The organism is Streptomyces sp. CA189, assembly GCF_056428985.1.
This window is the reverse complement of sequence record NZ_JBWJVM010000002.1, coordinates 1-57,524: the sequence shown is the minus strand read 5'-3', so window position 1 is coordinate 57,524 and position 57,524 is coordinate 1. Positions and strand designations below refer to the sequence as shown.

At 71.6% G+C, this 57,524-nt stretch carries 47 protein-coding genes, 2 pseudogenes and 1 riboswitch (1 of these 50 running past the window's edge); of the genes and pseudogenes, 16 read left to right on the top strand and 33 right to left on the bottom strand.

Annotated features, from left to right (window positions below; all coding sequences use genetic code 11):
• Positions 1 to 246: the start of an AraC family transcriptional regulator gene (locus AC061S_RS02485; RefSeq protein WP_478684131.1), read on the bottom strand. 708 nt of this gene lie to the left of the window's left edge; the window shows 246 of its 954 coding nt (coding positions 1–246); the start codon lies at positions 244 to 246; its stop codon lies off the left edge, out of view.
• Between the two features lie 96 nt (positions 247 to 342).
• Between AC061S_RS02485 and AC061S_RS02480 the strand changes: the two genes are divergently transcribed.
• Positions 343 to 1,065 carry an SDR family oxidoreductase gene (locus AC061S_RS02480; RefSeq protein WP_478684130.1) on the top strand — a complete coding sequence of 241 codons (723 nt, stop codon included), beginning with the start codon at positions 343 to 345 and terminating at the stop codon, positions 1,063 to 1,065.
• A 186-nt stretch (positions 1,066 to 1,251) separates the two neighbouring features.
• Here the strand turns inward: AC061S_RS02480 and AC061S_RS02475 are convergent, their stop codons facing one another.
• Positions 1,252 to 2,100 (bottom strand): LysR family transcriptional regulator, encoded by an 849-nt coding sequence (locus tag AC061S_RS02475; RefSeq protein WP_478684129.1) that lies wholly within the window; start codon positions 2,098 to 2,100, stop codon positions 1,252 to 1,254.
• Positions 2,101 to 2,195: 95 nt separating this feature from the next.
• Here AC061S_RS02475 and AC061S_RS02470 point away from each other — a divergent pair, with 95 nt between their 5' ends.
• Positions 2,196 to 2,927, top strand: a complete 732-nt coding sequence (locus tag AC061S_RS02470) for an SDR family oxidoreductase (protein WP_478684128.1) — start codon at positions 2,196 to 2,198, stop codon at positions 2,925 to 2,927.
• 51 nt (positions 2,928 to 2,978) lie between these two features.
• On the opposite strand, the gene AC061S_RS02465 is transcribed toward AC061S_RS02470, so the two are convergent.
• Positions 2,979 to 4,133, bottom strand: a complete 1,155-nt coding sequence (locus AC061S_RS02465; protein WP_478684127.1) for a winged helix DNA-binding domain-containing protein — start codon at positions 4,131 to 4,133, stop codon at positions 2,979 to 2,981.
• A gap of 66 nt (positions 4,134 to 4,199) precedes the next feature.
• Positions 4,200 to 5,210, bottom strand: coding sequence for a LysM peptidoglycan-binding domain-containing M23 family metallopeptidase (locus AC061S_RS02460; RefSeq protein ID WP_478684126.1), 1,011 nt, complete (start codon positions 5,208 to 5,210; stop codon positions 4,200 to 4,202).
• A 2-nt stretch (positions 5,211 to 5,212) separates the two neighbouring features.
• Positions 5,213 to 5,409, bottom strand: a riboswitch (cyclic di-AMP (ydaO/yuaA leader).
• Between the two features lie 334 nt (positions 5,410 to 5,743).
• Between AC061S_RS02460 and AC061S_RS02455 the strand changes: the two genes are divergently transcribed.
• Positions 5,744 to 6,565 (top strand): tyrosine-protein phosphatase, encoded by an 822-nt coding sequence (locus tag AC061S_RS02455; protein ID WP_478684125.1) that lies wholly within the window; start codon positions 5,744 to 5,746, stop codon positions 6,563 to 6,565.
• Positions 6,566 to 6,664: 99 nt separating this feature from the next.
• Here the strand turns inward: AC061S_RS02455 and AC061S_RS02450 are convergent, their stop codons facing one another.
• The 15 genes and pseudogenes from AC061S_RS02450 to AC061S_RS02380 all read right to left on the bottom strand — a co-directional run bounded on the left by AC061S_RS02450 (position 6,665) and on the right by AC061S_RS02380 (position 23,477).
• Positions 6,665 to 8,047: an aspartate aminotransferase family protein gene (locus AC061S_RS02450; RefSeq protein ID WP_478684124.1), complete on the bottom strand. Its 1,383-nt coding sequence runs from the start codon at positions 8,045 to 8,047 to the stop codon at positions 6,665 to 6,667.
• Positions 8,044 to 9,075: an adenosyl-hopene transferase HpnH gene (gene hpnH / locus AC061S_RS02445; protein WP_478684123.1), complete on the bottom strand. Its 1,032-nt coding sequence runs from the start codon at positions 9,073 to 9,075 to the stop codon at positions 8,044 to 8,046. Before hpnH ends, AC061S_RS02450 begins: the two co-directional genes overlap by 4 nt.
• Before the next feature lie 5 nt (positions 9,076 to 9,080).
• Positions 9,081 to 9,761 (bottom strand): phosphorylase family protein, encoded by a 681-nt coding sequence (locus tag AC061S_RS02440; RefSeq protein WP_478684122.1) that lies wholly within the window; start codon positions 9,759 to 9,761, stop codon positions 9,081 to 9,083.
• Positions 9,761 to 11,215, bottom strand: a pseudogene (gene shc / locus AC061S_RS02435) (squalene--hopene cyclase); the annotation flags it as partial. The pseudogene shc and the gene AC061S_RS02440, both read right to left, overlap by 1 nt.
• A 190-nt stretch (positions 11,216 to 11,405) precedes the next feature.
• Entirely contained in the window at positions 11,406 to 12,500 is a 1,095-nt protein-coding gene (locus tag AC061S_RS02430; RefSeq protein WP_478684121.1) for a polyprenyl synthetase family protein, read from the bottom strand.
• Between the two features lie 104 nt (positions 12,501 to 12,604).
• Positions 12,605 to 13,978, bottom strand: a complete 1,374-nt coding sequence (hpnE, locus tag AC061S_RS02425; protein ID WP_478684120.1) for a hydroxysqualene dehydroxylase HpnE — start codon at positions 13,976 to 13,978, stop codon at positions 12,605 to 12,607.
• A gap of 91 nt (positions 13,979 to 14,069) precedes the next feature.
• A complete protein-coding gene (gene hpnD / locus AC061S_RS02420) occupies positions 14,070 to 15,104 on the bottom strand; it encodes a presqualene diphosphate synthase HpnD (RefSeq protein ID WP_478684119.1) in 1,035 nt (344 codons plus the stop codon).
• Complete coding sequence (hpnC, locus tag AC061S_RS02415) at positions 15,101 to 16,021, bottom strand: squalene synthase HpnC (RefSeq protein ID WP_478684327.1); 921 nt, start codon at positions 16,019 to 16,021, stop codon at positions 15,101 to 15,103. The genes hpnD and hpnC overlap by 4 nt, the downstream gene beginning before the upstream one ends.
• A 407-nt stretch (positions 16,022 to 16,428) precedes the next feature.
• On the bottom strand, positions 16,429 to 17,205 hold the full coding sequence (locus AC061S_RS02410) for an ABC transporter ATP-binding protein (protein ID WP_478684118.1): 777 nt from the start codon (positions 17,203 to 17,205) through the stop codon (positions 16,429 to 16,431).
• Entirely contained in the window at positions 17,198 to 18,127 is a 930-nt protein-coding gene (locus AC061S_RS02405; RefSeq protein ID WP_478684117.1) for an ABC transporter permease, read from the bottom strand. Before AC061S_RS02405 ends, AC061S_RS02410 begins: the two co-directional genes overlap by 8 nt.
• 96 nt (positions 18,128 to 18,223) lie before the next feature.
• On the bottom strand, positions 18,224 to 19,087 hold the full coding sequence (locus tag AC061S_RS02400) for a glycosyltransferase family 2 protein (protein ID WP_478684326.1): 864 nt from the start codon (positions 19,085 to 19,087) through the stop codon (positions 18,224 to 18,226).
• A gap of 35 nt (positions 19,088 to 19,122) precedes the next feature.
• Entirely contained in the window at positions 19,123 to 19,902 is a 780-nt protein-coding gene (locus AC061S_RS02395; RefSeq protein WP_388497063.1) for a CDP-alcohol phosphatidyltransferase family protein, read from the bottom strand.
• A complete protein-coding gene (locus tag AC061S_RS02390; protein ID WP_478684116.1) occupies positions 19,880 to 20,941 on the bottom strand; it encodes an iron-containing alcohol dehydrogenase family protein in 1,062 nt (353 codons plus the stop codon). Before AC061S_RS02390 ends, AC061S_RS02395 begins: the two co-directional genes overlap by 23 nt.
• Positions 20,929 to 21,681, bottom strand: a complete 753-nt coding sequence (locus tag AC061S_RS02385; RefSeq protein ID WP_478684115.1) for a phosphocholine cytidylyltransferase family protein — start codon at positions 21,679 to 21,681, stop codon at positions 20,929 to 20,931. The genes AC061S_RS02390 and AC061S_RS02385 overlap by 13 nt, the downstream gene beginning before the upstream one ends.
• Positions 21,678 to 23,477 carry a DUF5941 domain-containing protein gene (locus AC061S_RS02380; protein WP_478684325.1) on the bottom strand — a complete coding sequence of 600 codons (1,800 nt, stop codon included), beginning with the start codon at positions 23,475 to 23,477 and terminating at the stop codon, positions 21,678 to 21,680. The genes AC061S_RS02385 and AC061S_RS02380 overlap by 4 nt, the downstream gene beginning before the upstream one ends.
• Positions 23,478 to 23,970: 493 nt before the next feature.
• Between AC061S_RS02380 and AC061S_RS02375 the strand changes: the two genes are divergently transcribed.
• On the top strand, positions 23,971 to 25,227 hold the full coding sequence (locus tag AC061S_RS02375) for a GNAT family N-acetyltransferase (protein WP_478684324.1): 1,257 nt from the start codon (positions 23,971 to 23,973) through the stop codon (positions 25,225 to 25,227).
• A 176-nt stretch (positions 25,228 to 25,403) separates the two neighbouring features.
• On the top strand, positions 25,404 to 26,003 hold the full coding sequence (gene idi / locus AC061S_RS02370; protein WP_399451032.1) for an isopentenyl-diphosphate Delta-isomerase: 600 nt from the start codon (positions 25,404 to 25,406) through the stop codon (positions 26,001 to 26,003).
• 85 nt (positions 26,004 to 26,088) lie between these two features.
• On the opposite strand, the gene AC061S_RS02365 is transcribed toward idi, so the two are convergent.
• On the bottom strand, positions 26,089 to 26,607 hold the full coding sequence (locus AC061S_RS02365; RefSeq protein ID WP_478684323.1) for an ATP-binding protein: 519 nt from the start codon (positions 26,605 to 26,607) through the stop codon (positions 26,089 to 26,091).
• 130 nt (positions 26,608 to 26,737) lie between these two features.
• A complete protein-coding gene (locus tag AC061S_RS02360; protein WP_478684322.1) occupies positions 26,738 to 27,391 on the bottom strand; it encodes an HdeD family acid-resistance protein in 654 nt (217 codons plus the stop codon).
• A 164-nt stretch (positions 27,392 to 27,555) separates the two neighbouring features.
• On the opposite strand from AC061S_RS02360, the gene AC061S_RS02355 reads away from it, so the two are divergent.
• From AC061S_RS02355 to AC061S_RS02345, 3 genes are all read left to right on the top strand, one after another.
• The gene (locus AC061S_RS02355) at positions 27,556 to 28,401 is read left to right on the top strand and encodes an enoyl-CoA hydratase/isomerase family protein (protein WP_478684114.1); all 846 of its coding nucleotides are present in this window, start codon (positions 27,556 to 27,558) and stop codon (positions 28,399 to 28,401) included.
• Between the two features lie 50 nt (positions 28,402 to 28,451).
• Complete coding sequence (locus tag AC061S_RS02350) at positions 28,452 to 30,089, top strand: ABC-F family ATP-binding cassette domain-containing protein (RefSeq protein ID WP_478684113.1); 1,638 nt, start codon at positions 28,452 to 28,454, stop codon at positions 30,087 to 30,089.
• 193 nt (positions 30,090 to 30,282) lie between these two features.
• Entirely contained in the window at positions 30,283 to 32,187 is a 1,905-nt protein-coding gene (locus AC061S_RS02345) for a hypothetical protein (protein ID WP_478684112.1), read from the top strand.
• A gap of 44 nt (positions 32,188 to 32,231) precedes the next feature.
• Here AC061S_RS02345 and AC061S_RS02340 read toward each other — a convergent pair whose 3' ends face one another.
• The 7 genes from AC061S_RS02340 to AC061S_RS02310 form a co-directional block, all read right to left on the bottom strand.
• Positions 32,232 to 33,011: an SDR family NAD(P)-dependent oxidoreductase gene (locus AC061S_RS02340; protein ID WP_478684111.1), complete on the bottom strand. Its 780-nt coding sequence runs from the start codon at positions 33,009 to 33,011 to the stop codon at positions 32,232 to 32,234.
• A 56-nt stretch (positions 33,012 to 33,067) separates the two neighbouring features.
• Positions 33,068 to 34,258 carry an MAB_1171c family putative transporter gene (locus AC061S_RS02335; protein ID WP_478684110.1) on the bottom strand — a complete coding sequence of 397 codons (1,191 nt, stop codon included), beginning with the start codon at positions 34,256 to 34,258 and terminating at the stop codon, positions 33,068 to 33,070.
• Entirely contained in the window at positions 34,248 to 34,628 is a 381-nt protein-coding gene (locus AC061S_RS02330) for a hypothetical protein (RefSeq protein ID WP_478684109.1), read from the bottom strand. The genes AC061S_RS02335 and AC061S_RS02330 overlap by 11 nt, the downstream gene beginning before the upstream one ends.
• A 406-nt stretch (positions 34,629 to 35,034) precedes the next feature.
• Complete coding sequence (locus tag AC061S_RS02325) at positions 35,035 to 37,563, bottom strand: Tex family protein (protein WP_478684108.1); 2,529 nt, start codon at positions 37,561 to 37,563, stop codon at positions 35,035 to 35,037.
• Positions 37,564 to 37,701: 138 nt separating this feature from the next.
• Entirely contained in the window at positions 37,702 to 38,565 is an 864-nt protein-coding gene (locus AC061S_RS02320) for an SCO6745 family protein (RefSeq protein WP_478684107.1), read from the bottom strand.
• Positions 38,566 to 38,654: 89 nt separating this feature from the next.
• On the bottom strand, positions 38,655 to 38,999 hold the full coding sequence (locus tag AC061S_RS02315) for a hypothetical protein (protein WP_478684106.1): 345 nt from the start codon (positions 38,997 to 38,999) through the stop codon (positions 38,655 to 38,657).
• A gap of 109 nt (positions 39,000 to 39,108) precedes the next feature.
• A complete protein-coding gene (locus AC061S_RS02310; RefSeq protein ID WP_478684105.1) occupies positions 39,109 to 39,684 on the bottom strand; it encodes an isochorismatase family protein in 576 nt (191 codons plus the stop codon).
• Between the two features lie 297 nt (positions 39,685 to 39,981).
• Here AC061S_RS02310 and AC061S_RS02305 point away from each other — a divergent pair, with 297 nt between their 5' ends.
• Complete coding sequence (locus AC061S_RS02305; protein ID WP_478684104.1) at positions 39,982 to 41,499, top strand: M1 family metallopeptidase; 1,518 nt, start codon at positions 39,982 to 39,984, stop codon at positions 41,497 to 41,499.
• A 47-nt stretch (positions 41,500 to 41,546) separates the two neighbouring features.
• Here AC061S_RS02305 and AC061S_RS02300 read toward each other — a convergent pair whose 3' ends face one another.
• A complete protein-coding gene (locus AC061S_RS02300) occupies positions 41,547 to 42,503 on the bottom strand; it encodes an oxygenase MpaB family protein (RefSeq protein WP_478684103.1) in 957 nt (318 codons plus the stop codon).
• A 94-nt stretch (positions 42,504 to 42,597) separates the two neighbouring features.
• On the opposite strand from AC061S_RS02300, the gene AC061S_RS02295 reads away from it, so the two are divergent.
• Both AC061S_RS02295 and sph read left to right on the top strand, forming a co-directional pair.
• The gene (locus AC061S_RS02295) at positions 42,598 to 42,846 is read left to right on the top strand and encodes a hypothetical protein (protein ID WP_478684102.1); all 249 of its coding nucleotides are present in this window, start codon (positions 42,598 to 42,600) and stop codon (positions 42,844 to 42,846) included.
• A gap of 130 nt (positions 42,847 to 42,976) precedes the next feature.
• Complete coding sequence (gene sph, locus AC061S_RS02290; RefSeq protein WP_478684101.1) at positions 42,977 to 43,966, top strand: sphingomyelin phosphodiesterase; 990 nt, start codon at positions 42,977 to 42,979, stop codon at positions 43,964 to 43,966.
• Positions 43,967 to 44,073: 107 nt separating this feature from the next.
• On the opposite strand, the gene AC061S_RS02285 is transcribed toward sph, so the two are convergent.
• The 4 genes and pseudogenes from AC061S_RS02285 to AC061S_RS02270 form a co-directional block, all read right to left on the bottom strand.
• Entirely contained in the window at positions 44,074 to 45,732 is a 1,659-nt protein-coding gene (locus AC061S_RS02285; RefSeq protein ID WP_478684100.1) for a bifunctional aspartate transaminase/aspartate 4-decarboxylase, read from the bottom strand.
• Positions 45,733 to 45,794: 62 nt separating this feature from the next.
• Positions 45,795 to 47,498, bottom strand: a complete 1,704-nt coding sequence (aspT, locus tag AC061S_RS02280) for an aspartate-alanine antiporter (RefSeq protein ID WP_478684099.1) — start codon at positions 47,496 to 47,498, stop codon at positions 45,795 to 45,797.
• A 41-nt stretch (positions 47,499 to 47,539) separates the two neighbouring features.
• Positions 47,540 to 49,222 carry an aspartate-alanine antiporter gene (gene aspT, locus AC061S_RS02275; RefSeq protein WP_478684098.1) on the bottom strand — a complete coding sequence of 561 codons (1,683 nt, stop codon included), beginning with the start codon at positions 49,220 to 49,222 and terminating at the stop codon, positions 47,540 to 47,542.
• Positions 49,223 to 49,343: 121 nt separating this feature from the next.
• Positions 49,344 to 51,195: pseudogene (locus tag AC061S_RS02270) on the bottom strand (AMP-dependent synthetase/ligase).
• A 120-nt stretch (positions 51,196 to 51,315) separates the two neighbouring features.
• Between AC061S_RS02270 and AC061S_RS02265 the strand changes: the two are divergent.
• The 5 genes from AC061S_RS02265 to AC061S_RS02245 all read left to right on the top strand — a co-directional run bounded on the left by AC061S_RS02265 (position 51,316) and on the right by AC061S_RS02245 (position 57,484).
• Complete coding sequence (locus AC061S_RS02265; protein ID WP_478684097.1) at positions 51,316 to 52,059, top strand: MerR family transcriptional regulator; 744 nt, start codon at positions 51,316 to 51,318, stop codon at positions 52,057 to 52,059.
• A gap of 178 nt (positions 52,060 to 52,237) precedes the next feature.
• Positions 52,238 to 53,065, top strand: coding sequence for an FAD binding domain-containing protein (locus tag AC061S_RS02260; protein ID WP_478684096.1), 828 nt, complete (start codon positions 52,238 to 52,240; stop codon positions 53,063 to 53,065).
• Positions 53,062 to 55,788 carry a molybdopterin-dependent oxidoreductase gene (locus AC061S_RS02255; protein WP_478684095.1) on the top strand — a complete coding sequence of 909 codons (2,727 nt, stop codon included), beginning with the start codon at positions 53,062 to 53,064 and terminating at the stop codon, positions 55,786 to 55,788. Before AC061S_RS02260 ends, AC061S_RS02255 begins: the two co-directional genes overlap by 4 nt.
• Positions 55,785 to 56,756 (top strand): antibiotic biosynthesis monooxygenase, encoded by a 972-nt coding sequence (locus tag AC061S_RS02250; protein WP_478684094.1) that lies wholly within the window; start codon positions 55,785 to 55,787, stop codon positions 56,754 to 56,756. The genes AC061S_RS02255 and AC061S_RS02250 overlap by 4 nt, the downstream gene beginning before the upstream one ends.
• A gap of 53 nt (positions 56,757 to 56,809) precedes the next feature.
• A complete protein-coding gene (locus AC061S_RS02245; protein ID WP_478684093.1) occupies positions 56,810 to 57,484 on the top strand; it encodes a maltokinase N-terminal cap-like domain-containing protein in 675 nt (224 codons plus the stop codon).
• The last annotated feature ends 40 nt before the right edge of the window (positions 57,485 to 57,524 follow it).

Below are 57,524 nucleotides of genomic sequence, written 5' to 3'. Positions count from 1 at the left end.
CTCGCTGGTGACCGCGTCACAGATCGCATGATCGGTGCCGCGCCGCAGGAACACGACGTCGCCGGGGCCCAGGGCCATCGGATCGCCGCCGATCGGCAGGAGAAAGCAGTGCCCTTCGACGACGACGTGAAATCCGGCTCCCGCGATGGGCTGGAAGCGCACACCCCACGGCGCCTGCGCGTCGGTACGGACCACAGACGGACGCCCGGTTCGCAGGGCCGCAAGGGTGTCGCTGAGTATGTCCATGCCCGCACCATAGCGTGCCGGGATCGAGACGGTCAGACAAAGAATCGAGACTTCAGGCCATTCGTCGTCTCGGTCGTGGCACGTAGCGTCCTCGCTATGAACAACACATCGGAAACCCAGCGTGTGGTCGTCATAGGTGGTACCTCCGGCATCGGATTCGCCGTCGCGCAGGCCGCGGCGACTCAGGGCGCGAACGTGGTCGTCGCCTCCAGCAGCAGGGGCCGGGTCGACCTGGCGGTGAAGAAGATCGGCGGCCCGGCCGAAGGCATCGTGCTGGACGTCGCCGACGAGGCCGCGCTCGCCGCCTTCTTCGACCGGATCGGCGCGTTCGACCATCTCGTCTACACGGCGGGCGAGTCCCTGCTGCTGAAGCCGCTCGCCGACCTCACCGCCGAGGAGTCCCGAGCGTTCTTCGAGCGCCGCTTCTGGGGTGCCCTGCTCGCCGCGAAGTACGCGGCGCCGAAGCTCCGTCCCGGCGGCTCGATCACCTTCACCTCCGGCGCCTTCGCCACCCGGCCCGCCCCCGGAACCTCGCTCGGCGCGAGCATCACAGCAGCCGTCGAGGGACTGACGCGAGCCCTGGCCCTGGAACTCGCCCCACTGCGGGTCAACGCGGTCCGCCTCGGCGCGATCCGCACCGAGCTGTGGGACAGCACCGTGCCCGACCCTGAGGCCTTCCTCCAAGCGCAGGGCAGCGGCCTTCCCGTGCAGCGCGTCGGCAGCCCCGAGGAGGCTGCGGCGGCCTACCTCTACCTCCTGAGCAACGGCTACGCGACCGGCACGGTGCTCACCCTCGACGGCGGAGCCGCCCTGGCCTGACACCGCCCGCCCGGCCGGGCAGGTGGGAACGACTAGGCCGGAAAGGTTTGCCGGGTCGCGGTGTCTGGTGCGGTGCATCGCAAGGCGGAGGACCGCGACTCGTACTGGACGTACCGTCGTGGTCCGACAACGCGGCGAGGTGCCGTGCCGGGCGCCGTGACACGGTGAACCCTTCCGGCCACAGCACTAGAGACGTGTCGCAGTCCGGACCAGGTCGGCGACGGCTCTGGACCGGCTGTGCGGGGGCCAGGCGATGACGGTGGTGACTGCCGCCGCGTCCAGCACGGGCACGGCGGCGAGGTCATCGTGCAGCTGGGCTCCGCAGGACTCCGGTAGGACCGCGCACGCGCGGCCGAGCGCTACGAGCTGCAGCAGCTGTGCGTGGTCGCGGACTTGTGCGCCGAGGCCGGGCGGGTAGGTGCCGTCGGGGTCGGGCCAGCGTGGCAGGGGCAATCCCGGCAGAGCGGTGATGTCAGCCATGGACACATGGGCGCGGACCGTGAGCGGGTGCCCGGCCGGCAGGACCACGACCTGGCCCTCCGCGCCGAGTTCCTCGGTGTGGAACCCGGCTGTCGAGTCGAACGGCCGGTGCAGCAGCGCCACGTCGGCCCGGCCCTCGCGCAGGAGTCGTTCCTGCTCGGCCGGACCGCACAGGATGACGTCGACGAGGACCGCGGCGGGTTCGGCGGCGTACGCGTCGAGCAGTTTCGCCAGCAGTTCTCTGGACGCGCTGGCCTTCGCGGCCAGGACCAGGCCGGGACGGCCGGTCACGGAGGGGGCGGCGCGGCGGGTCCGGCGCTCGGCGGCGTCGACCGCGTCGAGGGCCGCCCGGCCCTCGGCCAACAACACCGCGCCGGCCTCGGTCAGCGTGACGGTACGGCTGGTCCGATCCAGCAGAACTGTTCCGAGCCGGCGTTCGAGCTGCTGGATCGCCCGCGACAGGGGCGGCTGCGCGATCCCGAGCCGCCGCGCGGCCCGCCCGAAGTGCAACTCCTCAGCGACAGCCACGAAATATCGCAGTTCCCGGGTCTCCATACGGCCACGCTACTCCGGATCAAGACCCTGACGGTATCGCTGCCCACCCGATCGGTCTTGGACCCCCGCCTGGGTCCGAGAGCAGCATGGTCCCCATGAGCGAACGAACGATTGCGCTGGTCACCGGCGCGAACAAGGGAATCGGCTACGAGATCGCCATGGGCCTGGGCGCCCTCGGCTGGCGCGTCGGCGTCGGCGCCCGCGACGATCAGCGCCGTGCGGCCGCGGTGGAGAGGCTGCGCGCGGCCGGCGTCGACGCGTTCGACGTACCGCTGGACGTGACCGACGACTTGAGCGTGACCGCCGCCGCACTGCTGATCGAGGATCGGGCGGGGCGTCTCGACGTGCTCGTCAACAACGCCGGCATCACCGGCGGCATGCCGCAGGAGCCCACCCAGGTCGATCCCGCCACCATCCGGACGGCCGTGGAGACCAACGTGATCGGCGTCATCCGCGTCACCAACGCGATGCTGCCGCTGCTGCGCCGCTCCGCCTCTCCGCGGATCGTGAACATGTCCAGCAGTGTCGGCTCCCTCACCCGGCAGTCGGGCACCGCCGCCGAGCTGACGACGGGTCCGGTGTCTGCGGCCTACGCGCCGTCGAAGACCTTCCTGAACGCAGTCACCCTCCAGTACGCCCGGGAGCTGAACGGCACGAACATCCTGATCAACGCGGCCTGCCCCGGTTACGTCGCGACCGACCTCAACGGCTTCCGCGGCGTGCGCACCCCCGAACAGGGCGCCTCGATCGCCATCGAACTCGCGACCCTGCCCGACGACGGCCCGACCGGCTCGTTCTTCGAAGACGCCGGCGTAGTGCCCTGGTGATGCGCACGGCGGTCATCGGGGCCGGGCCCCCCTCCGGTCCCGGCCCCACGTTCAGACGAGCAACCGGGTCTCGGCGCTCGGCAGTTTGCTCCACCAGTGGCCGTACCGCCGGTAGACCTCCGGTTCGCGGTCGGCCAGGAAGGCCGTCAGCGCCCGGGCCTCGTCCGCGAGCCCCTCCCAGACCTCCTCCGGCAGGGGGTGGAAGGCGGTCGCCTCGATCCCGCCGTCGGCCCCGGCCGGGCGCCACACTCCGGCGACGCGGCCGTCGACCAGCAGGGTCGCCAGGGTGTCGCCGTTCATCCGCGCGACGAGCTTGCGGTACTGCGGCGGCACGATGCGGCTCCGGTCGGCGTAGGCCAGCAGCACGCTGTCCCACATGGCCATCAGCCGGGGCGGCGCCGGCGTGTCCTCCTGCGGCCGCGGCGCGCCCTGGGTGTCGAACAGCTCCTCGCCGTCCGGCCCGGTCAGCCGGTCGAGCCGTCCGGAGAGCTCCAGCGCGCGCAGGGCCTGGCGGACCCTGGCCCGCTGGACCAGGGAGAACTGCGCCACGTCCGCCGCCGACGCCGGCCCGAATCCCTCCAGGTAGCGCAGGACCAGCGTCCGCAGGGACTCCTCCGCCGCCTCCGGGTCCGCCGGTACCGTGCGCGGCCGGCTCGGGGGCGCGACGTAGGACGGGCGCTCCCCGAACGACCAGGGCGCGGCGGTGGGCGCGTGCAGCAGGGGTGCGTACTGCCGCAGCCCCCACCACGCTCCGGGCTGCTGCGGCGCTCCCAGCCGGTGTCCGAGCCAGGCCTCGCACTCCGCGGTCGTACGGGGCCGGTCGGCGAAGTCCAGCAGCTCCGGCACGAGGACGTCGGCGTCCTCGGCCGTCAGCCCCGAGTCCGTGAAACGGGTCCCGAGCCGGGCGGCCCGTACGGAGGGCTGCACGGCCTCCCGGAAGGGCCGGTAGTCCTCCGCGTGCACGGCGTGCAGGGTCAGCCGCATCAACGTCGACTTGACGACCTCACGCCCCGCGAAGGCGGCGTCGAGGTCTGCCGGGTCGAAGCCGGCGAGCCGGTTCCACAGCGCGAGATAGGGCGAGGCCGCGTGCTGCGCCTGCAGGGCGACCACCCGGCGGACCGCGTCATCGACGTCCATCACCTCGCGCCGCAGGAGCAACTGCCGTGCGAGCGTGGAGCGGTTGAGCTCCCCTGCGCTGACCTTCATGCCGTGACCGTCCCGTCCCCTGTCGAAACGGGCAGCCTAACCGGCACCTCCGACAGCGCCTCGGATTCAGATGCTGACGCCCTTCGACCGGAGGTAGGCCAGCGGGTCGATGTCCGAGCCGTACGAGGGGCCGGTGCGGATCTCGAAGTGCAGGTGCGGTCCGGTCGAGTTGCCCGTGGAACCGGAGAGGCCGATGCTCTGGCCGCCGGTGACGCTCTGGCCGGACGAGACGGACAGCTGGGAGAGGTGCGCGTACTGGCTGTACTTGCCGTCGGCGTGCCGGATGACGACCTCGTTGCCGTACGAGCCGCTCCACCCGGCGGAGACGACGGTACCGGCGCCGACCGCCTTGACGGTGGTGCCGCTGCTCGCGGAGAAGTCGACACCGGTGTGGTAGCCGCTGGACCACATGGCGCCGGAGGTCCTGTACGCGGTGGACGGGCCGCCGCCGACGGGGGCGACGAAGCCGGTCGACGTGGAGCCGCCCTGCTGCTTGGCCGGGGCCTTGGCGGCGGGTGCCTTGGCGGCGGGCGCGGCGGCCTCATCGGAAGAATCCGACGAATCCGACGAATCACTAGAAGTGGAAGAACCGGAGGAAGCGGACTTCTTGGCCGGCTTCGGCGTTTCGGCCGGCGCGGACTCGGCCGCCGCGGCCGGAGCCGAGCCCTTCGCGCCGAGGGTCAGTTTCAGGCCCGGGTGGATCAGCGACGGGTCGGTGCCGACGGCCTCGCGGTTGTCCGCGTAGAGCTGCTCCCAGCCACCGGTGAGGTGCTGGCGCTCGGCGATCTTGGAGAGGTAGTCACCCGCCACCACGGTGTAGACGGCGGGGGCGCCCTGCGCGGCGGCCGGCGCCGCCTGGAGGGCGGCCACGGCCTGCGAAGCCACAGCCTGCGCGGCCACGGCCTGCGGAGCCTGGACCGGAGCGGCGGCGGTCGCGGCGGTCGGGGCGCCCGCAGCGTGGGCGCCGGTGGCGCCGAGCAGCGGAAGCGCGAGAGCCGCGCCACCGGTGCCCGCGGCGGCGAACCCGCGGGATATCGAGCGGGACTTGGGACGGCGGTGCTTACCCGTTCCGGACATGGCGAATTCCTCTCCGACGCCTGCGAGGTGAGCTGTCGGGTTCGGACTGGAGATGTCCGGCGGTGTATGTGCCGGTGAACAGCACATGCACGGCTTCACCCCGAGCTGTCCCGTTGTAAAGATCCCGAAGGAGCTCCGGAACAGCGGCTTACCTGGTTCCCCCGCTCCTGCCGCGCGCGTGAATAGTCGGGTGAGGTTTCCGGACGGCGGCAGGATTAGGCGGTCCATCCGGATCGATCGCGAAGGTAATCGAGCCTGCCCGCACGGAACAAGTCCCGAATTCCTCGATGGATTCCCAGGGATGATGGACCGACGGAATTCCGGTCACCCTCCGTCCATTCCCCACCCCCAACAGCCGTCCCGACAGGGGAATTCGCCATTCGTGATCAGGCACTCACGGTCACCGTATGATCTGGCTCACGGGGAGGTGTCCGATCTCGCCTCTCGCTATGGCAAGTTGTCAGCAAGTAGCGCAATTCGGACACGCGCGGCGACGACCGCACGGACGACACGGACGACACGGAGGAGCCCCTGTGACCCAGCAGATACCCCAGAGCCCCCACACCGATCCGGTACCGGCCGAGTCGGCGCTGACCGGAGTGCGCAACTTCCGTGACGTGGGCGGGTTGCCGACCGTGGACGGCCGAAGGGTCAAGTCGGGACGACTGTTCCGAAGCGGACATCTGGCGCATGCCACCGAAAGCGACGCGGAATTCCTCGGGTCGCTCGGACTGCACACCGTCTTCGACTTCCGCAACGGCGCCGACCACGCCCTGGAGGGTCCGGACGTGGAGCTGCCCGGTGTGCGCAACGTCGGCATTCCGCTGTCGGATCCGGCCGACGGCCGGGAGTTCTGGAAGATGGTCCGCGAAGGGGATCTGGCGCAGCTCCGCGAGATCCTGGGCGGGGGCAAGGCCGCCGCGCGGATGTCCCGTTCGTACCGGACGATGATCCGGACCCGTACGGCCGAGCACAGCCGGGTCGTGCACGCGCTCGCCGAGGACAGCGTCCCGGCCCTCATGCACTGCGCCGCCGGGAAGGACCGGGCCGGCCTGTCGATCGCCGTCACCCTGCTCGCGCTGGGCGTCGAGCGGGAGGCGATCGTCGCGGACTACCTGGAGTCGAACGCCCCGCACAACCGCTACCGGGTCCGCCGCGGCAGCGACTCGCCCGAGGCCCGCGCCCCCGAGGTGATGGAGCTGCTCGCCCCGCTCTTCGACGCCCGCGCCCCGTATCTGACCACGGCCTTCGACGCCATCGACGAGGAGTGGGGCGGTGTGGAGCGCTACCTCGCCGACGGCCTCGGACTCACGCCCGAGACCCTCGGCAGGCTCCGCGACCGGCTGCTGGACTGACGCCCCACGAGGCGGGCCGACTGCCGCCGGGCCGACTGCCGGGCCGCCGGCCCAGCGGTCGGTTCAGCGGTCGGCCCAGCAGTCGGCCCAGCAGTCGGTTCAACGGTTGGCGACGGCCTGCCTCACCAACGTCCGGCCGAAATCCCACATCAGCGCGCCGCCGCCGTGGGCCTCGTCCATGACCGCGCGGAAGGCGCCGACGAACCGGTCGACGTCCGCCTCGTCCACGATCAGCGGCGGGATCAGCTTGATCACTTCCAGGTGGTCGCCGGAGACCTGCGTGAGGATCCGGTGCTTCTGCAGCAGCGGCACCACTACCATCTGCGCGAACAGCCCCTTGCGCGCCGCCTGCAGCATGCTCCAGCGGCTCCGCAGGCCCAGCGAGGACGGCCGGCCGAATTCGATGCCGATCATCAGCCCGCGTCCCCGTACCGCGTGGAGCAGTTCGTACTCGTCCACGAGCGCGGCGAGCCGCCCGTGCAGCAGGTCGCCCATCGATCGGGCGTTGGCCACCACCCGCTCGTCCTCCATGACGGAGAGGACGGCGAGCCCGGCCGCCATCGCCTGCGCGTTGGAGCCGAAGCTGGCGGAGTGGACGAGCACCCGGTCCATGGAGGAGTAGACCTTCTTGAAGATCCAGTCCTTGCCCAGGGTCGCACCGACGGGCACGTACCCGCCGGAGAGGGCCTTGGCCACGCAGACCAGGTCCGGTTCGACTCCGGCCTCGTGCTGGTAGGCGTAGAAGTCGCCGGTCCGGCCGAGGCCGGTCTGCACCTCGTCCGCGATCAGCAGCGCCCCGTGCCGGTGCAGCAGCTCCTGCGCGGCGAGCAGGAACCCGGGCGGGGCGGCGAGCACCCCCTTGCCCTGGATCGGCTCCACGACGAAGGCCGCGACGTCCCCCTTCTTCAGCTCCCGCTCCAGCGCGGCCAGGTCCCCGAGCGCGATCCCGGTGTCCGGCAGCAGCGGCGCGAAGCCGTCGCGGAAGCCGGCCTCGCCGTTGACCGAGAGCGAGCCCGTGGTGAGCCCGTGGAAGGCGTGGTCGCAGTAGAGGACCCTGGGGCGCCCGGTGGCGTACCGGGCGAACTTCAGGGCGGTCTCCACCGCCTCGGTGCCGCTGTTGCCGAAGAAGACCCGGTCCAGGTGCGGGCTGTGGGAGAGCAGCTTCTCCGCCAGCAGCCCGGGCAGCGGCTGGCAGTCGAAGCGGGTGAGGTCGGCGAGCTGGGCGTCCAGCACGTCGTGCAGGGCCTGCCTGACCACCGGGTGGTGGCGGCCCAGGCCCATCACCCCGAAGCCGGCCAGCATGTCGAGGTAGTCGTTCCCCTCGGCATCCCAGAAGTGGGCTCCCTCGGCCCGCACGTAGACCTTGTCGAAGCCGATGGTGTGCAGCATGCGCGGGAGCTGGTGGTTGAGGTGGCGGGCGTGCAGTTCGTACCGCTCGCCGCCCCGCTCGGCGAGCAGGGCGGCGAGGTCGAAGCCGGTCATGCCGACTTGTCCCGGTTCCCGCCCACGGTCTCGCGGGCCGCCCGCAGCGACTCCTTCAGCGAGCCCATGGTGGCCAGGACCGCCGTGGGCTCGTAGCCGCAGTGCGCCATGCAGTTCGCGCAGCGCGGGTCCTTCCCGCGGCCGTACTTGCTCCAGTCGGTCTCCTCGATCAGTTCCCGGTACGAGGGCACGTACCCGTCGCTCATCAGATAGCAGGGGCGCTGCCAGCCGAAGAGCGAGTAATTCGGAATGGCCCAGGCGGTGCAGGGGAAATCGGCTTTGCCCTCCAGGAAGTCCAGGAAGAGCGGGGAGTGGTTGAGCCGCCAGCGCCGCCGGTTGCCGCCCGCGAAAGCCTTCCTGAACAGTTCGCGGGTCTGTTCGACGCCGAGGAAGTGCTCCTGGTCGGGCGCCTTTTCGTAGGCGTAGGCCGGCGAGATCATCATCTCGTCCACCTGGAGTTCGTCATTGAGGTAGTTGAGGACCTCGATGATGGTCTGCGGGGTGTCGGTGTTGAAGAAGGTGGAGTTGGTCGTCACCCGGAATCCGCGCCGCTTCGCCTCCTTGATGGCCGCGACCGCCTCGTCGAAGACGCCTTCCTTCGCCACCGACTCGTCGTGGCGCTCGCGCAGTCCGTCGATGTGGACGGCGAAGGCGAAGTACGGGGAGGGCGTGAACTTCTCGATCTTCTTGCGGAGCAGCATCGCGTTGGTGCAGAGGAAGACGTACTTCCGCTTGGCTACCAACTGGCGCACGATCTCGTCGATCTGCGGGTGCATCAAGGGCTCGCCGCCCGCGATGGACACCATCGGCGCGCCCGATTCCAGTACGGCGCCCACCGCCTGGGCCACGGGCATGCGCTGCTTGAGCACCCCGGCCGGGTGCTGGATCTTCCCGCACCCCTCGCAGGCCAGGTTGCAGGCGTAGAGCGGTTCCAGCTCGACGATCAGCGGGAACTTCTCACGCTTGCGGAGCTTCTGTTCGAGCAGGTACGTCCCGACCCTGATGGTCTGTCGCAGTGGCATGGCCATCTGGCTCACCTCCTGGGGAGCAGCAAAGAACGGTGCCATTCATAAAACGCGGGCAGTACGGCACGCAGTACGCGAAAGGCCGATATTCCCCCGCGAACGGTGCCGATGCGGACGAGCTCATGCTCCGGAGCGTCCACGATCACCCGGACGGCCGCAACCGGACGGTCCGCGCCCCCCGGGGCGCTCCCGCCGCGGGTCGCGGCCCAGAGGGTGGCGGCCGATTCCATGTCGACCCCGATGGCGCCGCCGGCGCGCAGCTGGGCGCGCTCCTGGCCCCGGACGACGTGGTCGGATCCGGTCAGTGCACCGAGGTGTACGGTCCGGCCGGGTACGGCCCGGGCCAGCGCCTCGGCGAGCAGGGCGGTACCGGCGCAGGCGACCGTGCCGCGCGGGTCCCGGGTCTCCTCGGCGACGATCAGGTCGCCGGGGCTCATGCCGGGCAGCAGCCCGGCGCAGAATCCGGTGGCGAGCACCGCCGCGCCGTGCAGCTCCGGCTCGGCCAGCTTCCGGCCGACGGCGCGCTCGGCCGCGCGCGGACCCATGCCGGTGCGCAGCACCTCGTACCGCTCGGGCGCGCCCCGCTCGCGGCCACCGTGGTGCGAGGTGCTGCGCAGGGCCGTCCGCTCGATGCGCAGCGCGCAGGCGACGAGCAGCGGCGGCGGGGCCGCGGCGGGGCCGCCGGACATCACGCCTCCCCGGGGGCGTGGGCCGTGCGCGGGAGGGCGGCCGGCTCCGCGTACCGCCCGCCCGGGCCGAACGGTTCTCCGTACAGGTAGCGGCCCAGCGCGGTGAGCGGGAAGACCTGGCGGTACAGGTGGTAGTTGATGGAGAAGTCCCAGGGGAATCCGGTACCGGTGAAGTACGGCTCGTCCCAGGTGCCGTCGGAGTGCTGGGTGGAGACGAGGTAGCCGATGCCCCGCTCCACGGACGGCGCGTCGCGCTCCCCCGCCGACAGCAGGGCCATCAGCGCCCACGCCGTCTGCGAGGCGGTGGAGGCGCCCTTCCCCGCCCAGGACGGGTCCTGGTAGGAGCGCTGGTCCTCGCCCCATCCCCCGTCCTCGTTCTGTACGGATTCCAGCCAGTGCACGGCCCGCCGGATCGCTGGGTGCGAGGGGGCGTAGCCGGCGGCGGTCAGGGCCGGGACCACCGAGCCGGTTCCGTAGACGTAGTTGGTGCCCCAGCGGCCGAACCAGCCGCCGTTCGGGTCCTGTTCGGCGAGGAGCCAGGCGATGCCGCGCCGGGTGCGCGCGTCGCCCGCCCGGCCTTCGACGGCGAGCATCTCCACGACGTGGGCGGTGACGTCGGCCGAGGGCGGGTCGATGACCTCGCCGAAGTCGCAGAAGGGCAGCTTGTTGGGGAAGGGGCTGGTGTTGTCGGCGTCGAAGGCGCCCCAGGCGCCGTTCTTCGACTGCATGCCGAGGTTCCAGGACACTCCCCGGGCGATGGCCCCCTCCAGCCGCGCCGGGTCGGGATGCTTGACGCGGCGCAGGGCGAGGACGACCTCGGCGGTGTCGTCGATGTCGGGGTAGTTGTCGTTGTGGAACTCGAACGCCCAGCCGCCCGGGGCCAGTCCGGGCCGGCGCACGGCCCAGTCCCCGCTGCGCGCGATCTCCTCGCCGAGCATCCAGTCGGCGGCCTTGACCAGGGCGGGGTGGTCGGGGCGCAGTCCCGCGTCGGCCAGCGCGATGGCCGCCAGGCAGGTGTCCCACACCGGGGACTGGCAGGCCTCGATCATGCGGGCGCCGTCCGCGCGCCAGACGGCGAAGCGGTCCAGGGACTCCAGTCCGGCGCGCATCACCGGGTGCCGGAGGTCGTAGCCGAGCAGGTGCAGGGCGATGACGGAGTACACGGCGGGCGGCTGGATGCCGCCCCAGCAGCCGTCGTTCTCCTGCCGTTCCACGATCCAGCGGCCGGCGCTCGCCATCGCCGCCGCGCGCAGCCGGCGCGGGGCGAACCGCCGGTAGACGTGCAGGGCCTTGTCCATCCGCTGGAAGGCGCCGTCCCAACTGGCCAGCGGCGCGAGCTTCTTGACGGGGTACGGGGTCCGCGCGTCGGAGTGCAGCTCGTCCAGGGCGAAGGGGGCCGGGCGGACCGGGCGCAGTGCGGAGACCACGGTGAGGGGGACGATCGTCTGCCGGGCCCGGGACCGGGTTCGTTCGGGTCGGCGCCGCAGGCATGGGCGCCGCCGTTGGTCGTCGCAGTCATGGCTTCCCCTTTGCGTGCAGTGTCCTCTGCTGTCATCCGCTTTACTGGGGGCCGCCGTCGGCCGGTACTACTGGCAGGCAGTACCGGTCGGCGACTCGCGATTCATATGCGCGTACGGGTGGCGATCACCTCTTGCGCACGACGACGAAGTCGGCGAGCGCCACGAGCTGGTCGCGCACGCGCTGGTCCATGTCCACGTCGTCGAGGGCCTTGATGGCGATCTCGTACTGGCGGCGCGCCTCGTCGGCGGTCCACCGGCGGCCGCCGGCCGCCTCGATGAGCGCGGCGCGGGCCGCGAACTCCTCCTCGGAGAAGTTCTCGAAGTCGTTGCTCTTGGCGTCGGCGGCGAGCAGTTCGGTGAGTTCCTCACTGGCCGGTCCGCCGGCGGCGAGGGCGGCGACGACGGGCAGGGACTTCTTGCGCTGGCGCAGGTCGCTCCACGTCTGCTTGCCGGTGGACTCCGGGTCGCCCCAGATGCCGAGGAGGTCGTCGACGGCCTGGAAGGCGAGGCCGAGGTGGTAGCCGTACTCCTCCAGCTTGTCGGCCGTACGGTCGTCCGCGCCGCCGAGCACGGCGCCGATGGAGACCGCGCAGGCGAGCAGGGCGCCGGTCTTGTTGCCCTCCATCTCCAGGCACTCTTCGACGGTGACGCTCTCGCGGTGCTCGTAGGAGATGTCCTGGGCCTGGCCGTCGATGAGCTTGCGGCTCGCGGTGGTCAGGCGGCGCGCCGCGCGGCCGGCCTCGACCGTGCCGAGCTCCAGCAGCACCTCGTTGGCCAGGGCGAACAGCGCGTCGCCGACGAGGATGGCGAGGGCGGGTCCGTGGACCTTCCACACGGTGTCGCGGTGGCGGCGCTGCTCGTCGCCGTCCATCAGGTCGTCGTGCAGCAGCGAGAAGTTGTGGACGAGCTCGACCGCGACGGCGCCGGGGATGCCGACCTCGGCGGCGGCGCCGGCGGCCTCCGCCGAGAGCAGGGCGAGGGCGGGGCGGACGGCTTTGCCGCCGTCGCCGTCAGCCGGGTTGCCCTGAGCGTCGATCCAGCCGAAGTGGTAGGCGGCGACGGTGTCCATGGGCGCGGCGAGCCGGTCCACGGCGGCGCGGAGCACGGGCGTCGAGAGCGTACGGCCTCGTTCGAGGAGGGCGCGCGTGTCCGCCTTCTCCCCGCCGGCCGGGCCCGCACTGGCGTCCGTGTTCTCGACGGCCGGATTCCCCGGGTTCACTGGCTCTCCTCTGGTTCCTGTACGTACTGCGGTGCTTGGTGCTGCGGTGCGTGGTGCTGCGCTGCGTGGTGCCGAGCTGCGTGGTGCTGCGGTGCCGGTGGTGGTCATACCGCCTCCTGCAAGGGGTGTTCGCGGTGGCGGCCCAGCGGGACGAGCGCGGCACGGGCCGCGCCGAGTCCGCTGCGGACGGCGCTCTCCATGGTCGCGGGCCAACCCGTCGCGGTCCACGCACCGGCGAGGTAGAGCCCCGGCGTGTCGGTCCGGGGGCCGGGCCGCAGCCGTCCGACGCCGGGGGTGGGGGCGAAGGTCGCGGTGCGCTCCCGGGTGACGAAGAAGTCGCGCACCTTGGCGCCGCGCGCGGCGGGCAGCAGCCGTTCCAGCTCGGGCAGGTACTTGGCGCGCAGGACCGAGACGGGTTCGTCGATGTCCTCGTGGGCGACCGACTGGGACAGCGCCAGGTACTGGCCGCCGTCGGGGAGTCCGGAGGAGTCGGTGCGGTCGAAGACCCACTGGACCGGTGAGCCGAGGGCCGCGAAGAACGGCTGCTTGAGCACCTTGCGGTCGTAGACGACGTGCACGTTGAGGATCGGCGCGGTGCCGATGTCGAGCAGCTTGTCGGGGTCGGCGAGGGCCCCGGCGGGCAGCAGTCCGTGCGCCTCGCGCTGCGGGACGGCGAGGACGACCGTGCCGGCGTCGAACGAGCCGCCCTCGGTGCTCACCCGCCAATCGCCCTCCGGGGTGCGGGAGATGTCCGTGACCCGGGTGCGCAGTTCGGTGCGCACCCCGGCGGCGTCCAGGGCCTTGCGGGCGAGGGTGTCGTGCAGGTCGCCGAGCGGTACCCGGGCCCAGCCGATGTCGGCCGCGCCGTTCTCGGAGAGCAGGCCGGTCTTGAAGACCATGGCGGCCAGGCCCAGCGAGGACTGCCCGGCGGTGGCGTTGAGGGTGGCGATGCCGACGAGGTCCCACAGCGCCTCGATGGTGCGCGGGGACTGGCCGTACCGGCCGAGCCAGGTCGCGAAGTCCACGCCGTCGAGCGCCGGGTCGGCGGGGTCGAGGCGGCGCAGCGCGAGGGCGGCGCGCCCGACGGACGCCCGCTCGGCGAGCGAGAGGTGCGGGTAGCGGGCGAGGGAGCCGGCCAGGTGCAGCGGCACGGGCAGGGCGCTGCGGCGCAGCCGCCCGAGCCGGGGGCCGCCGGGGTGGGCGACGTCGAGCACGGGTACGTCGAGCCGGTCCTGCAGGGGCGCCAGGTCCGCGCCCTCGACGCGGTCGAGGAACCACCGGTAGGCGGTGCAGCAGCGCAGGTAGACGTGCTGGCCGTTGTCCACGGTCAGTTCCCCGCGCTTGAAGGAGAACGCCAGGCCGCCGAGGCGGGGCCGGCCCTCCAGCAGGGTCACCCGCAGGCCCGCGTCGGCGAGTTCGAGCGCGGTGGTGACGCCGGCGAGCCCGCCGCCGACGACCACGGCGTGGTGCTCGGTCATGCGCCCTCCTCCGTCGCTCCCACAGACGCCGCCGGGCGCCGCGGGGTTGCTCCCGTTCGCCCCGCCGGCACGGCCCGCCGGCCCGCCGTCATCAGAGCCGCCTCCTGGTGCTCTGGCGCGCGATGGTCCGCGCGTCCAGGCCGGAGAGGCCGCGGACGGCCACGTACGCCTTCTCGTGCGGCGGCAGCGAGACCCGGCCGCGGAGCACGGCCTCCGGCTCGCGCTCGATGCGGTCGAGCAGGCGCCGGTAGATGCCGGCCATGGCCGCGACGCAGGCGCCGCTGCGCCGGTCGAGCAGCGGCAGCAGCCGGTAGCCCTCCACGAACAGGGCGCGGGCGCGCCGGACTTCGTGGTGGACGAGCCCGGCGAAGTCGGCGCCGGGGGGCATCCGGTCGCTGTGGAAGCCGTCGGAGCAGCCGAACTTGGCGAGGTCCTCGGCGGGCAGGTAGGTGCGCCCGTTGCCCGCGTCCTCGCGAACGTCCCGGAGGATGTTGGTGAGTTGCAGGGCGAGGCCGAGGGTGTCGGCGTACTCGCCGGCCCGTGCGGCGTCGTGCGCGCCGAGCCCGGCGGCTCCGGCGTGCCCGCTGGAGTGTGCGGTCCCGAAGACGCCGAGCGAGAGCCGGCCGATGGCCCCGGCCACGCAGCGGCAGTAGACCTTGAGGTCGTCCCAGGTCTCGTACGTCTCGCCGCGGACGTCCATGAGGACGCCGTCGATGAGTTCGTCGAGCCCTTCGAGCGGGATCGGGAAGCGGCGCGAGGCGTGTGCGAGGGCGACCGCGACCGGGTCGGTGTCGTCCTCGTCGACCTCCTCGGCACGGATCCGGCCGAGCAGGGTGCGGGTCTCCTCCAGCCGGACCAGTTTGACCTCGTGCGGCAGCGTGCCGTCGCCGATGTCGTCGACCCGCCGGGAGAAGGCGTACAGCGCGGACATCGCCTGCCGCTTGTCTGCGGGCAGCAGTCGGATGCCGTACGCGAAGTTGCGCGCCTGCGAGCCGGTCACGGCCTCGCAGTAGCCGTAGGCCGCAGCGATCAGTGAAGACGTCGCAGCCGGTGCGGACATCGCTGTCGGCACGGACGGCGCGCCCGGTGCGGAAGCGTGTGTGGGGCCCTCCACGGTCGGGCTCACCCCTTTCTCGGCGCTGAGCGCAGGACGGCGGCCACTTCGCGGAGCAGGCCGCTCTTGGTTGCCTTGGGCGGGCCGGGAAGGACGTCGAAGCCGGCGGCGGTGACGGCTCGCAGGGCGGCGCGTCCCCCTCCCACGAAGCCCGCGAGCAGCAGCCGGAGCCTTCCGTGGACGCTGCCCACGAGCGGCGTGCCTTCGTCGAGGAGCTCCCGCGCCCGTTCGGTTTCGAAGGCGACGAGGGCGCGTACGGACGCGCCCGCGCTCGGGGCCTTCAGGTCGGTCTCCGTGACGTGGAAGCGGCGCATGTCCTCGCCCGGGAGGTAGATCCGGTCCCGGGCGAGGTCCTCGGCGACGTCCTGGAGGTGTTCGGCGATCTGCAGGGCGGTGCAGACGGCGTCGGAGCGGCGGATCCGCTCGGGGGTGCTGGTGCCGGTGAGGTCGAGCACGAGCCGGCCCACCGGGTTCGCGGAGAGCTCGCAGTAGCCGACGAGGTCGCCGTACGTCGCGTAGCGCGCGACCCGCTGGTCCTGGCGGTTGGCTTCGATGAGCCCGAGAAACGATTCGGGGGTGAGCCCGTGGGCGCGTACGACGGGCTGCAGGGCCAGCATCAGGGGATGGCGCGGGGGCCCGTCGGTGCCGCCGAAGACGCGCCGGAGGTCGGCTTCGAGGGCGTCGAGCATGGCGGGCCGGTCGTCGGCGGCGGCGGGGTCGAGTCCGAGCAGCACGGCGTCGTGGCCGCCCGGGGCGAGGTCGCCGTCGCCGATGTCGTCGACCAGGCGGGCGTACCCGTAGACCGCCATCAGGCCCTCGCGCCAGGCGCGGGGCAGGAAGGCGGGGGCGACGGGGAAGTTCTCGGAGCGCGCCTTGTCGAGGGTGGCGGCGCCCGGCTGGGCGGGGAAGGAGCCGGAGGCGTCGGGCAGCTCGTGCGGCCGGGGGCTGGTGCCGTGCCCCGGGGTCACCGCCCGCCGCCCGCGGCGGGGACGGCCGTCGTGCCTGGGGGCCGGAGAATTCCCGTAGCCATTGCCGTCACATCTCCCGTTCTACACTGCCAACCCAATACATCCTATTTCGGACACGCCGCCGCGTTTTCCCCGGGGCGTCCTGGGCTATTCGCCTTTGGGGGAATCGCCCCCTCTTGCCCGCGATTGGGGCCCGGCCCAGCTTACGCTGTACAACGCCGCCGGGGCTCGACGGGTATTCGCTCCACCACACAATGTCGCCCGCACGCCACCCCGGCGAAAAGGGGGCCGCGAAGTGCGCCCGGCAGCCGTACGGCATGCGACGGCCCCCGCCGCCGGACGCGGTGGGGGCCGTCGGTGGAAATCCGTCAGCCGGTCGCCTTCTCGTACGCCGCGACGACCTCGTCGGTGGGGCCGTCCATCAGGAGTTCGCCCCGCTCCAGCCACAGCACCCGGTCACAGGTGTCGCGGATGGAGTTGTTGTTGTGGCTCACCAGGAAAACGGTGCCGGCCTTCTTGCGCAGTTCGCGGATGCGCGCCTCGGAACGCACCTGGAACTTCCGGTCACCGGTGGCCAGCGCCTCGTCGATCATCAGGACGTCGTGGTCCTTCGACGCGGCGATGGAGAAACGCAGACGCGCCGCCATGCCCGAGGAGTACGTGCGCATCGGCAGGGAGATGAAATCGCCCTTCTCGTTGATGCCCGAGAAGTCGACGATGTCCTGGTAGCGCTCCGTGATCTGCTCGCGGGTCATACCCATCGCGAGGCCGCCGAGGACCACGTTGCGCTCGCCGGTGAGGTCGTTCATCAGCGCCGCGTTGACACCCAGCAGCGAGGGCTGGCCGTCGGTGTAGACCTTGCCGGACTCGCAGGGCAGCAGACCCGCGATGGCGCGCAGCAGGGTTGACTTGCCGGAGCCGTTGGAGCCGATGACACCGATGGCCTCGCCCCGGTACGCCGTGAAGGTGACCCCGCGCACGGCGTGGACCCGGCGGACGCCCGGTGCGTCGCCGCCCCGGCGGACTATCTTGCTGAGCGCCGCCGTGGCGCTGCCCTTGCCGGAGCTGCCGGTGTTGACCCGGTAGACGATGTGCACGTCGTCGGCGATGACGGTGGGGACGTGCCCCTGGTTGTTCTCAGCCACGGCCGTAACGCTCCTCAGCCTTCCAGAAGTACACGAATCCGCCGAGTCCGATCAGGACCGCCCACGCGACGGCGAAGGCCCAGACGTGGGGCGGCAGGTTCTCCCGGCCGTACCCGTCGATGAGCGCGAAGCGGATCAGGTCCATGTAGATGGCGGCCGGATTCCACTGCAGCACGTCCGCGATCCACGTGGGCTTGCCCTTGAGCATCTCGCTGATGGAGAACATGACGCCCGAGGCGTACATCCACGTACGCGTGACGAACGGCATGAGCTGCGCGAGGTCGGGGGTCTTGGAACCCATCCGGGCGAAGATCATGGCGAGGCCGGTGTTGAAGGCGAACTGGAGGACCAGCGCCGGGAGCACCAGCAGCCAGGACAGGCTCGGGTAGTTGCCGAAGCCGACCGTGACCGCGAACACGACGATCATCGAGAACATCAGCTGCTGGAGCTGCTGCAGCGAGAAGGAGATCGGCAGCGAGGCGCGCGGGAAGTGCAGGGCGCGGACCAGGCCGATGTTGGACGGGATGGCCCTGACACCCGCCATCAGCGAGTTCTGCGTGAAGGTGAAGACGAAGACGCCGATCACCAGGAACGGGATGTAGTCGTTCTTGTCGATGCCTCGGCCGGCGTCGAGGATCAGCCCGAAGATCAGGTAGTAGACCAGCGCGTTCAGCAGCGGGGTCGCCACCTGCCAGATCTGGCCGAGCTTCGCCTGGCTGTACTGGGCCATCAGCTTGGCCCGGGAGAACGCGATGATGAAGTGGCGCCGGTCCCAGAGCTGGCGCACGTACGCGACCAGCCCCGGCCGGGCTCCGCTGACGGACAGGCCGTACTTCCTGGCGAGCTCCGAGGGGCTCAGCCCGGCGTCTTCGGACGGCCGCTTGCTCGTGGCAAGGGCTCCGTCCTGGGTTGTGTCACTCACAAGATGAAACTTTCCGTCTTCATGATGCGGCAGAAGGTGGCATCGGGCCTGAGTCGATCGGTTCGTGATCGCGCCATGGTCTCAGACCCGGACGTGTCAGATGACAGGCGGTCTGCCCAGCCGGGTCAGCCGCCAGACCGTACGCCATCTCATGGGGCGCCGGGGACCGCAGGAGGTGGTCCAGCCCTCCTTGAACCCGCCGAACCAGGCCTTGAGCGCGGGCCCCGAGGGCTTGCGCAGGAGCGTCAGCAGGAGCCAGACGCCCACGTAGACCGGGACCAGCGGGGCGGGCAGGTTGCGGCGGGCGAGCCACACCCGGTTGCGAGCCACCATACGGTGGTAGACCGCGTGCCGGGAGGGGGCCGTGGCGGGGTGCAGGAGCACCATGTCGGCCCGGTAGTCGATCAGCCACCCGGCGTCGAGCGCCCGCCAGGCCAGATCGGTCTCCTCGTGCGCGTAGAAGAACTGCCCCGGCAGGTCTCCGACCTGCTCGAACACCTTCGTGCGGACGGCGTTGGCGCCGCCCAGGAAGGTGGTGACGCGCGAGGAGCGCATCGGGTCGGCGGCCCGCAGCCTGGGGACGTGCCGGCGCTGGGTCTCGCCGGTCCGCGGATCGGCGATCCGGAAGCTGACGATGCCCAGCTCGGGGTCCTCGGAGAAGGCCTGCCGGCACAGCTCGGCGGTGTCGGTGCGCTCCAGCAGTCCGTCGTCGTCCAGGAAGAGCAGGACGTCCACGTCGAAACCGTCGGAGCCCGCGGTGCGGAACGCGTCGATGCCGACGTTGCGGCCGCCCGGGATGCCCAGGTTCTCGGGCAGCTCGACGGTGCGCACGCCCGCCGCGGGGTCCGCCAGGCCGGGGAGCCGTACGCCCTGGCCCACGACGACCACCTCGACCGGGGCCCCGTCCTGCCGGGCCACCGAGTCGAGGAGCGCCTTGAGCTCGTCCGGGCGGTTGCCCATGGTGATGATGACGGCGCCCAGCCGCAGCGGCGCCGTCACTTGAGCCTGCTGGAGGCCAGGACCGACACCAGGTGCAGCACGGTCTGCAGCAGTGCGATGCCGGCGAGCACCGCGACGCCGAGGCGGGAGAAGTAGAGGTCGCCGCGGACCTGGTCCAGGACGGCCAGCACCAGGATGAGCAGCGAGGCCTCGATGCCGAGGACCAGGCGGTGGAACTTGAGCGCGGCCGCGGCCCGGCGGGCGAACGCCATCCCGGACGAGCGCGGCGTGGCCGCCGCGTCCTGGACCACGGGCTTCCCGGCCTGGTGGCGGGCGACGCCGACCAGGTCGGTCTCGGCCTTGATCAGGATCGCGCCGAGCGCCGCGAGGGTGCCCAGGAAGGCCCACAGCCAGTCGATGCGCCCGGTGCCCCACAGGTCGGAGGCGCGCAGGCCGAAGCCGACGAGCACCGCCGCGTCGCACAGGTAGGCGCCGACCCGGTCCAGGTAGACCCCGGACAGCGAGAACTGCTTCTTCCAGCGGGCGACCTCGCCGTCGACGCAGTCGAGCAGCAGGTACATCTGGACCGCCACCACGCCGAGGACGGCGCCCCAGACGCCGGGCACCAGCAGGGCCGGGGCGGCGAGAACCCCTGCGAGGGTCATCACGTAGGTCAGCTGGTTGGGCGTGACCTTGGTGGTGACCAGGAGGCGGGTGATGCGCAGGGAGATCTCGCGCATGTAGAGGCGCCCGCCCCAGTGCTCGCCGCTGACCCGGTCCTTGACGCCCGCCGGGTGAACGACGGGCCGGAGTTCAGCTACGGATGGTCTTGGCATAGTCGGCGTAAGCGTCCCTGATCTCGGCTGCGGACAAGTTGAGGTGCTCCAGGATCGTGAAACGTCCCGGACGGGTCTGGGGGGCGTACTCGACGGCCGCGACGAACTCGTCCACGCTGAACCCGATCTCCTCGGGCAGCACGGGCAGGCCGTGACCGCGCAGCACCTCGACGAAGAGCCCGGACTTGTCCGTGTCCCCCCGCAGGTGCATGGCGAACGCCGCTCCGAGGCCGACCTGCTCGCCGTGGAGCGCGGAGCGTCCCGGGTAGAGCAGGTCGAAGGCGTGGCTGATCTCGTGGCAGGCGCCGGACGAGGGGCGGGTGTCCCCGCTGATCGCCATGGCGATGCCGGACAGGACGAGCGCCTCGGCCAGCACGGTGAGGAACTCGTCGTCGCCGACCCCGCCGGGGTGGCGCAGTACGGACTCGCCCGCGGTACGGGCCATGGCGGCGGCCAGGCCGTCGACGGGCTCGTCGTTGAGGCGGTGCGAGAGCTCCCAGTCGGCGATGGCCGAGATGTTGGAGATCGCGTCGCCGATGCCCGCGCGGACGAACCGCGCCGGGGCGTCGCGGATGACGTCGAGGTCGACGACCATCGCGATCGGCATGGGCACGCCGTAGGAGCCCCGGCCGTTGTCGTTGTCCAGGATGGACACCGGCGAGCAGATGCCGTCGTGCGACAGGTTGGTGGCGACGGCCACCATGGGCAGTCCGACCCGCGCCGCGGCGTACTTGGCCACGTCGATGATCTTGCCGCCGCCCAGGCCCACGACGGCGTCGTAGCGGCGTCCCTTTATGTCGTCGGCCAGCTTGACCGCGGAGTCGATGGTCCCGTCGACGACGGCGTACCAGTCGGCGTGCGGCAGCACGGGCTCCAGCTTGGCGCGCAGCACCGCGCCGGAGCCGCCGCTGATGGCGATCGCGAGCTTGCCGGACGCGGAGACGCGCTGGTCGGCCAGGAGGCCGGCCAGATCGTCCATCGCGCCGCGGCTGATGTCGACGACTACGGGCGAGGGGATGAGCCTCGTCAGTACTGGCATGCGATCGTCCGGCCCTTGGCGAGGTCGTCGTGGTTGTCGATCTCGACCCACTTGACGTCGCCGATGGGGGCCACGTCGATGGTGAAGCCGTCGTTGACGAGCTGCTGGTAGCCGTCCTCGTAGTAGAGGTCGGGGTCGCGCTCGAAGGTGGTCTTCAGGGCCTCGGCCAGCGCCTCGGCGGCCTCCGGCTCGATGAGGGTGACACCGATGTACTCGCCGGTCGCGGTGGCCGGGTCCATCAGCTTGGTGATCCGCCGGACACCCTTCTCGCCGTCGGTGATGACCTTCATCTCCTCGTCGGCCAGGCTCTTGACCGTATCGAGGGCGAGGATGATCTCCTGGCCCTTGCCGCGGGCGGCGAGCAGGGTCTTCTCGACGGAGACCGGGTGGACGGTGTCGCCGTTGGCGAGGATCACACCCTGCTTGAGGACGTCACGGGCGCACCACAGGGAGTAGGCGTTGTTCCACTCCTCGGCCTTGTCGTTGTCGATCAGCGTGATCTTGACGCCGTACTTGGCCTCCAGGGCCTCGCGGCGCTCGTACACGGCTTCCTTGCGGTAGCCGACGACGACGGCGACCTCGGTCAGACCGACCTCGGCGAAGTTGCCGAGCGTGAGGTCGAGGACCGTGATGCTCTCCTCGTCGCCTTCGGGTCCGACGGGCACGAGGGCCTTGGGCAGGGTGTCGGTGTAGGGACGCAGCCGGCGTCCGGCTCCGGCAGCGAGGACGAGGCCGATCATGCTGGTTCTCCTTCGTCATGTACGGCGGGTGCCCCGGAGGAAACCCAGAAGCGGATGCTCTCCACGAGCACCACGAGTGCCACGAACACGGCGAGGGCCGTGAGCGCGACGGGGAAGTCCACGGCGCGCGACGCCAGGACGGAGGCCAGGACCGTGATCAACAGGACCCGGCCCTCGTGCCCGCCGATCGTCCGCACCAGCCAGTGCGGGGGCGCGCCGGTGCCACCGCGGATGCGGTAGACCGTGTCGTAGTGATGGTAGGCGACCGCCGCGACCAGTCCGAATGCCGCGGGAAGGGCCCCGGGGACGTCCGCCTTGGCGGCGAGGATCAGGACGGTGGTGTATTCGGCGGCCCGGAAGACGGGCGGCAGCAGCCAGTCCAGCGGGGCCTTGAGCGGCTGCGCTACGGCGGCTCCGGCGGTCAGCACGTACAGCCCGGCGAAGAGGATCGGCAGGGGGCTGCCGAAGGACGTCTCCCGTGCGGCGAGGAGCAGCATGACCGCCGAGCCCACCCCGCTCACCATGAACGCGGGCGCGGTGTAGTGCGGCAGCCTGCGCATGCCGCGGGCGATCAGCTCGCCCAGCGGGCCGGTGTCGGCCAGGTCCGCGAGGGCGCGGGCGGCCCGGTCGGTCCGCTTCGCCTTGCGGGTCAGCGAGCGCAGGACCCGGCCGGCGGTGGTGTAGAGGGCGCCGAAGGCGCAGCCGACGAGCAGGGCGTAGAAGACGATCCGCGGGGTGGTGAAGGCGATGAGGACCGCGATCATGGCCCAGCGCTCGCCGATCGGCAGGATGATCATGCGCCGGACCCAGACCGTCCAGCCCCGGCTGTCGAGCTTGTCCGACAGGGCCGCGGTGGGGCTCGTATTGGCGGTGGCGTCGTGGTTGGCCTCGTTGAAGGCGAAGTCCACGACGTGCCGGCAGGTCATGAGGATCATGGCGCCGAGCGCCAGGGCCCAGACGTCGTCGCCGTTCCTGGCCGCGCCGAGCGCGAGGCCCGCGTAGAAGGAGTACTCCTTCGCACGGTCGAAGGTGGCGTCGAGCCAGGCGCCCATCGTCGAGTACTGGAGCGAGTAGCGGGCGAGCTGCCCGTCCGCGCAGTCCAGGACGAAGGAGACCAGGAGCAGCACGCCGGACGCCACGTAGCCCCAGCGGTCGCCGGTGGCGGCGCAGCCGGCCGCGATCAGCGCGGTGATCAGCGAGGCGGTGGTGACCTGGTTGGGGGTCAGTCCGCGGCGCGCGCACCAGCGGGCGAGGTAGCGCGAGTACGGGCTGATGAAGAACGTGGTGAAGAACCCGTCGCGGGACTTCACGGCGGTGCGCAGCCGGACGGCCTCCTCGTCGACGGCCGCGACGGCGGCTGCCGCCGTCGCGCGCTCGGCCGCGGTGGCGGGCACGGCGGCGACGAGGGTGCCCAGCTCGGGGCGGTGCACGGGGGTGCCGGCGGCCTCGACCGCGGCGGCGAGCCGGTCGGGGTACGGGCCGTCGCCCACGGGGGCGGACGCGTCGAGCGCGGCGGCCCGGTCCAGGGCCGCGCGGGCGCCCGGCTGGACGGCGACGGCCCCGGTGACGGAGCAGGCGTCGAACCGCGGGTCGGTCAGCGCGAGGCGCAGGGCGTGCAGGTGCCCGACGAACTCACCGTCCACGACGGCCACGCGCTGGTCGGCGGGTACGAGCGCCAGCGCGGCGGTGGCGTCCGACGGGGTGGCCGCGGGGCGGACGTCGAAGCCGAGGGAGCGCAGCTCGTCGGCGAGCGCTGATCCGGGCACCGGCAGGCCGGTAAGGATGACGGTCGGCAGACGAACTCACTCCTTGCACGCACACGGGTAACGAGCGCCGAGTGGGCCGGCGGCACGTCGGCAGAGGCTATCGGATGAACGGAAGCGGGGGTTCACCGCCCGTTTACGCTCCGATAAGCCGAAAATCACGGGCCTGTCGGCCCTGTGCCGATCATCATTGACGATCAGGAGGAGCGATCACAAACCGCCGTCGGCACCGCTGCTGCTAGGCTGGCCGCAGACGCGTACGAGTTTCGCGAAAGCGTCTTAATCGCCCGAATGTCACACGGGATGTGACGAAAGAAAGAAAGAGGTGGGGTTGATGACCGTCGCAGGCGTCGCCGCCCAGCGCAGCGCACTCCGGTTCATCCCCCTCTCCTTCCGGGCGTCCGGCCGGGTCTGATCACACCGATCACCCCCGTCGGCCGGAGCCCCCTTTCAAGGGTTCACGTTGACCGACAACACCGGTAACACCAGCAACTCCCACTCCACCGATTTCAGCACCCAGAGCGACCTGTTCTTCGAGGCGTTCTTCGCGCTGCACCGCGGCCTGCCCCGGCAGTCCCCCGGTTCCGAGGCGACCACCCGCCACCTGCTGTCCCTGTGCGGGCCGCTGCCCGAGCGGCCGCGCGCCCTGGACCTGGGCTGCGGTCCCGGCCCCAGCGCCCTGCTGCTCGCCGCCGAAGCGGGCGGCCGCGGGGCCGAGGTCACCGCCGTCGATCTCAACGACGGCTTCCTCGACGAGCTCCGCACGGCCGCCGCGGCCCGCGGGCTCACCGACCGCGTCCGCGCCGTCAAGGCGGACATCGGCGACCTCGCGCATCCGGACGGCTCCTTCGACCTCGTCTGGGCCGAGGGATCCGCCTACAACATCGGCTTCGCCACCGCGCTCGCACGGTGGAAGCGGCTGCTCGCCCCCGGCGGCACCCTCGTGCTCAGCGAGTGCGAGTGGACCGTCGACGAACCCTCCGCCGGGGTCCGCGCCTTCTGGGACCCGCACTACGCGCTGCGCTCCACGGCCTGCAACCTGGCCGCCGTCCAGGCAGCCGGCTACCAGGTCCTCGGCGTCCACCGGCAGCCCGACTCCGACTGGGCCGCCTACTACGGTCCGCTCGGCGAGCGGACCGCCGCGGCTGCGGAACCCTCGGGCCCCGAGGCCGCGGCCGCGCTGGGCTTCGTACGCGAGGAGATCGACGTACGGGAGCGGTACGGGCACGAGTACGGGTACACCGCCTACGTCCTGCGGCCGGTGACGGCCGGGGACGGCGGCGCCTGGCCGGTCCGCCCCGAGGCGGCCGGGGACGCGGCCGCCGTGCACGCGCTGAACTCCGCCGCCTTCGAGACCCCGGCCGAGGCCGACCTCGTGGACGCGCTGCGCGCCGACGGCTCCTGGCTGCCCGGCCTCTCCTACGTGGCCGAGGGCCCGGACGGGTCGGTCGCGGCGCACGCCCTGCTGACCCGGTGCGAGGTGGACGGGGTGGCCGCGCTCGCGCTCGCCCCGGTGGCCACCGCCCCCGCGCTCCAGCGCTCGGGCGCCGGCAGCGCGGTCGTACGGGCACTGCTCGCGGCGGCCGCGGAGCGCGGGGAGAACCTCGTGCTCGTCCTCGGGCATCCCGAGTACTACCCGCGCTTCGGGTTCGTGCCGGCTTCGCGCTTCGGGATCAAGGCGCCCTTCGAGGTGCCGGACGAGGCCATGATGGCGCTGGTACTCGACGATTCGGTGCCGGTTCCCGCGGGCACGATCAAGTACCCGGCCCCGTTCGGGGTTTGATGCCGGGTCCGGCCCGCGGCCGGATGACCCGCGGCCGGATGAACTGACCGATCAGCACGTTCCGCCCCCCGTCGCATATCACGCGGCGGGGGGCGGACATGCGCGGATCACCGAAGTGGGGGCAATCCCCATTTGTACGGCAGACTGAAAGCCGAAGTCCGAAGCGAAGGATGGGTATGCCGACCACACCAGCCACCGCCGCGAACAGTGCGACCACCGGCACCGGCGCTCAAGAACCGATCATGCTCGAACTGGTCGACGAGTCCGGCAACACCATCGGTACGGCGGAAAAGCTCTCCGCCCATCAGGCCCCCGGCCAGTTGCACCGGGCGTTCTCGGTGTTCCTCTTCGACGAGCAGGGCCGGATGCTGCTCCAGCAGCGCGCCCTCGGGAAGTACCACTCCCCCGGTGTCTGGTCGAACACCTGCTGCGGCCACCCCTACCCCGGGGAGTCGCCGTTCGCGGCGGCGGCCCGGCGGACCCACGAGGAGCTGGGGCTCTCGCCCTCGCTGCTCGCGGAGGCGGGGACGGTGCGCTACAACCATCCGGACCCGGCGTCCGGGCTGGTGGAGCAGGAGTACAACCACCTGTTCGTGGGACTCGCGCAGCGGTCGGCGCGGCCGGATCCGGAAGAGATCGCGGACACCGCGTTCGTGACCGCGGAGGAACTCGCGAAGCGGCACGCCGAGGTCCCGTTCTCGGCCTGGTTCATGACCGTGCTGGACGCGGCCCGGCCCGCGATCCGCGAGCTGACGGGCGACGCGGCGGGCTGGTAGCAGCCGACGGCGGGCGGTGGCGGCACGAGGCGGCCGGTGGCGGCCGGCCCTCGATGGCCGCGCCGGGTGGCGGCCGCGAGCGGGCTCAGACCGCCGAGGTCGGGGTGGCGGCGGGTGACGCGGCGGCCGTGGTGAGCGGCAGGGCCGCCCAGATCACCTTGCCGCCCGTGGAGGTGTGCTCCACGTCGCAGACCCCGCCGGCCTCCAGCGTGATCTCCCGGACGAGGAGGAGGCCGCGGCCCCCGGTCTGGCCGAAATCGGCCTCCAGCGCCTTGGGGCGGTACGGGTGGTTGTCCTCGACGGCCACCCGTACCCACTCCCGGCCGATGGCGACCTCGACCGCGACCTCCGGCGAGAGCAGGGCCGCGTGCCGGACCGAGTTCGTCACCAGTTCGGAGACGATCAGCAGCAGGGAGTAGACCAGGTCCCGGTCGGCCGGCACCTCCTGGCGGCCGAGCAGGTCACGGACCGCGCGGCGGGCCTGCGGAACGGATTCTTCTACTGCGGGTGCCGTGAATCGCCACACTCCCTCGTACGCGAGGGGGGCGGCCGCGACCTCCGGCTCCTCCCCCTTGACTGGCGGGACGCTCCCGCTCACATCCATCTCCCGGCCCCCGTCTTCACGCTCGATCGTCTGCACACGTCAAGAGTGGGGACCGGACCGCTCCGGCCCGGACCACTGACCAGAAGTCAGCATCAATCGGACACTTTCTGACCGCTGGCGTATGACAGAGTCAGTTGTTCGACCGTTCCTGATCTTCTGGGGAGCGCTTCTCGGCCGCCTCGTGCGTCTCGGGCGCCGCGACTCCCGGCCCTCCCGGCGTCACCGGAACCTCGTCGTCCCTGGCCAAGCCCAGGATGCGGCGGGCGCCCATGCCCACGGCGATCAGGCTCAGGCCGTCGAACAGCAGCGCGAGGGAGAAGAACGCTCCGATCACGTACAGGCTGCTGCCGGGCCAGTTGGCGAGGATCAGGAGGCCCAGCAGGATGCCGAAAGCGCCCTGGACGAGGGTCAGCCCGAGGTGCGCGCCCCGCACCACGACGGCGCCGGCCAGCCGGAACACCCCGCCGGTGAGGAACAACAGCGCGGCGAACATGGTGAGCGCCTCCGCGCTCGCCTCCGGGCGGCGCAGGATCACGAATCCGGCGGCGATGTTGATCGCGGCGACGATGACGGCGAGCCAGAAATAGTTGCTCTTGCGGGACTGGATCGCCTGGAGCAGGCCCACCACGCCGCCGAACAGCAGCAGCCAGCCGAAGAGGAACATCGTGGTCAGGGTGGCGACACCGGTGTAGACGAGGCCCACCAGCCCGGCCACCACCAGGAGCGCCCCGAGCAGGGCCATCAGCGCGAAACTGCGGCTGACCTTCTTCTTGTCGTCCTTCATGTCCTGCGGACCCGTACGGTCCGCTCGCTCGGCACGGTCTGCGCCCATCGACGCGCCACCTTTCAGCACCCCCGGACGGACCCCCGACTGCCGGCCGGTCCACCGAGCTGCCGGGGACCGGTCTTTTGATCATAGGTTTGACCGTCCGGGATAGCATCCGGCGCATGGACGCAGCCCACGCCGCCGAGGCACCGCAGACCACGCGGGCACCCCGCGGAGCCCTCCTCTCCTCCGTCGCCGACGGGGTCGCCACCGTCGTGATCTCGCATCCCGCCAAGCGCAACGCCATGACGGCCGCGATGTGGCGCGGGCTGCCGGAGCTGCTGGCCGGGCTCGCCGCGGACCCCGCCGTACGGGTGCTGGTCCTGACGGGGGCCGGCGAGACCTTCTGCGCGGGGGCCGACATCTCCTCGCTGACCGGGGACGAGGACCCGCAGGCCCTGGCCGTCGCGGCGGAGGAGGCGCTCGCCGCCTTCCCCAAGCCCACGCTGGCCGCGATCCGCGGGTTCTGCGTGGGCGGGGGCAGTCAGCTCGCCGCCGCCTGCGACCTGCGCTTCGCCGAGGAGGGGGCTTCCTTCGGGGTGACCCCGGCGAGGCTGGGCATCGTGTACGCGGCCTCGTCCACCCGGCGCCTCGCGTCCCTGGTGGGCCCGGCAGCCGCCAAGTACCTGCTCTTCTCCGCCGAGTTGATCGACGCGGAGCGGGCACTGCGCACCGGACTGCTGGACGAGCTGCTGCCCGCGGGACAACTGGCCAAGCGCGTGGCGGAGTTCACCCGGAGCCTGGCCACGCGCTCCCAGCTCACGCAGAGTTCCGCGAAGGAGTTCGTGGACGGCCGCACGGACCGGGACGCGTACTGGGCCGCACAGGCCGCCGCCAGCGGCGACATCGCGGAGGGGGTGGCCGCCTTCCTGGAACGGCGCGCGCCCGCCTTCACCTGGACTCCGCCGGCGGAGCCGGACGGGTACGGAGCGTCACCCTCGGGGTCTTCGCCCGGCTCGGGCCGCTGACCACGGCCCCGGGCCCCGGACGCGCGGGGCGCGGATAGGATCGGGGCATCATGACTGCAACCCTCGTCGCCAAGAAGCTCACCGCCGCGCACGGTGAGCGCACGCTCTTCGCCGATCTCGACCTCGTCGTCGCGCCCGGCGACGTCATCGGCCTCGTCGGCGTCAACGGCGCCGGGAAGTCCACCCTGCTGCGGATGCTCGCCGGGCTGGACGCCCCCGAGACCGGTGAGCTGCGCCTCTCCCCGCCCAGCGCCGCCGTCGGGCACCTCCCGCAGGAGCCCGAGCGGCGCCCCGGCGAGTCCGTCCGCGCGTTCCTGGCCCGGCGCACCGGGGTGGCCACCGCACAGGCGGAGCTGGACGCGGCGACGCAGGGCCTCGTGGACGGGGACCCGGGCGCCGACGACGCGTACGCGGACGCCCTCGACCGGTGGCTGAACCTCGGCGGCGCCGACCTCGACGAGCGGGCCCAGGAGGTCGCCGACGACCTCGGGCTGTCCGTCGGCCTCGACCTGCCGATGACCGCGCTGTCCGGCGGGCAGGCCGCCCGCGCCGGACTGGCCTCGCTCCTGCTGTCCCGCTACGACGTCTTCCTGCTCGACGAGCCGACCAACGACCTCGACCTCGACGGTCTGGAGCGTCTGGAGCAGTTCGTGAAGGGGCTGCGCGCCGGCACCGTCGTGATCAGTCACGACCGCGAGTTCCTCGCGCGCACCGTCACCAAGGTCCTGGAGCTCGACCTGGCCCAGCAGCAGATCAACCTCTACGGCGGCGGCTACGACTCCTACCTGGAGGAGCGCGAGCGGGCCCGCGGCCACGCCCGCGAGGAATTCGAGGAGTACGCGGGCAAGAAGTCCGCCCTCGAAGGCCGGGCCCAGATGCAGCGCAACTGGATGGACAAGGGCGTGCGCAACGCCCGCCGCAAGGCGACCGACAACGACAAGATCGGCAAGAACCTGCGCGGCGAGTCGAGCGAGAAGCAGGCCGCCAAGGCCCGCCAGACTCAGCGCGCGATCGAGCGTCTCGACGTGGTGGAGGAGCCGCGCAAGGAGTGGGAGCTGCGCATGGAGATCGCGGCGGCCCCGCGCTCCGGCTCGGTGGTCGCCACCCTGCGCGAAGTGGCGGTGCGCCGCGGGGACTTCGCCTTCGGGTCGGCCAGCCTGCAGATCGACTGGGCGGACCGGGTCGCCATCACCGGCGCCAACGGAGCGGGCAAGTCGACCCTGTTGGCCGTGCTGCTGGGACGGCTCGCCCCGGACTCCGGCTCCGCCACCCTCGGCTCGGGCGTCCTGGTCGGCGAAGTGGACCAGGCCCGCGGGCTGTTCCTCGGCGACGAACCGCTCATCGAAGCCTTCTGCGCCGCCGTGCCCGACACCGAACCGGCCGACGTCCGCACCCTGCTCGCCAAGTTCGGCCTGAAGGCGGCGCACGTGACCCGCCCGGCGGCCACCCTCTCCCCCGGCGAGCGCACCCGGGCGGCCCTGGCGCTGCTCCAGGGGCGCGGGGTGAACCTGCTGGTGCTGGACGAGCCGACGAACCACCTCGACCTGCCGGCGATCGAGCAGCTGGAGTCCGCTCTCGAGGCCTACGAGGGCACCCTGCTGCTGGTCACCCACGACCGCCGGATGCTCGACGCGGTCCAGGTGACCCGCCGGCTGCACGTCGCGGACGGCAAGGTCACCGAGCTCTGAGGCTCCCGCACCTCGTCGTCCAGTGCTGTGGCCGGAAAGGTTTGCCGGGTCGCGGTGTCCGGTGCGGTGCATCGCAAGGCGGAGGACCCCGACTCGTACTGGACGTACCGTCGTGGTCCGACAACACGGCGAGGTGCCGTGCCGGGCGCCGTGACACGGTGAACCCTTCCGGTCACAGCGCTAGGCTCCGGGCATGGACGAACGGGGGGCCGGGACGCCCTGGCACGAGCTCGAAGGGGTGGCGGCGGGTCGGGAGAAGGTTCCCGGCCTGCTGCGCGGACTGCTGACACCGGGGCTGAGCCGCTCCTCCTGGGCGCAGTTGGAGGAGCTGCTCGGCTGGTGCACGGACGAGCCGCTGTTCACGGAGGGCACCCAGCGGCTGTTCGATCTGCTTCCGCGACTGGGCGCTCACCGGCGGGCCCTGGCCCTCGGTCTGCTGGCCCGGCGCGCCCACGGCATCGGTGAGCGCCGCGTCGGCGTGCACCGCCCGGCCTTCCTCGCCTTCGCGGCCCGGGAGCACGACGTGGTCGCGCTGATCGCGGACCCGTCGGCGCAGGTCCGGGCCGCGGCGGCCTGGCTGCTGGGCGGGCTCCGGGGAGAGGATCCGGCGACGCTTCGGGCCCTTCGGCGCAGGGCCCATGAGGAGCAGGACCCGACGGCGCTGGTCTCCCAACTCCTCGCGGTGGGAGCGCTGTCAGGATCCGCAGACCGGGCGGCGACCGCCGAGTGGGGCCGGCCGTGGCTGGACCACCCGGACACCCTCGTACGCTTGGCGGCCGCGCGGGCCGTGCTGCTGACGGCCGCCCCGGAAGGTGCGCAGGGCACGGGCCGCCGCATCGCCGGGGCCTTCGCCGAGCTCGGGACCGGCGATTTGCCCGAGGTGCCCTGGTGGCCGTACGGCTACACGCCCGTGGAGCGGTACGCGGATCAGCTCACGGCCCATCCCCGCGAGGCCCGGGCCCTCGTCGACGGCCTGGCCCGGCACCGGGATCCGAGCCTGCGGGCTCAGGCCGTGCGCGCGGCCGGCGGCCAACTCCGCTACTGGCGCCACCCGGAGGAGCACATGTGGCAGACGGTCGCCGCGGGGCTGGAGGACGAGCCCGAGGTGGCCGACCGGTCGCTGACGGAACTCGCCCGGTGCGGGAGCGCGGCGGCCCCGTACGCGGACCGAATCGTCCGGGCGTTCGAAGGGGCCGCCTCCCCCGGCCAGTTGAGCGCGCACACCGCGGTCCGCGTACTGGTCCACTCCGGGGACCCCCGAGCCGTCTCCTTGCACCGCGAACAGTTCGGGCACTCCTTCCTGGAGGCCGGGCCGCTGCCCGTGTCATGGGCCGCGGCTCTGCTGCCGGACTTCCGGGACCGGCTCGTTTACGACCCCGGGTCCCACACCACCGGCAAGATCCTGGCCGCCCTCGCCCTGTGGGGCCCGGCCGCGGCTCCCGCCGTGCCGGAGCTGGCCGACGCCCTGGACACCGCGTCCGCCCGGCCGGCCGCCGAAGCCCTGGGGCGGATCGGCCCCGCCGCCTCGGCCGCCGCCGGGGCGCTGGCCGCGCTCGCCCGGGGGGAGACGAGCCCGTGGCGGTTCGGCGTCGGCACCGAACGCTCGCCGAAGCCGTGGCAGGGCGCGCAGACCGCGGCCTGGGCGCACTGGCGGGTGACGGGCGACCCGGAACTGGCCCTGAGGGTCGGCGGATCGGCGGCCCGGGCGGGACTCGGCCGTCCGGTGCTGCGCTACCTCGCCGACCTGGGTCCGCTCGCAGCCCCGTACGCCGACTCCGTGCGGGCCCTGCTCGACGGCCCGGGCGAGTGGAGCAGGGTCGGCGCGGCCGAAGCCTGGTGGCGGATCACCGGCGATCCGGCCCCCGCCGTCGGGGCGCTGCTGCCGGAGCTGGCACCGCTGGCCGAACACCGGGTCACCGAGCTGACGTTGCGGACCGTGCGCGCGCTGGGGGCGATCGGCCCGCCCGCGGCGGCCGCCCTGCCCGCGCTGCGTACCGTGGCGGCCGCGCCGCCGCGCCGGTACGGCGCGAGCATCGTCATGGACGCGGAACTGCTCCGGGACGCGCGGGAGGCGGTGGAGCGGATCGGCGGTCCCTGACGGCTGGACGGGCTAGGTCGTCTCTGCCGGCGGACGAGCAGGGCTCATCCCGCGTCCGCCGGGGGGCGGCGCGTGCGGGCCATCTTCCGGGCCACGAAGCCGCGCGGGAGGTGGCGGGCGGCCAGCGCGTACGCCTGGTAGCGCCGGCCCGTGATGCTCACCGGGCGGCGCCGGGCCAGGTCCTTCAGGGCCTGGGCCACCACGTCGCGCGGCTCCAGCCACACCCCGTCGCGCAGGGCGGTGACGTCCATCCCGGCGCGCTCCTGGAACTCGGTGCGGGTGAATCCCGGGACCACCGCCAGCACGCGGACCCCGTACGGCTCCATGTCCACGCGCAGCGACTCGCTGAAGGCCGTGATCCAGGCCTTCGCGGCGCCGTAGGTCCCGGTCGGCAGCAGTCCGGCCACCGAGGAGACGTTGAGCACCGCGCCGCGGCGGCGTTCGCGCAGGCCCGGGAGCACGGCGTGGGTGAGCCGGAGCGGCACCTTCACCAGCAGGTCGAGCATCCGCTCCTCGTCCTCGACCGGGCTGTACGGGAACGGCGCGGGGAGTCCGAAGCCGGCGTTGTTGACCAGGATGTCGACGGGCCGGGTCCGGTCCGCGAGCCGCTCGGCGACGGCTGCGAGCCCGTCCGCGTCGAGCAGGTCGGCGGGCAACACCTCGCAGACGGTGCCGAATTCCCGGGCGAGGTCCGCGGCGACGGCTTCGAGGCGGGCTTTGTCGCGGGCGACGAGGACGAGGTCGCAGCCCTTGGCGGCGAAGCCGCGGGCGAAGGCGGCGCCGAGTCCGGCGCTGGCCCCTGTGATCAGTGCGGTGGTGGTCAAGAGACGTTCACTTCCTGGCTGTCGAGCACGTTCGGGGACTCACGGATTCGCGGGATTCAGGGGGTTCGCGGGGTGAAGCCGGCCGTGGCCGGTGAGGCGTAGGCCTGGGCCACGTCCACGAGGAAGCGGGTCTCGCCCTCCAGGTCCCCTCCCTCGGCCGAGGTCTGGAGGGCCGCAGGCAGCTCCAAGGGGTCTTCCTCGCACCGCTGTTGCGGGATTCCGGCGAGCTTCGCCTGCCGCGCCTCCTTCAGTACGCAGGCCAGCGCGGCCGCACTGGCCCGCTGTTCGGGTACTCCGCTGCCGGCCACGTGGCTGCGCGCGAGCTCCGGCACGCCCGGGGCCACGTACTCCCCCAGGATCAGGATGGCGTCGCGGGTCTCGATGACCTTGCGGTAGACGAGCAGGTTGCGCGGGACCGGCGGCCACAGCAGTTCCAGCACCCGCCCGGCGCGCGGCTTGTTGAGGGCGACGTGCGGGACGGCGTGCACCAGGTCGCGCCAGAGCGGCCACAGCCGCCAGGCGGTGGCGATGTCGGCGGCCGTGCTGCGGAAGGTGAACAGCGTCGGGACGAGGATCGCGGCGGCGCGGAGCAGTCCGTGCACGTTCATCAGCAGCGGGTTCGCGGGCATCGCCCAGGTGAAGCCGAACAGCGCCTTGAGCAGGTACACGAACCAGAACACACCGGCGAGCGCGGTGCCGAGGCCGAACAGCAGCAGTCCGGCGGCGAGGCCCCGGCTCTCGGCGCGGCGGCTGTAGCGCCAGCAGACGGATACGCAGATGGTGTTGGCGAGCAGGTGGGCGGAGATCAGCACCAGCCAGTACGCGAGGGAGGGCACCGGGTCGCCGACGGGCGGGATGGTGTGCGTGCCGTGGTCGGGCGCGGCCGTGTCCAGGACGACGAGGACGGTCAGCCAGAGGACCGTGCCCGCGCCGGAGGCGATCTGGAGCCGGCGGCCCCGGGTGGCGGCGGCCACGAAGTAGAGCACGGCGCCGGCCGAGAGGACGCCGATGAGGTTGCGCACCAGCCCGATGGTGTGCGCGTAGCCCGGGTCGCGGCCCATGGCGTAGGCGACGACGTCGGGGAGGTTCAGGGTCATCGCGGCCGCGGCGGTGGCGACGGCGAGCCACAGGCCCCGCTGGTGCGGGGCGCGCAGGGCGCCGGGCGCGCGGAGCAGGACGGCGATCCAGAGGCAGACGACGCTGGGGACGGCGAGCGCGTCGCCGAAGGCGATCAGATCAGAAGCCACGGTGGACGGGCCCCCGTCCACGCCGCTCGTAGCCCATCGCGGACTCCAGCCGGGCGAGCGTGTCCCGGCCTCCGGCGCCGTGGCCGGGGTGCTGGCCGCGGGTCCCCGTGCGCATGCGGATCATGCTGGCGAGCATCTCCGCCTCCCGCTCCTGGCGGGTGGTGTAGTTGGTGCGCCCGAGCACGGTGGGGACTGATCCGTCCACCCCGCCGGAGCCCGGGGAGTCCTCGACGGGGGCTTCCAGGGAGTGGTGCCCGAAGAGGATGTGGCCGATCTCGTGGAGCACGATGTGCTCCCGGTGCAGCGGGGTGGTCTGCGCCTCGTAGAAGACGTAGTCCACGTCGGCGGTGCCGACCCACAGTCCGCACACTCCGGACTCCGCGGCCTCCCTGGGCAGCGGGTGGAGCCGGATGGGGCGGCCCCGTTGCTCTGCTATCCGCTCGCACAGTCCTTCGAGCGAGAAGGGGTGTGTCAGTTCAATACGGCCGAGAATCGCCTCGCACCGTTTGCGCAGACTGGGTTGAGGGTGGCGCATGTGTTCCCTCTTCGGACCCTTTCTCGGGCAACGATGGTACGCGTGCGTGGGCTGGAGCATGACGTCCTTAGCCTTCAGGGCGACCTCGGGAGTGCGGTCCTGAGGGGAAACACGGAAGCCCGCTCGCCGAAAGACGAACGGGCGTTCCGTCATGCCTACAGATCATCCGGATGAGTTGGCAAGGTTTGTCCCCATGTCGGGTGCCTATTCAGCCAATCCGGCACACGCTGCCACGAGATGGCTAGCGCTTGCGGCCGCCCCGCTCGTCGGGGCCGCTGAGCCCGGCGCGGCGCAGTGCGTCGGCCATCGCGCTGTTGGCGGGGGCCGGAGCGCCGCCGCCCTGCCCGCCCTGACGCTGGCCGCCGCCGCCCTGGCCGCTCTGACCGCCTTGGCGACGGCCCTTGCCGCCGTCGCGGGAGCCGCCCTGGCCGCCCTGGCCGCCCTGGCCGCGCTCGGCGCCGCCCTGGCCGCCCGCCGCGCCGCGCTGCTGCGGGGGCCGGCCGCCGCCTCGCCGCTCGCCCCGCTCGCCCCGCTCCTCGCGCTGCCTCGGCGCACCACCGCCGGCGCCGCCGGCACCACCTGCGCCGCCGCGCTCCACCTCGTCCTCGATCCGCAGCGTCAGCGAGATCCGCTTGCGCGGGATGTCCACGTCCATGACCTTGACCCGGACGATGTCCCCGGGCTTCACCACGTCCCGCGGGTCCTTGACGAAGTTCTTCGACAGCGCCGAGACGTGCGCCAGCCCGTCCTGGTGGACGCCGATGTCGATGAAGGCGCCGAAGGCGGCCACATTGGTGACCACGCCCTCCAGGATCATCCCGGGGGCCAGGTCGCCGATCTTCTCGACGCCCTCCTTGAAGGTCGCCGTCTTGAACGCGGGCCGCGGGTCCCGGCCCGGCTTCTCCAGCTCGCGCAGGATGTCCGTGACCGTCGGCAGGCCGAAGGCCTCGGTGACGAACTGCTCCGGCCGCAGCGAGCGCAGCACACCGGTGTTGCCGATCAGGGCCGCCACCTCGCTGCCCGCCGTCTTGCCCATCGTGCGGACCACCGGGTAGGCCTCGGGGTGCACGCTGGAGGAGTCCAGCGGGTCGTCCCCGTCACGGATCCGCAGGAAGCCCGCGCACTGCTCGTACGCCTTCGGGCCGAGCCGGGCCACGTCCTTGAGGCCCTTGCGGTTGCGGAAGGGGCCGTTGGCGTCGCGGTGCGCCACGATGTTCTCGGCGAGTCCGCCGCTGATGCCCGACACGCGCGAAAGCAGCGGCGCGGAGGCGGTGTTGACGTCGACGCCGACGCCGTTCACACAGTCCTCGACCACCGCGTCGAGCGAACGCGAGAGCTTCACCTCGGACAGGTCGTGCTGGTACTGGCCGACGCCGATCGACTTCGGGTCGATCTTCACCAGTTCGGCGAGCGGGTCCTGCAGGCGCCGGGCGATGGAGACCGCGCCGCGCAACGACACGTCCATGTCGGGGAGTTCCTGCGAGGCGAAGGCGGACGCCGAGTACACGGAGGCGCCGGCCTCCGAGACCATCACCTTGGTGAGCTTCAGCTCGGGGTGGCGGGTGATGAGGTCCACGGCGAGCTTGTCGGTCTCCCGGGAGGCGGTCCCGTTGCCGATGGCGACGAGCTCGACCGCGTGCTCCGCGGCGAGGCGGGCCAGCTTGGCCAGCGCGTCGTCCCACTTGTTCGCGGGCACGTGCGGGTAGATCACCTCGGTGGCGACCACCTTGCCGGTGGCGTCGACGACGGCGACCTTCACGCCGGTGCGGAAGCCCGGGTCCAGCCCGAGCGTCGCGCGGGTGCCGGCGGGTGCGGCGAGCAGCAGGTCGCGCAGGTTGGACGCGAAGACCCGTACGGCCTCGTCCTCGGCGGCCGCGCGCAGCCTGGAGCGCAGGTCGATGCCGAGGTGCACCTGGATCTTGGTGCGCCAGGCCCAGCGGACGGTGTCGGCGAGCCACTTGTCGCCGGGGCGGCCGCGATCGTTGATGCCGAAGCGCCGCGCGACCATGCCCTCGTACGTGGAGGGCCCGGGCGTCTCGCTCGGCTCCTCGGGCTCCAGGGTGAGGTCGAGGACGTCCTCCTTCTCCCCGCGGAGCATGGCGAGCACGCGGTGCGAGGGGAGGGCGGTGAACGGCTCGGTGAAGTCGAAGTAGTCGGCGAACTTGGCGCCCGCCTCCTCCTTGCCCTCGCGGACCTTCGCGGCGAGCCGGCCGCGGCCCCACATGCGCTCGCGCAGTTCGCCGATGAGGTCGGCGTCCTCGCCGAACTTCTCGGTGAGGATGGCGCGGGCGCCCTCCAGGGCGGCGGCCGGATCGGCCACGCCCTTGTCCGCGTCCACGAACGCGGCGGCCGCCACGGCCGGTTCCTGCGAAGGATCGGCCAGCAACCCTTCAGCGAGCGGCGCGAGGCCGGCCTCGCGGGCGATCTGTGCCTTGGTGCGGCGCTTGGTCTTGAAGGGGAGGTAGATGTCCTCCAGCCGTGCCTTGGTGTCGGCCGCGTTGATGCGGGCCTCCAGCTCGGCGTCGAGCTTGCCCTGCTCCCGTACGGCGTCGAGGATCGCCGCGCGCCGGTCCTCCAGCTCGCGCAGGTAGCGGAGCCGCTCCTCCAGGGTGCGCAGCTGGGCGTCGTCGAGCATCTCGGTCGCTTCCTTGCGGTAGCGCGCGATGAACGGCACGGTCGAACCGCCGTCGAGCAGCTCGACGGCGGACTTGACCTGCCGTTCCCGTACGCCGAGCTCCTCGGCGATCCTGCCTTCGATGGACATCGTCACTGTGCGGTCCCGCCTGCCTTCGTACGTATGCGTGATGCTGGTGCGTGCTGCGTGCTGCGTGCTGCGTGCTGCGTCGGAAGGCTGCCAATTGTGGCAGGTGGCGGCCGCGGACGTCGGGAGCCGGGCCCGGTCCGGGTCTCAGGCCTTGCCCATGAGGTCCCCGGGGAAGGCTCCGGCGACGAAGGCCTGCATGGTGAAACCGCCGCCGATCTCCGCGAGCCGGGCGATTCCGGCCTCGCCGAGGTGCTCGTACGGAGCCTCGTCCAGGCGGTCGGTCTCCGTCTCCAGCTCTTCGCGCAGCGCCGCGCCCTCGGGTGTGAGCTCGCCCACGGCATCGAGCAGACCGCGCTCGCGCAGCCGGTCCGCGGCCGCGTCGAGGTCGGACTGGTCCCAGCCGCGGATGTACTTGAGGTACTTCGGGGTCATGCCGTGGCCGGTGGCCGTGTGGCTGACCAGGGCCTCGACCGGGTCCAGGCCGACGGCGAGCAGGGCGACGAGGTGCCCGTCGCCGCGGTGCTCGCGCAGCAGGGTGGTGGCGTGCCACAGCTTGAGGTGCGGCTCCTCGGGTACGGGGAGGTCCGCGTGGGCCGAGTAGAGCGTACGGGCGTGCCGCGTGCAGGCCTCGGTCGCGCGCATCGCCAGCCCTGCGGCCTCGGCGATCTCGGGGGACCCGATGGCCTCCTCGCCGAGGAGCCGGCGCAGGGTGGTGTCCACGGCCCGCAGCCGGGCGGCGAGGACCTGCCCGGGGGTGGCGGTGTCCCAGACGGCGGGCAGGTGCCGGGCGATCAGGTCGTGCCGGTAGTTGTAGAAGGTGGCCGTCACCGTGCCCGCGCCGACCGCGCCCATGGCGGCGGAGCGGGAGGAGAGGTTGACGGCATTGGGGTCGGTGATCCCGAGGTCGGCGAACTCTTTGGCCAGGTCGGGCGAGAAGTAGACGGTGGAGTGCAGCGGGTTGATCGCCCCGTGCCAGCAGCGTCGGGCGGCGTGCGCCGGAAGAGTCATGGCGCGCAGGCTAACGACTGCTTTGCAGGGAGAGAAGAGCGGTGCGCCGCCGGACCGCTGGTGAGCAGGTAGCGGCGAGTGGCCTTCCGCTACATGCCCGGCTCGTAGTAGCCGTCCGGCCCCTGCTGGGGCGTCCACCAGCTCATCAGCCCCCACGCCGCCAGGCCGGTCGCCACCAGGGCGAGGACGATGCCCACGCCGCGGAGCTGCCGGGCCACCGCGTACGCGGCAGCAGGGATCAGCACGCCCCCGATGAGGATCAGCGGCAGGTCGACGAACAGGACGGAGAGGTCCTGGTCCTCGCTCTCGAACCCGCCGTCGAGGGCGTAGGCCGACCTCGATGCCCAGATGATCCCGCCGGTCACCGCGCCCAGGCCGGCGAGGACGGCGAGGGCGGTCGGTATGGTCTCGGCTCTGTTCCGCAGGGCGTGCATCCGATCCTCGGTGTGCAGGGTCGGAAGGCTACCCAGCCGAAGGTGCGGAAGCCCCCTCTCCGGCAAGGCCTTGTCGGAGAGGCCTTGCCGGAGAGGGGGCGGTCCGGCGCTACTTCAGCTCGGCACCGGTGGCGACGACCACCCCGTAGAGCTCGGTGACCGTGGCGAGGGCCGCCTGGTGGATCTGCCGCGCCGAAAGGGCGCCGGCCGGGCTCTCCAGCGCCCGTGTGGCCGAGGCGTCGGCGACGACGGTCGGGGCGTAGCCGCGCAGGAAGGCGCCCTCGGTGGTGAACAGGGTGCACATGTTGGTCATGAACCCGGCGATGATCAGGTTCTTGCGGCCGGTGGCCTCGACGATCTCGTGGAGATCGGTCCGGTGGAAGCCGTTCGGGACCGATTTGGTGACCACGGCCTCGCCGTCGCGGGGAGCGACGGAGGCGTGGATGGTGCCGGGCTCGGTGTCGACTCCGTAGCCGCCGTCCCGGACGTGGACGACGGGGGTGCCGGCCTCGCGGGCCCGGGCGAGGAGCTGGGCGGCGGATGCCAGCGCGGGTTCCCAGCCGTCGAGTTCCATGACGCCGCCGGTGTAGGTGTTCTGGTAGTCGACGAGGACCAGGACCGCGTTCTCGAAGGTCGCGGGGGTCTCGTCGAAGCCGTTGAGCTGACGCAGGGTGGTGGTAGCCATGGGGGTGCCGTTCTCACGAGGGTGGGGTGGGATGGCGGCCGACTGGGGGCCACAACGGCAACGCTAGGACGCTGCGGACGCGCGGGCAATGACGGCCGACCCGCAGATACGGACATCGATCCGCGCAGGCCGGAGGCGGTGGGCGGGGTGTCACCGCCGCCCGGATCGGGCGGTTCCGCACGGGCGTTTTTCAGACGCGTGGCGATCGTGTGACAGGAGGGGCCATGGACATGACGCGGGGTCCCGGGCCTGAATACGGTCGAACGGAAGCCACTCCCCTACCCATTGGAGTTCAAGGTGCACCGCAAAGTCATCGCCCCGAGCGTGCTCGCCGCCTCCCTTCTGCTGGTGATCCCGGCGTCGGCGGCGAGTTCCGTGCCGGGCGCACCGGGTATCGGCGATCCCTACTACCCGGCCAGCGGCAACGGCGGGTACGAGGTCTCCCATTACGACCTGCGCCTCCAGTACCAGCCGAAGACCGACCTGCTGGAGGGCACCGCCACGCTGCTCACCACCGCCAAGCAGGACCTGTCCCGCTTCAACCTCGACTTCGGTCTCGACGTCAGCGAGATCCGGGTCAACGGGGTCAAGGCGAAGTTCGCCAAGTCCGGAGCCTCGGAGCTGGAGGTCACCCCGGCCTCCCCGCTCCAGCGGGGCCGGCAGTCGAGCGTGGTCGTCAAGTACGCGGGCAAGCCCTCGGAGTTCAAGGTCGACGGCTGGTCGGCCTGGCAGCGCACCCCGGACGGCGGCGTCGCCGCGCAGGAGCCCGATTCGGCGGTCTGGTGGTTCCCGAGCAACGACCACCCGCTCGACAAGGCCACCTTCGACGTGTCGGTGAACGTCCCCGACGGCACCCAGGCCATCAGCAACGGCGTGCTGCAGTCGCAGAGTTCGCGTCTGGGCTGGACCCGGTACAACTGGCGCTCGAACAAGCCGCAGGCCACGTACCTGGCCACGCTCGCGATCGGCAAGTTCGACATCACCACCGACAAGACGGCGAGCGGGCTGCCGATCCTGAACGCCTACAGCCGGGACCTCGGCGACAACGCGGGCGCGGCGCGCGCCAGCGTGGAGCGGACCGGCGAGGTCACGGAGTGGCTGGAGGGGGTCTTCGGGCCGTACCCCTTCAACGCGCTCGGCGGGTACGTGCCGAACGTGCCCAGCGGGTTCGCGCTGGAGACCCAGACCCGGCCGTTCTACAGCCCCCGGCAGTTCGCGAACGGCGCGAACGTGTCCGTGGTCGTGCACGAGCTGGCCCACCAGTGGTACGGGGACAGCGTGTCCGTCGACGGCTGGAAGGACATCTGGGTCAACGAGGGCTTCGCCCGCTACAGCCAGTGGCTGTGGTCGGAGAAGGAGGGCGAGGGCACCGCGCAGGAGCTCGCCGACTGGGCGTACGGACTGCGGGCCGCCGAGGACCCGTTCTGGCAGGTCAAGCCGGGTGACCCGGGTCCGGAGAACCAGTTCCACGGGGCCGTCTACGACCGTGGCGCGATCGCCCTCCAGGCGCTGCGCAACCAGATCGGCGACGAGAAGTTCTTCCGGATCCTGAAGGGCTGGCCGACCGAGCGGGCCTACGGCAACGCCAAGGTCGGCGACTTCGTCCGCTACGCGGAGAAGGTCTCGAACCAGCCGCTCGCGCAGCTCTTCGAGACCTGGCTGTACACCCCGGGCAAGCCGGACGCCTCGGCCCTGAACCCGGCGGCGGCCACGGCTCCGGGGGCCCGCACCCTCCGCTCCCCGGCCGCGAAGCCGGCGGCCGAGCCGAAGTCCTGGAAGAAGATCTCCGAGACGAACACCGTGCACGACCACTGACCCGGCGCCCTACGGAGCCGCACGCCGAAGCCGCGCGCCGTCGCCCCTCAGCGGGCGGCGGCGCGCGCCCGCGCCCGGGCGGCGCGGGCGATCGGAAGGTAGCGCAGGCGCTCAGGCAGGAGCGGTACGAGGAGGCGTACGGCCGTGCTGAAACGGCGCAGCCGGCGCTCCTGGGCCGGGGTCCACTCCAGGCCGATGGCGGCGCGCGCCTCGGGCGGCATGTAGCCGGCGGTGACGAAGGCCCGGAAGTGCAGGAAGGCGGCCCGCAGGACGGGCCAGGTCAGGCGCAGCAGGAGCCGGACCGGCAGCGGTCCCCCGGCGGGGCGGGGCAGCGGCGCGTCGGTGGCGAGGAGTTCGCGGGCGACCTTGGTGGGCTCGATCTCCTCGGCCAGCATCCGGTGGTAGTACGGCCAGTACTCCTCGATGCTCTGCGGCATGTCCCGGTCGCGCAGACCGAGGATGCGGCCGACCTGGAGCCACTCGCGGTAGAGCTGACGCTCCTGGTCCGGGGTGAAGGGGCGCAGCAGGTAGCGCCCGGCGTACAGGTAGACCGGGAAGCCGGTGGCGTGCACCCAGGCGTAGCAGGCCGGGTCGAGGGAGTGGTAGCGGCGCCCCCGGGTGTCGGTGCCCTGGATCTCCTTGTGCAGGCGGCGCACCCGGCGCCCCTCGGCCGCCGCGTCCGCCCCGCCGTACACCCACAGCTGGACGGAGCGCAGGGAGCGCTCGCCGCGGCCCCAGGGGTCGGTGCGGAAGACGGAGTACTCGTCGACCCCGGCGCCGATCGCGGGGTGGGCGACCTGCAGGGTGAAGGCGGCGGGCAGCATGAGCAGCGCGCGGACGTCTCCGGCGATGGTCCAGAGCACTCCGCCGGGCGGCGGGGGCTCGGGGTCGCTCCGGCCGCCGGACGTGCGGGGCGCCGCCCCGTCCGCCCCGTCCGGCCTGTCCGCCCCGTCCAGCCTGTCCGCCCCGCCAGTCCCCTCGAAGGGCGGCTCCGTCGTGCTCATCAGTGTGCCCCCAAGGTGTCGACCAGCCGTTCTCCCAGTATGCAGGGGGTCCGGCGGCTTCCCCCGGACCCTGTGGACGATGCATCCTGCGGCCATGAACCTGTCCCCCTCGGCCTGGCTGCAGGACCTGGCCCCCTGGATGCTGGCCGGCACTGCCGTGACGCTGGCCCTGGTCTTCGCGGTGCTCGTCGCGCTGTTCGCGGCGGCGTACTTCCTCCTGCGGTTCCGGCGGCGCCGGGAGAACTCCTCCGGCGCGTCCGACACCTCCAGCGCCTCGGAGGCAGACGGTCTCGGCGGCTTCACCTGGACCTCCGCGCAGGACCAGGACCGGCGGGCCGGCTGAGCGACCGGCCCGGAACGCCGAAGATGTACCCCCTGCGTCCAGAAACCCGTGTCACAGGTGTTACCGCGAAGTAACCCTGGCTGCTTGGATGGCGGAGCCGATCTTCCCCCACAGGAACGAGGGAACCTCCATGCCCCAGATCCAGCCCCGCAGGGCCCGCGCCGCCGCCGCGGCCGTCGCCGCCATCGCCGTCGGATCGCTCGTCGCGACCACGGCTCCGGCCGCCACCGCCGCCGAGAGCGCCGCCGCACCGCGGCTCAGCGTGCTGTCGTACAACGCGTTCCTGTTCAGCAAGAGCCTCTACCCGAACTGGGGCCAGGACCACCGGGCGGCCGAGATCCCCAAGGCCTCCTGGTACCAGGGCCACGACGTGGTCGTGCTCCAGGAGGCCTTCGACAACGGCACCTCCGACGTGCTGAAGGCCAACTCGGCTGCGCAGTACCCCTACCAGACCCCCATCGTGGGCCGCAGCAAGACCGGCTGGGACGCGACGGGCGGCGCCTACTCCTCCACCACCCCGGAGGACGGCGGCGTCACGATCCTCAGCAAGTGGCCGATCGTGCGCAAGGAGCAGGTGGTCTACAAGGATGCCTGCGGCGCCGACTGGTGGTCCAACAAGGGCTTCGCCTACGTCGTGCTGAACGTGAACGGCACCAAGGTCCACGTGGTCGGCACCCATGCCCAGTCCACCGACCCCGGCTGCGCCGCGGGCGAGGCCGTGGAGATGCGCGCCCGCCAGTTCCGGAACATCGACGCGTTCCTGGACGGCAAGAACATCCCGGCGAGCGAGCAGGTCATCGTGGCGGGCGACTTGAACGTCGACTCGCACACCCCGGAGCTCGCCACCATGCTGGCCAACGCCGACCTGGCCGGCTCCGACACCCGCACGGGCCACACGTACTCCTTCGACACCGCGCTGAACTCGATAGCGAAGTACCGCTACCCGACCGACCCGCGCGAGGACCTGGACTACGTGCTCTACCGCAAGGGCAACGCCCGCCCGGCGAACTGGGAGAACCACGTGGTCCTGGAGCAGTCGGCGCCCTGGACGGTCTCCAGCTGGGGCACCTCCTACACCTACAACAACCTCTCCGACCACTACCCCGTGATCGGCCGCTGATCCGGCGCTGATCCACTCCGGCGAAAAGGGGGTGCCCGCCGCGATCCGGCGGGCACCCCCTTTCCTCGGGCCTCGGGCCTCGGCCTCGCTCGTCAAGCCGTCAGCCGTCAGCTGTTCGCCTTCGCCCGCTCCCACTCGCTCGCGTAGTCGTTGAAGATCGCCCGCAGGTGGTGGCCGATCTTCAGGTAGTCCAGGTCGTCGAGGTTGGCCAGCGAGACGCGCACCGACCATTGGGGGCCGTCGAAGCCGCCGCCGTTGAGGAGGACGACCGAGGTCTGTTCGGCGAGCCGGAACAGCGGGTCGACCGGCTCGTAGTTCTTCTCCAGGAAGTCCGCGAAGTCCTTGCCGTGGACCCGTTCCGCCTCGGCCAGCAGGTCGAGCTCGATGTAGTACCCGGCCCGCTTGTCGTCCTCGGAGATCTTCATCTGGGCGCCCTCCAGCAGCAGGTCGAGCCTGCGGTGGACGATCTGCCGGATGCGCTCCTTGTACGCCTGGCCCTCGTCCAGCATGTCGAAGAGCGAGAAGAGCACCATCATCGTCTGCTGCGGCAGCGAGAGGCCGGCCGTGTGGTTGAGGGCCACCGACCGGGAGTCCGCGACGAGCCGGTCGATGAAGCGGATCTTCTCCGGCTCCAGGCTGAGGGTGCCGTACCGCTTGGCCAGGCGGTCCTTCTGGTCCTGCGGGAAGCCCGCGACCATCTCGTCGATGACGTTGTCGTCGTGCAGGCCGATGACGCCGAGCCGCCAGCCGGTGCAGCCGTAGTGCTTGGAGTACGAGTACACGAGCAGGGTGTTGCGGGGCAGGTCGGCGGCGATCGAGCGGAAGCCGGGCACGAAGGTGCCGTACACGTCGTCCGTGACGATCAGCAGGTTCGGGTTGGTGGTGGCGACGATGTCCTTGATCTGGTTCGCCACCCGGTCGCTCAGCGCGAGCGACGGCGGGTTGGACGGGTTGACCAGGCAGACGAGCTTCACCGACGGGTCGGCCAGCTTGGCGACCTCCTCCTCCGGGTAGCGCCACTGGCGCACCCCGGTCTCGGCGAAGAGGCTCGCGGAGACGTTGACCACCTCGAACTCGAAGGTGTCGAGCTCGGGGATCTCGATGTACGGGGTGAAGACCGGGGTCATCAGAGCGATCTTGTCGCCCTTCTTCAGGATCCCGTTCTTCATCAGCGAGTCGAAGATGTAGCACATGGCGGCGGTGCCGCCCTCGGTCGCGAACAGCGACAGGTTGTTGCCCGCCGGCGGGTTCTTGCCGAACATCTCGTCGGCGACGTAGCCGCGCACGATGTGCTCGGCATGGGTCAGCATCCGGTCCGGGACCGGGTAGTTGTCGCCGGTGATGGAGTCGGTCAGCTCGTGGACGAAGGCGTCCTTGTCGAACGGCCAGCGCGAGAGGGCGTACTGGACGCAGGCGGAGAGCATCTCCACGCCCGGCAGGTCCGGGTGGCGCCGGGCCCAGGACTCGAACCGGTCCCCGATGCCCTTCTTCTCCGGCATCCCGCCGAGGTTGTCGGCGGTCCACACCCGCCGGGACTCCTCCAGCGCGAAGTAGCCCAGCGCGTAGAAGGCCTCGCGCGGCCCGGTGGCGATCCAGTTCGGGTTGCCGCGGCCCGCGTTGAGCATGGCGCGGGCGGTGGTGTCCTTCTGGCCCGGCTTATCGGCCTGGGCGGCCGTGGCGAGCTGGATGAACTTGTCCTTCAGCTCGAACGGGCTGAGCTGCGCGAAGGACTGGATCTCCTCGCGGCTGAAGGTGGTCTCCGGCACGGTGGCTTCCTTAGGTTCGAGAGGTTCGAGAGGTTCGAGGGGGCTTTGCGTCGAGTGGTCGTTCAGTGGTTGAGGATGACGATCACGGCACCCCAGATGGTCAGCAGCACGTTGCTGATCGCGTAGGGGATCGTGTAACCGAGCGTCGGCACCTGCGATTTGGACTGTTCGTTGACCGCGCCGATCGCTGCCGTGGTGGTCTGGCCGCCCGCGAGGACGCCCATCAGGATCGGGAAGCGGATCTTCTGGACGTGGTGGCCGACGAAGAAGCCGACCAGGAGGGGGATCAGCGTCGCGATGGCCCCGAAGAGCAGCAGTCCCCAGCCGGCGGTGGCCAGCCCGCTGGTGAAGCTGGGTCCGGCGTTGATGCCGACGACCGCGACGAAGAGGCAGAGCCCGAGGGTGTCCATGAACCACTGCGCGCCGGGCGGGACGTTGCCGTACGTCGGGTACTTGCCCCGGATCCAGCCGAAGACCAGGCCCATGATGAGCGCGCCGCCCGAGGTGGACAGCGAGATCGGGACCCCGCCCGCGGTGAGCGCCGGGATGCCCAGGCAGCCGCCGAGGAAGATGCCCAGGCCCACCCAGATCATGTCGGTGGCGAAGCTGGTGGGCACCGGCTTGCCGATGGCCCTGCCGGCCGGGTCGACCAGCCGCTTCGGGCCGGTCAGGATCAGGGTGTCGCCGCGCTCCAGCTGGGTGGAGAGCCGGTAGGGGAACTCCGTGCCGGAGCGGAACAGCTTGTCGACGTAGACCCCGACCATGAAGGGCTCGGCGCGCAGTTCCGCGATGGTCTTGCCGAGCTGCGCCTTCTCCGAGGCGACCACGTGCAGCGTCTCGGTCTGGTAGCCGAGCAGTTCCACGTCGTCGGTCTCGGGGCCGATGTGGGTGCGGGCGTCGAAGTCGACCAGGGATCCGCGCAGGGCGCTGACGGCGACGACGTCGCCGTCGAGCAGTGCGGTCTGCTGGGTGTGGTCGAGGATCTTCCCGTCCCGGCGGATCCGGGTGAGGTAGATGCGGTGGCCCAGGGCCTGCTGCTGGTTCTCGAAGTCCTCGATGGTCCGCCCGACGAGATCGGGCCGCTGGATGGTGTAGGCCCGCAGGACGATCTCGTAGTAGCCCTCGTGGAGGTCCGGGTTGTCGCTGGGAGCGTCCATCTCCTTGGCGATCTGGGCGCTCTCGGCCGCGAGGTTGCGCCGGTAGAGCCGGGGCAGCACGTTGGCCAGGAGCATCGCGCAGAGGATGGTGCCGAGCGGGTAGGTGACCGCGTAGCCGACGGCGACGAAGTCCTGCTGCTCCTTGATCTGGTCGGCCGAGAGGCCCGGAAGGTTCCCGATGGCGTCCTGGGCCACACCGATGACGGCGGACTGGGTGAGCGCGCCGCCCAGCAGGCCGGCGCTGAGGCCCGGCCCGTAGCCGAGCATGACGGCGAACCCCCAGGAGACCAGCAGGCCGGTGACGCAGACGATGACCGCGTTGAGGACCTGCGGGAGGCCGTCCTTCTTCAGGCCGCGGAAGAACTGCGGGCCGACCTTGTAGCCGAGGGCGAAGAGGAACATCGTGAAGAAGAGGTTCTTCACGGTCCCGTCGATGGTGATCTTGAACTGGGCGCCGAAGACGAGCCCGACGATGAGGCAGCCGGTGACGGCGCCCAGCCCGATGGCCTTCCAGCGCAGCTTCCCGACGAGGAAGCCGAGCGCCACGGTGATGAAGACCAGGAGTTCGGGGTGTGGCTGGAAGATGTTCCTGTTCAGGAAATCGATCATGTGGGCGCCGTCCGGATGGGGTTGGGGGCGGGGCGGGGGCGTCAGGCGCCTAGGATCCCGACGAGGATTGGCCCTGTGAGTGGGAGCAGGAAGTTCGACAGCGCGTAGGTGATCGTGTAGCCGAGCATCGGCACGGAGCTCTGCGCCACCTGCGTGACCGAGGTGATGGCCGGTGTGGAGCACTGCTGTCCGGCGATGGCGCCGATCAGCAACGGCTTCTCGATCTTCAGGAGCTTGCGGCCGACGACCAGCGAGATCGTGGCCGGTACGAGGACCATGGCGATGCCGGCGAACGGCAGCAGGGCCCCGTACTCCTTGAGGAGCGGCCAGGCCTGCGGGCCCGAGGTCAGCCCGGTGCAGGCGATGAAGACCGCGAGCCCCATGTCCTTGATGGTGGTGGCGGCTTGCGGCGGGAAGGCGCCGAAGGTCTGCCGGCGGGAGCGGAACCAGCCGAAGAGCAGACCCGAGATCAGGCAGCCGCCGCCGGTGCCGAGCGAGAGCGGGACCCCGCCGAGGCGGACCACGAGCTGGCCGATGAGCGAGCCGAGCGCGATGCCGAGACCGAGGTAGATGAAGTCGGTGGCGTCGTTCTTGGCCACCGTGCCGATCTTCTCGACGATCCGGTTCAGGCCCGAGCGGGCGCCCACGAGGGTGACGACGTCACCGCGCTCGACGACGGTTTCCGGGTTGGCGGGCAGGTGCTGCTCGCCGCGGAGCACGTCGGTCACGTACACGCCGCTGCGCCCGAACTCCGCGTGAGTGGCCCGGATCTCGTCCAGCGTCTTGCCGGCGACCGACTTGTCGGTCATGGCGACCTGCCGGGTGGCCAGCGGGGTGTCCACCCCCGGGATGCCCGGGGTCTCCGGGCCGATGGCCCGGCCTGCCGCGATGGCCTCGGAGCGCCGGCCGACGACGAGGACGAGGTCGGAGAGCACGAGTTCGAGGTCCGGGGCGGGGGTGAGGTCCTTGGAGCCGCGCCGGACGGCCTCCACGGTGACCCCGCCGCCGAAGGCCGCCTCCAGGTTCCCGACGGTGCGGCCGTCGGCGAGGGTGACCAGGTGCGTACGCCCGACCAGGCCGGGCATGGCCTCGCGTTCGTCGCTCTCCAGGCCGCCGGAGCCGCCGCCGCGCATCTTCTCCCACAGCTCGCGCGAGGCGTCCGCCAGGTTGACCCGGAGCAGCATCGGCATGATCTGGCTGGTGTAGATGACGATGGTGACCAGGCCGAAGAGGTAGCAGACCGTGTACGCCGTGGCCACGTGGCCCTGGTACGTGGAGATCTGCTCCGCGGTCAGGTCGGGCAGCTTGCCGATCGCCTCGGTGGCGGTGCCGACCACGGCGGATTCGGTGGCGGCGCCGGCGAGGATGCCGGAGGCGGTGCCCACGTCGAGGTCGAAGACCTTGGCCAGCAGGTAGGCCAGGCCGAGCACGCTGACGAGCTCGATGAAGCAGAGCGCGAAGAAGCGCATGCTCTTGCGGTTGAGGTTGGCGAAGAACTGCGGTCCGGCCATGTAGCCGAGGGCGAAGATGAAGAGCGCGAAGAAGATCGTCTTCACATCGGCGTCGATCTCGATCTTGGCCCAGGCGCCGAGCAGCAGCGACACGATCAGCGTGCCGCAGATGCCGCCGAGGGTGATCGGGCCGACGCGCACCTTGCCGAGCAAATATCCGGCCGCCAGGCAGAGGAACAGGGCGAGTTCGGGGTGGTCTTGCAGCACACCCATGGGCGATCAGCCGCCCTTGCCGGGCGGCGTGGCGAATTCAGGGCATATGCACATTCCCTCACCCTTGCCCGGTGAGCGATCTTCCGCTCACCGGGCAGGGCCGTTCGTGTGACGGACCTTCCTACGGAGCTTCGTGCTGACCGGAATCCGGCCCGGAGTGCGGCTCCGCGTACGGCTCCTCGTACGGCTCCTCGTACAGCCCGTCGATCAGCTCCGCGTACTTCTCCCGGATCACCCGGCGGCGCAGTTTCAGGGACGGGGTCAGCTCCCCCGACTCCGGACCCCACTCCTCGGTCAGCAGCCGGTAGCGCTTGACCTGCTCGGTGCGGTTGAGGCGGGCGTTCGCGGCTTCGACGGCCCGGGCGATCTCCTCCCGCACCGCCGGGTGCGCGGCGAGCTCCGCGGGGGTGGCGGCCTCGGCGTCGATGCCCTGGGCCTGCGCCCAGGCCGGGGCGAGTTCGGGGTCCAGGACGAGGAGGGCGACCAGGTAGGAGTGGCCGTCTCCGTGCACCAGCGCCTGCCCGATCAGCGGGTGTTCCTTGACGGTGTTCTCCACCAGGGCGGGCGAGACGTTCTTCCCGTTCGAGGTGATGATCAGTTCCTTCTTGCGGTCGGTCAGCCAGAGGAACCCCGCCTCGTCGAGCCGCCCGATGTCCCCCGTCGGGAACCAGCCTTCGCCATCGGCTGCCGCCGAGGGAATCTTCACGTTTGGGCATCGCCGCACAAGGCACCGTAGTACATTCGACTCATGCTGAAAGGCAGCGGTCAGGGCTTGGCCGTCATGAGGGCCTACGGACCCAAATGAGAAGCCGCCCGGATTCATCCGGGAGGAGGAGTCACGATCGTGATGCCCCAGCCCGCCCAGAGGCGGAACTGACGTCCAGAGGCATCGATACGACGGCGCAGGCCGTCCACGAGTAGGCGTACGACAAGGCTGCGGAGTGGTTCCTGGACCGCTACTTGGCCTCGGCGTACGCCTCCTCCACATCCGCCGGGATCTCTTTCCCATCCCCGCGCTCCCGGTGGCCGGCCCGCTCCCGCGCCAGGTCGCCCGCGGCCTCGATGGCGCGGCGCTGCTCCTCGGGCAGCCGCCCGAGCACCGCCCGTACGGAGGCGGCCAGCTTCTCCCACACCCGGGGCACCCCGAAGAACTGCACCGGGTGCAGCTCCCGCACCGCGACCGACACGGCCGCCGGGTCGGCGCACAGCCGGACGTGGGCGGCCCGCAGGAGCGGGAGGTAGATGCCCAGGATCCGCTCGGCGATGTGCGCGAAGGGCAGGTAGCAGAGGTGCTCGGCGTGCTCGGGCAGCTCGATGTGCCGGTCGAGGCGGACGGACTGGAGCACGATGTTGCGGTGGGTCAGGCGCACCCCCTTGGGGTCGCCGGTGGTGCCCGAGGTGTAGACGACAGTCAGCGGGTCCTCGGAGCGGGACTCCCGCCAGGCCTTCTCGAAGGCCTCGGAGCGGTGCAGCCGGGCACCGCCGGCGTACACCGAGCCGTAGGTCGAGTGCGGGCCCGCTTCGGCGGCCTCGGCCACGACGAGCCGTTCGAGCGGGGTTTCGGGGTCGGCCAGCAGCGGCTCCCACCGGGCCAGCTCCCGGGCCCCCTCGACCACGGCGAGCCGGGCCCGGCTGTGGCGGGCTATGTGGGCGATCTGCTCGGGCGCGGAGGTCCCGTACACGGTGACGGGGACGGCGCCGAGGTGGACCAGGGCGAGGTCGCTGAGCCAGTGCTCGGGGCGGTTGCCCATCATGAGCAGGACGTGCTCGCCGCGTTCGACGCCCAGGGAGGCGTATCCGGCGGCGAGGACGGCCACCTTGCGGCGGACGTCCGACCAGCTGAGGGTGGTCCAGCCGTCGCCCTCGCGCCACGAGAGGGCGGGAAGGGGGCCGTGCTCGGCGGCGTTGCGCGCCAGCAGGGCGGGCAGGGTGAGCTCGTCGGGAGGTGCGGGCAGTCGCAGTTTCGTGGGCATGGGCAGCTCCTGGCCGTTTCACATCGTTGGTGCGACAGCAATACTGTTGAACACGAACGGTGGCGAACTTCAGCTGTGCGGTCTAAAGACGTGCTGATCAGAGAGCAAGGCGGAGAGCCCATGACCACCCAGGCACCGGAGCCGGCGTCGCTGACCGTCGACGAACTGGCGGCCAGGGCGGGTGTGACCGTCCGCACCGTACGGTTCTACAGCACCCGCGGGCTTTTGCCCCCTCCCGTGATCGGACCCCGTCGGGTGGGCCGCTACGGCCCGGAGCACCTCTCCCGCCTCGCGCTCATCGAGGAGTTGCAGCACCAGGGCATGACCCTCTCCGCCATCGAGCGCTACCTCGACGCCCTGCCCGACGACCTGAGCGCACACGATCTGGCCATCCACCGCGCGCTGGTGGCGACCTGGGCCCCGGACGCGGCGCTCGACTCCTCGCGCGCGGAGCTGGAGAAGCGGGCCGGGCGGACCCTGACGGAGGGCGACATCCGGCGGCTGGCGGCCATGAACGTGCTGACGCCGACCCCGGAGGGCTTCCGGGTGGACGTGGGGCTGCTGCGGCTCGGGGTCGCGCTGCTCGACGTGCCGATCGCCCACGAGACGATCCTGGTCGCGCGCGAGGTGCTGCTCGGGCACGCGCGGACGGCGGCGCACCAGCTGACCGCGCTGTTCCGGGACGAGGTGTGGGGGCCGTTCACGGAGGGCGAGAGCGATCCGGAGCGGGTGGAGTCGATGAAGGCGCTGTCCGCGCACATGCAGCCGATGGTGGTGCAGGCCCTGGTGACCGCTTTCCAGCGCTCACTGAAGGAGGAATTGCGGGCGGCCTTCGTGTCCGGCGAGACACCCGGCGGGCCATAGCCGCAGTCCAAAGCCCTGCTTTGGCGGGGCGGGCCCGTCCTCAGTACGCTGAAGGGGAGTCTTTGCGCCCGCCGGCCCCTGCTCTGAGCGGGTCGGCAAGCGGGTCGGCCCCAGTGGCCCCAGCGGATTCTGCCGCTCGAAGTGGCGGCCACCCCTGCACGTAACGGGCAGGTGCTCCATGGACCTCAACACCATCAGCGAAGTCGTCCGGCGACCGTCCGACCGGCCGGGCGCCGACTGGCGCGACGGCGATGCCTGGCTCGCGGGCGGGACGTGGTTGTTCTCCGCCGAGCAGCCGGACCTGCGCCGCCTGGTCGACCTGACGGCCCTGGGCTGGGATCCCCTCGTGCCGCGCGAAGCGGGCCTTGAGATCGGCGCCACGTGCACCATCCGGGACCTGTACGCCTTCAGACCGCCGGCCGACTGGATCGCGGGCCCCCTCATCGCGCAGAGCTGCGAAGCGTTCTTGTCCTCGTTCAAGGTCTGGAACTCGGCGACCGTCGGCGGAAACATCTGCATGTCCCTGCCGGCCGGCCCCATGATCACCCTGACGGTCGCGCTCGAGGCCGAGTACGAGCTGTGGGCCCCCGACGGCTCGGTGCGCACCGTAGATGCTCTCGACTTCGTGACCGGGAACAACCGGAACATCCTCGCTCCCGGGGAGGTGCTGCGGCTGATCCGCGTTCCGGCACGCGCCCTGCGCAAGCGCACCGCACACCGCCTCTTCTCACTGACCCACCTCGGCCGTTCGACGGTCTTCCTCGTCGGTACGCATACGCCGGGAACGGGCGACCTGTTGCTCACCGTGACCGCCGGCACCACGCACCCGGTGCGCATCGCTTTCGACACCGTGCCCGATGCCCGCACCCTGCAGGAGAGCATCAACGTCATCCCTGCAGACGTCTGGTTCGCCGACCCCAACGGAAACCCGGACCACCGCCACCACCTCACCCTGCACTTCGCCGAAGAGATCCGACACGAACTCATGGCCGGGGGCCCGGTATGACCTACACCGTGAACGGCAGGCGCTTCTCCGAGGAACCGGACCCCGGCCAGTGTCTGCGTACGTTCCTGCGCGCGCTCGGCCACTTCGGCGTCAAGAAGGGATGCGACGCCGGCGACTGCGGCGCGTGCACCGTGTGGCTGGACGGCACTCCGGTCCACAGCTGCATCACACCCGCCTTCCGCGCGGAAGGCCATGAGGTGACCACGATCGAGGGTCTCGGATCACCCGAGGACCTGCATCCCGTGCAGCGCCGTTTCCGGGACGCCCCGGGATTCCAGTGCGGTTTCTGCACCGCAGGGATGATCATGACCTCGGCGACGTTCACGGAGGCCCAGAAGGCTGACCTGCCGCGGGCGTTGAAGGGCAATCTCTGCCGTTGCACCGGCTACCGGGCGATCGAGGACGCGGTGAAGGGCGTCGCCAGTGTCCAGGACGCCGCGCCGGGACGGGCCGTGGGAACGAGCGTCGGTGCGCCGGCGGCCGACGACGTGGTGACCGGTCGCGCCGAATTCACGATGGACACCCGCATGGAGGGCATGCTGCACCTCAAGGTGCTGCGCTCGCCCCACGCGCACGCCCGCATCGTCTCGATCGACAAGACCAACGCGCTCGCGGTCCCCGGCGTGCACCGCGTCTACACCTGGGAGGACGTGCCGCGCAAGCGCTTCACCACGGCGATCCACACCGACCACCTCGTCGATCCGGACGACACCTACATCCTCGACCGCACGGTCCGCTTCGTCGGCCAGCGCGTCGTCGCGGTGCTCGCCGACACGGTCGGAGCGGCCGAGGAGGGCTGCCAGAAGGTAGCCGTGGAGTACGAGGTGCTGCCGGCGGTCTTCGACCCCGAGGAGGCCATGGCCGACGGCGCACCACAACTGCACGGCTCGGAGGACCCGTTCGCCCGCGACTACGTCCACAACCTCCTGTTGGAGATCCACTCGCACATCGGCGACGTCGACGCCGGCTTCGCCGCGGCCGACGTGATCCACGAGGGCACGTACTTCTCACCGCGCGTGCAGCACGCACACCTGGAGACGCACGGCTCGATCGCCTGGATGGAGGACGGGCGGCTGAACGTCCGCACCAGTTCACAGTCTCCGTCGATCGCGAAGGTCAAGCTGGCCTACCTGTTCGCGCTGCGCCCGGACCAGCTCCGCGTGTTCTGCAAGCGCGTCGGCGGCGGTTTCGGCGGCAAGCAGGAGGTCATCTCGGAGGACCTGGCCGCGCTCGCCGCCCTCGACACCGGGCGGCCCGTCTGTTTCGAGTACACGCGCGAGGAGGAGTTCACCACGGCTTCGCCCCGGCATCCGATGAAGCTGACGGTCAAGCTCGGCGCGAAGGCCGACGGCACGCTGACCGCCTTCCAGGTCCGCAACCTGTCCAACACGGGCGCCTACGGCAACCACGGCGGCGAGACCCTGTACGCGGGCGGCGCCGCCGTCATGATCTACCGCTGCCCCAACAAGAGGTACGACGCCTTCTCCGTCTACACCAACACCGTTCCGAGCGGCGCCCTGCGCGGTTACGGAATGACCCAGCCGGCCTTCGCCGTGGAATCGGCGATGGACGAACTGGCCCTGGCTCTGCACATGGATCCGCTCGAACTGCGGCGCCGCAACATCGTGCGCCCGGGCGAGCCGCTCGTCGCCCTGCACGACGGGCCCGACGACGTGGTGTTCAACGAGGACGGGCTCGGCAAGTGCATCGACCTCGTGGCCGGCGAGCTGGCCCGTACGGCCGACCAGCCCTCTCCCGGCCCCGGATGGCTCGTCGGGGTCGGCGTCGCCAGTTCCATGCACGAGACCGCGCCCCCGACCGAGCACGTCTCCGAGGCGTGGCTCACGCTCGGCGACGACCTCGTGTACGAGCTGGCCGTCGGCACCGTCGAGTTCGGGGAGGGCACGTCGACCGCGCACGTCCAGATCGCGGCCAACCAGCTGGGCACGACGCCGTCGCGGATCCGCCTGGTGCAGTCCGACACCGACCGCACGGGATTCGACACCGGCGCCTTCGCGAGCGCCGGACTCTTCGTGGCCGGCAACGCGGTCCTCCGGGCGGCCAACGCGGTGCGCGACCGCATCCTGGACTTCGCCGCCTCGCACACGGGCGTGCACGTCGTGATGTGCTCGATGGACGACGACGACGTCGTCTGCGGAGACGAGCGCGTCTCGCTGGCCACCCTCGTCGCCACGGCCCGGGCGCGCGGCATCCGGTTCACGGCCGCCCGCAAGGCGTACGGCTCGCCCCGCAGCGTCACCTCCAATACGCAGGGCTTCCGCATCGCCGTCCACCCGGTGACGGGTGAGATCCGAGTCCTGTACAGCGTCCAGGCGGCCGACGCCGGTGTGCTCATCAACCCGGAACAGGTCCGGGGACAGGTGGAAGGCGGTGTCGCCCAGGGCATCGGGTTCGCGCTGACCGAGAATTTCCAGGTCGACGCCGACGGCGTCATGGCCAACCCGAACCTCCGCAACTACCGCATCCCCACCTATGCCGACGTGCCCCGCACCGACGTGCTCCTGGTGGGCTCGTCGGACTCCGTCGGGGCCATGCGGTCGAAGGGGATGGCGGAGTGCTGCATCAACCCGGTGGCCCCCGCTCTGGCGAACGCGCTCCGCGACGCCACGGGCATCCGCTACCGCGAGCTGCCCCTCACTCCGGAACGGATCTACGGCCGGCTCGTCGAGAGCCAGTCGGCTCGGACGGGGACGCGGCGATGACGACCAAAGGGCAGACGGACGCCGCGGCGACGGTCATCATCGGCCGGAAGGTCCGCCCCGGCATGGAGCGGGCCTACGAGAAATGGCAGGAGGAGGTCAACGCCGCCGCCGCCCGCTACGCCGGTCACCTCGGCGCGGAGGTGACCAAACCGACCGCCCTGCAGCCCGACTGGGTGATCGTCTACCGGTTCGACTCGGTGGCCCATCTGCAGGCGTGGATGAACGGCGCGACCAGGCAGCGGCTCCTTGACGTCGGCGCGCACTACTTCGACGGTCCTGCCACCCAGCAGGTGATCAGCGGCGGCACGCAGCCGACGGACCCGCTCGTGACCGTGGTGGTGAGCCACCGCGTCCGCCCGGACAACGTCGACGACTTCCTCGCGTGGCAGGAGCACATGAGCCAGGAGGAGGGCAAGTTCGAGGGGTTTCGCGGCACGGAGATATTCCGCCCCGTCGAAGGCGTTCAGGACGAGTGGACCACCCTGTACCGCTATGACAACGCCGAGCACCTGGACGCCTGGCTGACGTCGGCGAAGCGACGGGAGATGCTCGCCGAAGGGGAGAAGTTCGACGACTTCAGAATGCGCACGATCGACAACTCGTTCGGCAGTTGGTTCGCCTTCGAGGAGAACGGCAAGGAGGCGCCGCCGCCCTCGGAGACCAAGACCGCCATCGCGGTCTGGGTCGGGCTCTACCCGACCGTCGTACTGCTGTCCCTCGCCCTGCATCCGCTGGGCATGCCGTTCTGGTTCGGACTGCTCGTGGGCAACCTGCTGTCGAGCTTCATCATGAGCTTCTTCACGATGCCCCACTATGTGAACCGGCTGCTCAGGCGGTGGCTGCGGCCCCCGCCGAACGAATCGACCGCCAGGACCAACCTCGCCGGCGTCGGCGTCGTCGCCGCGCTGACCGTGTTCTGGGTCGTGGTCTTCTACCTCGTGACGGAGGTGTTCTGGACGCTGCCCTGAGCCGGGGCGGCCAGCTCACGGGCGCGGGGGACGAAGCCGGGTAGGTTCAGGCCATGGCGATGATCTACAAGACCACCATGAAGCCCGGCAAGACGGAGCTTCTGACTGCCTGGCTTCCGACGCGGCCGTGGTACGCGTCCACGGGACACGCCCCCGAGCTCGACCGCTCGGGCGGGTTCCGGCTCGACGACCCGGAGGGTGAGGTCGGCATCGAGTTCATGGTGCTCACCGACCACTCGGGCGGCCGGGAGACCTCCTACCTCGTGCCGCTCACCTACCGCGGCGCCCCGCTCGACGGCGCCGAAGCCGCTCTCGTGGGCACCTCCGAACACGGGGTGCTCGGCACCCGCTGGATCTACGACGGCGCCCACGACCCGGTGCTCGTGGGCCAGTTGCTCGCCATGATCCAGGGCCGTGCGGTGGCGCAGGACCAGTGCGACAGCGGTGTGGCCGACCCCTCGGTCACCGCCCGGTTCGAGGGCCCCGAGTTTCCGGCGGTCCTCCCGGAGGCCCGGCTGGAAATCACCGACACTCCGCGGGGCACGGACGTACGCGTGCCGGGCGGCCCGGTGGTCGGCCTGAGGCGCGTCCTGCGGCCCGGGGACACCGGGCCGGCGGATGCCTCCGGGGCCGTGGGCAGGCTCGCCGCGGACTGGACCACACGGGACGGCGCATCGTACCGGGGCCTGTTCGCGGAGCTGCGTACCGCCGGACACGCCACCGCCTGATCCGCACCGGCGTGGGGGGGGGGGGGGGGGGGGGGGGGGG

Coding starts and splice junctions, on each gene's coding strand:
- AC061S_RS02480 (WP_478684130.1), top strand. CDS start 343: ATGAACAACACATCGGAAACCCAGCGTGTGGTCGTCATAGGTGGTACC.
- AC061S_RS02475 (WP_478684129.1), bottom strand. CDS start 2,100: ATGGAGACCCGGGAACTGCGATATTTCGTGGCTGTCGCTGAGGAGTTG.
- AC061S_RS02470 (WP_478684128.1), top strand. CDS start 2,196: ATGAGCGAACGAACGATTGCGCTGGTCACCGGCGCGAACAAGGGAATC.
- AC061S_RS02465 (WP_478684127.1), bottom strand. CDS start 4,133: ATGAAGGTCAGCGCAGGGGAGCTCAACCGCTCCACGCTCGCACGGCAG.
- AC061S_RS02460 (WP_478684126.1), bottom strand. CDS start 5,210: ATGTCCGGAACGGGTAAGCACCGCCGTCCCAAGTCCCGCTCGATATCC.
- AC061S_RS02450 (WP_478684124.1), bottom strand. CDS start 8,047: ATGACCGGCTTCGACCTCGCCGCCCTGCTCGCCGAGCGGGGCGGCGAG.
- hpnH (WP_478684123.1), bottom strand. CDS start 9,075: ATGGCCATGCCACTGCGACAGACCATCAGGGTCGGGACGTACCTGCTC.
- AC061S_RS02440 (WP_478684122.1), bottom strand. CDS start 9,761: ATGTCCGGCGGCCCCGCCGCGGCCCCGCCGCCGCTGCTCGTCGCCTGC.
- hpnE (WP_478684120.1), bottom strand. CDS start 13,978: ATGACCGAGCACCACGCCGTGGTCGTCGGCGGCGGGCTCGCCGGCGTC.
- AC061S_RS02400 (WP_478684326.1), bottom strand. CDS start 19,087: ATGGGCAACCGCCCGGACGAGCTCAAGGCGCTCCTCGACTCGGTGGCC.
- AC061S_RS02395 (WP_388497063.1), bottom strand. CDS start 19,902: ATGCCAAGACCATCCGTAGCTGAACTCCGGCCCGTCGTTCACCCGGCG.
- AC061S_RS02390 (WP_478684116.1), bottom strand. CDS start 20,941: ATGCCAGTACTGACGAGGCTCATCCCCTCGCCCGTAGTCGTCGACATC.
- AC061S_RS02385 (WP_478684115.1), bottom strand. CDS start 21,681: ATGATCGGCCTCGTCCTCGCTGCCGGAGCCGGACGCCGGCTGCGTCCC.
- idi (WP_399451032.1), top strand. CDS start 25,404: ATGCCGACCACACCAGCCACCGCCGCGAACAGTGCGACCACCGGCACC.
- AC061S_RS02365 (WP_478684323.1), bottom strand. CDS start 26,607: ATGGATGTGAGCGGGAGCGTCCCGCCAGTCAAGGGGGAGGAGCCGGAG.
- AC061S_RS02360 (WP_478684322.1), bottom strand. CDS start 27,391: ATGAAGGACGACAAGAAGAAGGTCAGCCGCAGTTTCGCGCTGATGGCC.
- AC061S_RS02355 (WP_478684114.1), top strand. CDS start 27,556: ATGGACGCAGCCCACGCCGCCGAGGCACCGCAGACCACGCGGGCACCC.
- AC061S_RS02350 (WP_478684113.1), top strand. CDS start 28,452: ATGACTGCAACCCTCGTCGCCAAGAAGCTCACCGCCGCGCACGGTGAG.
- AC061S_RS02345 (WP_478684112.1), top strand. CDS start 30,283: ATGGACGAACGGGGGGCCGGGACGCCCTGGCACGAGCTCGAAGGGGTG.
- AC061S_RS02320 (WP_478684107.1), bottom strand. CDS start 38,565: ATGACTCTTCCGGCGCACGCCGCCCGACGCTGCTGGCACGGGGCGATC.
- AC061S_RS02315 (WP_478684106.1), bottom strand. CDS start 38,999: ATGCACGCCCTGCGGAACAGAGCCGAGACCATACCGACCGCCCTCGCC.
- AC061S_RS02310 (WP_478684105.1), bottom strand. CDS start 39,684: ATGGCTACCACCACCCTGCGTCAGCTCAACGGCTTCGACGAGACCCCC.
- AC061S_RS02300 (WP_478684103.1), bottom strand. CDS start 42,503: ATGAGCACGACGGAGCCGCCCTTCGAGGGGACTGGCGGGGCGGACAGG.
- AC061S_RS02295 (WP_478684102.1), top strand. CDS start 42,598: ATGAACCTGTCCCCCTCGGCCTGGCTGCAGGACCTGGCCCCCTGGATG.
- sph (WP_478684101.1), top strand. CDS start 42,977: ATGCCCCAGATCCAGCCCCGCAGGGCCCGCGCCGCCGCCGCGGCCGTC.
- aspT (WP_478684099.1), bottom strand. CDS start 47,498: ATGATCGATTTCCTGAACAGGAACATCTTCCAGCCACACCCCGAACTC.
- aspT (WP_478684098.1), bottom strand. CDS start 49,222: ATGGGTGTGCTGCAAGACCACCCCGAACTCGCCCTGTTCCTCTGCCTG.
- AC061S_RS02265 (WP_478684097.1), top strand. CDS start 51,316: ATGACCACCCAGGCACCGGAGCCGGCGTCGCTGACCGTCGACGAACTG.
- AC061S_RS02260 (WP_478684096.1), top strand. CDS start 52,238: ATGGACCTCAACACCATCAGCGAAGTCGTCCGGCGACCGTCCGACCGG.
- AC061S_RS02255 (WP_478684095.1), top strand. CDS start 53,062: ATGACCTACACCGTGAACGGCAGGCGCTTCTCCGAGGAACCGGACCCC.
- AC061S_RS02250 (WP_478684094.1), top strand. CDS start 55,785: ATGACGACCAAAGGGCAGACGGACGCCGCGGCGACGGTCATCATCGGC.
- AC061S_RS02245 (WP_478684093.1), top strand. CDS start 56,810: ATGGCGATGATCTACAAGACCACCATGAAGCCCGGCAAGACGGAGCTT.